The organism is Tatumella ptyseos ATCC 33301, from assembly GCF_000735525.1.
GTDB lineage: Bacteria > Pseudomonadota > Gammaproteobacteria > Enterobacterales > Enterobacteriaceae > Tatumella > Tatumella ptyseos.
In genome coordinates, this window is sequence record NZ_JMPR01000019.1 from 1 (window position 1) to 57671 (window position 57671).

49 protein-coding genes and 1 other RNA gene (1 of these 50 running past the window's edge) are annotated in these 57671 nt (G+C 52.5%); 23 read left to right on the plus strand and 27 right to left on the minus strand.

All coding sequences use genetic code 11. From position 1 onward, the window contains the following. The first annotated feature begins 347 nt into the window (after positions 1-347). Positions 348-554 carry a DUF1107 domain-containing protein gene (locus GTPT_RS05090; RefSeq protein WP_025901100.1) on the plus strand — a complete coding sequence of 69 codons (207 nt, stop codon included), beginning with the start codon at positions 348-350 and terminating at the stop codon, positions 552-554. A gap of 39 nt (positions 555-593) precedes the next feature. On the opposite strand, the gene paeA is transcribed toward GTPT_RS05090, so the two are convergent. After that, entirely contained in the window at positions 594-1916 is a 1323-nt protein-coding gene (paeA, locus tag GTPT_RS05095) for a polyamine export protein PaeA (RefSeq protein WP_025901101.1), read from the minus strand. Positions 1917-2451: 535 nt separating this feature from the next. Between paeA and tamA the strand changes: the two genes are divergently transcribed. Genes tamA through GTPT_RS05110 form a run of 3 tightly spaced genes read left to right on the plus strand, consistent with a single transcriptional unit; the run spans position 2452 to position 8314 of the window. Next, positions 2452-4158 (plus strand): autotransporter assembly complex protein TamA, encoded by a 1707-nt coding sequence (tamA, locus tag GTPT_RS05100; protein WP_038011025.1) that lies wholly within the window; start codon positions 2452-2454, stop codon positions 4156-4158. After that, entirely contained in the window at positions 4155-7976 is a 3822-nt protein-coding gene (tamB, locus tag GTPT_RS05105; protein ID WP_029991747.1) for an autotransporter assembly complex protein TamB, read from the plus strand. The genes tamA and tamB overlap by 4 nt, the downstream gene beginning before the upstream one ends. After that, positions 7976-8314, plus strand: coding sequence for a gamma-glutamylcyclotransferase family protein (locus GTPT_RS05110; RefSeq protein WP_025901104.1), 339 nt, complete (start codon positions 7976-7978; stop codon positions 8312-8314). Before tamB ends, GTPT_RS05110 begins: the two co-directional genes overlap by 1 nt. A 66-nt stretch (positions 8315-8380) precedes the next feature. Here GTPT_RS05110 and ppa read toward each other — a convergent pair whose 3' ends face one another. Next, a complete protein-coding gene (gene ppa, locus GTPT_RS05115; RefSeq protein WP_025901105.1) occupies positions 8381-8908 on the minus strand; it encodes an inorganic diphosphatase in 528 nt (175 codons plus the stop codon). Positions 8909-9250: 342 nt separating this feature from the next. Further along, a complete protein-coding gene (gene fbp, locus GTPT_RS05120; protein WP_029991746.1) occupies positions 9251-10258 on the minus strand; it encodes a class 1 fructose-bisphosphatase in 1008 nt (335 codons plus the stop codon). A 150-nt stretch (positions 10259-10408) separates the two neighbouring features. Between fbp and mpl the strand changes: the two genes are divergently transcribed. Next, a complete protein-coding gene (gene mpl / locus GTPT_RS05125; RefSeq protein ID WP_025901108.1) occupies positions 10409-11770 on the plus strand; it encodes a UDP-N-acetylmuramate:L-alanyl-gamma-D-glutamyl-meso-diaminopimelate ligase in 1362 nt (453 codons plus the stop codon). Positions 11771-11809: 39 nt separating this feature from the next. On the opposite strand, the gene yjgA is transcribed toward mpl, so the two are convergent. Then, positions 11810-12355, minus strand: a complete 546-nt coding sequence (gene yjgA, locus GTPT_RS05130) for a ribosome biogenesis factor YjgA (RefSeq protein ID WP_025901109.1) — start codon at positions 12353-12355, stop codon at positions 11810-11812. 114 nt (positions 12356-12469) lie between these two features. Here yjgA and pmbA point away from each other — a divergent pair, with 114 nt between their 5' ends. Continuing rightward, positions 12470-13810: a metalloprotease PmbA gene (gene pmbA, locus GTPT_RS05135; RefSeq protein WP_029991745.1), complete on the plus strand. Its 1341-nt coding sequence runs from the start codon at positions 12470-12472 to the stop codon at positions 13808-13810. Between the two features lie 75 nt (positions 13811-13885). Continuing rightward, positions 13886-14272, plus strand: coding sequence for a cytochrome b562 (gene cybC / locus GTPT_RS05140; protein WP_025901111.1), 387 nt, complete (start codon positions 13886-13888; stop codon positions 14270-14272). Positions 14273-14488: 216 nt separating this feature from the next. Here the strand turns inward: cybC and rnpB are convergent. Together rnpB and rsmI are read right to left on the minus strand one after the other, a co-directional pair. Continuing rightward, positions 14489-14863, minus strand: an RNA gene (rnpB, locus tag GTPT_RS16695) — RNase P RNA component class A. Between the two features lie 33 nt (positions 14864-14896). Next, on the minus strand, positions 14897-15772 hold the full coding sequence (gene rsmI, locus GTPT_RS05145; protein ID WP_025901112.1) for a 16S rRNA (cytidine(1402)-2'-O)-methyltransferase: 876 nt from the start codon (positions 15770-15772) through the stop codon (positions 14897-14899). A gap of 62 nt (positions 15773-15834) precedes the next feature. Here rsmI and GTPT_RS05150 point away from each other — a divergent pair, with 62 nt between their 5' ends. Genes GTPT_RS05150 through dolP form a run of 4 tightly spaced genes read left to right on the plus strand, consistent with a single transcriptional unit; the run spans position 15835 to position 19558 of the window. Beyond that, positions 15835-18030 (plus strand): penicillin-binding protein activator, encoded by a 2196-nt coding sequence (locus tag GTPT_RS05150; protein ID WP_029991744.1) that lies wholly within the window; start codon positions 15835-15837, stop codon positions 18028-18030. Continuing rightward, the gene (locus GTPT_RS05155; RefSeq protein WP_029991743.1) at positions 17976-18371 is read left to right on the plus strand and encodes a YraN family protein; all 396 of its coding nucleotides are present in this window, start codon (positions 17976-17978) and stop codon (positions 18369-18371) included. The genes GTPT_RS05150 and GTPT_RS05155 overlap by 55 nt, the downstream gene beginning before the upstream one ends. A 15-nt stretch (positions 18372-18386) precedes the next feature. Further along, the gene (gene diaA / locus GTPT_RS05160) at positions 18387-18974 is read left to right on the plus strand and encodes a DnaA initiator-associating protein DiaA (protein ID WP_025901115.1); all 588 of its coding nucleotides are present in this window, start codon (positions 18387-18389) and stop codon (positions 18972-18974) included. Positions 18975-18988: 14 nt separating this feature from the next. Continuing rightward, entirely contained in the window at positions 18989-19558 is a 570-nt protein-coding gene (gene dolP, locus GTPT_RS05165; protein ID WP_025901116.1) for a division/outer membrane stress-associated lipid-binding lipoprotein, read from the plus strand. 20 nt (positions 19559-19578) lie between these two features. Here the strand turns inward: dolP and GTPT_RS05170 are convergent, their stop codons facing one another. Beyond that, positions 19579-20292 carry a pirin family protein gene (locus GTPT_RS05170; protein WP_029991742.1) on the minus strand — a complete coding sequence of 238 codons (714 nt, stop codon included), beginning with the start codon at positions 20290-20292 and terminating at the stop codon, positions 19579-19581. Positions 20293-20398: 106 nt separating this feature from the next. On the opposite strand from GTPT_RS05170, the gene GTPT_RS05175 reads away from it, so the two are divergent. Next, positions 20399-21313, plus strand: a complete 915-nt coding sequence (locus GTPT_RS05175; RefSeq protein ID WP_025901118.1) for a LysR family transcriptional regulator — start codon at positions 20399-20401, stop codon at positions 21311-21313. Between the two features lie 32 nt (positions 21314-21345). Here GTPT_RS05175 and GTPT_RS05180 read toward each other — a convergent pair whose 3' ends face one another. From GTPT_RS05180 to GTPT_RS05220, 9 genes are all read right to left on the minus strand, one after another. Continuing rightward, complete coding sequence (locus GTPT_RS05180) at positions 21346-22326, minus strand: glutathione S-transferase family protein (protein WP_051170990.1); 981 nt, start codon at positions 22324-22326, stop codon at positions 21346-21348. A 158-nt stretch (positions 22327-22484) separates the two neighbouring features. After that, entirely contained in the window at positions 22485-22769 is a 285-nt protein-coding gene (locus GTPT_RS05185; RefSeq protein WP_025901120.1) for a YqjK-like family protein, read from the minus strand. Next, positions 22766-23164 (minus strand): phage holin family protein, encoded by a 399-nt coding sequence (locus GTPT_RS05190; RefSeq protein WP_025901121.1) that lies wholly within the window; start codon positions 23162-23164, stop codon positions 22766-22768. The genes GTPT_RS05185 and GTPT_RS05190 overlap by 4 nt, the downstream gene beginning before the upstream one ends. A gap of 2 nt (positions 23165-23166) precedes the next feature. Further along, positions 23167-23472, minus strand: coding sequence for an ElaB/YgaM/YqjD family protein (locus GTPT_RS05195; protein ID WP_029991740.1), 306 nt, complete (start codon positions 23470-23472; stop codon positions 23167-23169). Positions 23473-23582: 110 nt separating this feature from the next. Next, positions 23583-23831, minus strand: coding sequence for a DUF1090 family protein (locus GTPT_RS05200; RefSeq protein WP_025901123.1), 249 nt, complete (start codon positions 23829-23831; stop codon positions 23583-23585). Positions 23832-23999: 168 nt separating this feature from the next. Then, entirely contained in the window at positions 24000-24320 is a 321-nt protein-coding gene (mzrA, locus tag GTPT_RS05205) for an EnvZ/OmpR regulon moderator MzrA (protein ID WP_029991738.1), read from the minus strand. Further along, entirely contained in the window at positions 24320-24991 is a 672-nt protein-coding gene (locus tag GTPT_RS05210; protein WP_025901125.1) for a DedA family protein, read from the minus strand. The genes mzrA and GTPT_RS05210 overlap by 1 nt, the downstream gene beginning before the upstream one ends. 329 nt (positions 24992-25320) lie before the next feature. Further along, positions 25321-26589 (minus strand): serine/threonine transporter SstT, encoded by a 1269-nt coding sequence (gene sstT / locus GTPT_RS05215; protein WP_025901126.1) that lies wholly within the window; start codon positions 26587-26589, stop codon positions 25321-25323. Positions 26590-26833: 244 nt separating this feature from the next. Continuing rightward, positions 26834-27796: a TerC family protein gene (locus tag GTPT_RS05220; protein WP_025901127.1), complete on the minus strand. Its 963-nt coding sequence runs from the start codon at positions 27794-27796 to the stop codon at positions 26834-26836. A 342-nt stretch (positions 27797-28138) separates the two neighbouring features. Here GTPT_RS05220 and GTPT_RS05225 point away from each other — a divergent pair, with 342 nt between their 5' ends. Both GTPT_RS05225 and rlmG read left to right on the plus strand, forming a co-directional pair. Continuing rightward, positions 28139-29827, plus strand: coding sequence for a chloride channel protein (locus GTPT_RS05225; protein ID WP_025901128.1), 1689 nt, complete (start codon positions 28139-28141; stop codon positions 29825-29827). Positions 29828-29928: 101 nt separating this feature from the next. Then, positions 29929-31053, plus strand: coding sequence for a 23S rRNA (guanine(1835)-N(2))-methyltransferase RlmG (gene rlmG, locus GTPT_RS05230; RefSeq protein ID WP_029989776.1), 1125 nt, complete (start codon positions 29929-29931; stop codon positions 31051-31053). 187 nt (positions 31054-31240) lie between these two features. On the opposite strand, the gene GTPT_RS05235 is transcribed toward rlmG, so the two are convergent. Further along, positions 31241-31987: a purine nucleoside phosphorylase YfiH/LACC1 family protein gene (locus tag GTPT_RS05235; RefSeq protein ID WP_051170710.1), complete on the minus strand. Its 747-nt coding sequence runs from the start codon at positions 31985-31987 to the stop codon at positions 31241-31243. A gap of 111 nt (positions 31988-32098) precedes the next feature. Between GTPT_RS05235 and GTPT_RS05240 the strand changes: the two genes are divergently transcribed. After that, positions 32099-32896, plus strand: coding sequence for a 5'-nucleotidase, lipoprotein e(P4) family (locus GTPT_RS05240; RefSeq protein ID WP_029989778.1), 798 nt, complete (start codon positions 32099-32101; stop codon positions 32894-32896). Between the two features lie 146 nt (positions 32897-33042). Here the strand turns inward: GTPT_RS05240 and ddlA are convergent, their stop codons facing one another. The 6 genes from ddlA to betI all read right to left on the minus strand — a co-directional run bounded on the left by ddlA (position 33043) and on the right by betI (position 41304). After that, the gene (ddlA, locus tag GTPT_RS05245; RefSeq protein WP_029989779.1) at positions 33043-34143 is read right to left on the minus strand and encodes a D-alanine--D-alanine ligase; all 1101 of its coding nucleotides are present in this window, start codon (positions 34141-34143) and stop codon (positions 33043-33045) included. Positions 34144-34260: 117 nt separating this feature from the next. Beyond that, positions 34261-34935 (minus strand): Fe2+-dependent dioxygenase, encoded by a 675-nt coding sequence (locus GTPT_RS05250; protein WP_025901133.1) that lies wholly within the window; start codon positions 34933-34935, stop codon positions 34261-34263. A 49-nt stretch (positions 34936-34984) separates the two neighbouring features. Then, entirely contained in the window at positions 34985-37300 is a 2316-nt protein-coding gene (locus GTPT_RS05255) for a catecholate siderophore receptor Fiu (RefSeq protein WP_029989780.1), read from the minus strand. A gap of 220 nt (positions 37301-37520) precedes the next feature. Further along, positions 37521-39200: a choline dehydrogenase gene (betA, locus tag GTPT_RS05260; RefSeq protein WP_025901135.1), complete on the minus strand. Its 1680-nt coding sequence runs from the start codon at positions 39198-39200 to the stop codon at positions 37521-37523. A 22-nt stretch (positions 39201-39222) separates the two neighbouring features. Beyond that, positions 39223-40695 (minus strand): betaine-aldehyde dehydrogenase, encoded by a 1473-nt coding sequence (gene betB / locus GTPT_RS05265; protein ID WP_025901136.1) that lies wholly within the window; start codon positions 40693-40695, stop codon positions 39223-39225. A gap of 3 nt (positions 40696-40698) precedes the next feature. Then, positions 40699-41304 carry a transcriptional regulator BetI gene (gene betI, locus GTPT_RS05270; RefSeq protein ID WP_029989781.1) on the minus strand — a complete coding sequence of 202 codons (606 nt, stop codon included), beginning with the start codon at positions 41302-41304 and terminating at the stop codon, positions 40699-40701. A 260-nt stretch (positions 41305-41564) separates the two neighbouring features. Here betI and GTPT_RS05275 point away from each other — a divergent pair, with 260 nt between their 5' ends. The 3 genes from GTPT_RS05275 to GTPT_RS05285 all read left to right on the plus strand — a co-directional run bounded on the left by GTPT_RS05275 (position 41565) and on the right by GTPT_RS05285 (position 46822). Further along, positions 41565-43595 carry a choline transporter gene (locus GTPT_RS05275; protein ID WP_025901138.1) on the plus strand — a complete coding sequence of 677 codons (2031 nt, stop codon included), beginning with the start codon at positions 41565-41567 and terminating at the stop codon, positions 43593-43595. A gap of 117 nt (positions 43596-43712) precedes the next feature. Continuing rightward, positions 43713-45080 (plus strand): MFS transporter, encoded by a 1368-nt coding sequence (locus tag GTPT_RS05280; RefSeq protein WP_029989783.1) that lies wholly within the window; start codon positions 43713-43715, stop codon positions 45078-45080. Positions 45081-45445: 365 nt separating this feature from the next. Continuing rightward, on the plus strand, positions 45446-46822 hold the full coding sequence (locus GTPT_RS05285; protein WP_025901140.1) for an aldehyde dehydrogenase family protein: 1377 nt from the start codon (positions 45446-45448) through the stop codon (positions 46820-46822). Between the two features lie 38 nt (positions 46823-46860). Here GTPT_RS05285 and pdxR read toward each other — a convergent pair whose 3' ends face one another. Beyond that, on the minus strand, positions 46861-48375 hold the full coding sequence (pdxR, locus tag GTPT_RS05290) for a MocR-like pyridoxine biosynthesis transcription factor PdxR (protein ID WP_081671428.1): 1515 nt from the start codon (positions 48373-48375) through the stop codon (positions 46861-46863). A gap of 114 nt (positions 48376-48489) precedes the next feature. On the opposite strand from pdxR, the gene gabT reads away from it, so the two are divergent. From gabT to GTPT_RS05310, 3 genes are all read left to right on the plus strand, one after another. Then, positions 48490-49746, plus strand: coding sequence for a 4-aminobutyrate--2-oxoglutarate transaminase (gene gabT, locus GTPT_RS05295; RefSeq protein WP_025901142.1), 1257 nt, complete (start codon positions 48490-48492; stop codon positions 49744-49746). Positions 49747-49877: 131 nt separating this feature from the next. After that, on the plus strand, positions 49878-51281 hold the full coding sequence (gene gabP, locus GTPT_RS05300) for a GABA permease (protein WP_025901143.1): 1404 nt from the start codon (positions 49878-49880) through the stop codon (positions 51279-51281). Positions 51282-51443: 162 nt separating this feature from the next. Then, positions 51444-52205: a dimethylarginine dimethylaminohydrolase family protein gene (locus tag GTPT_RS05310; RefSeq protein WP_025901145.1), complete on the plus strand. Its 762-nt coding sequence runs from the start codon at positions 51444-51446 to the stop codon at positions 52203-52205. 64 nt (positions 52206-52269) lie between these two features. Here the strand turns inward: GTPT_RS05310 and GTPT_RS05315 are convergent, their stop codons facing one another. Then, entirely contained in the window at positions 52270-53436 is a 1167-nt protein-coding gene (locus GTPT_RS05315; RefSeq protein WP_029989788.1) for an amidohydrolase, read from the minus strand. After that, positions 53433-53996, minus strand: a complete 564-nt coding sequence (locus GTPT_RS05320) for a GNAT family N-acetyltransferase (RefSeq protein ID WP_051170709.1) — start codon at positions 53994-53996, stop codon at positions 53433-53435. The genes GTPT_RS05315 and GTPT_RS05320 overlap by 4 nt, the downstream gene beginning before the upstream one ends. A 659-nt stretch (positions 53997-54655) precedes the next feature. Here GTPT_RS05320 and GTPT_RS05325 point away from each other — a divergent pair. Further along, positions 54656-55957, plus strand: coding sequence for an LLM class flavin-dependent oxidoreductase (locus tag GTPT_RS05325; RefSeq protein WP_029989791.1), 1302 nt, complete (start codon positions 54656-54658; stop codon positions 55955-55957). A 398-nt stretch (positions 55958-56355) separates the two neighbouring features. Next, positions 56356-56739: an RcnB family protein gene (locus tag GTPT_RS18030; RefSeq protein WP_371190655.1), complete on the plus strand. Its 384-nt coding sequence runs from the start codon at positions 56356-56358 to the stop codon at positions 56737-56739. Positions 56740-56798: 59 nt separating this feature from the next. Here GTPT_RS18030 and opgB read toward each other — a convergent pair whose 3' ends face one another. Continuing rightward, positions 56799-57671, minus strand: the final stretch of a protein-coding gene (gene opgB / locus GTPT_RS05335) for a phosphatidylglycerol--membrane-oligosaccharide glycerophosphotransferase (RefSeq protein ID WP_029989793.1). 1431 nt of this gene lie beyond the right edge of the window; only the last 873 of its 2304 coding nucleotides appear in the window; its start codon lies beyond the right edge, outside the window — the gene reads right to left on this strand; it ends in the stop codon at positions 56799-56801.

The window sequence follows — 57671 nt, forward strand, 5'->3', positions numbered from 1 at the left end:
CACCGTGCTGATTAAAAAACTACAGATGAACCGAACACTCACAAACCTGAGACAAAAATCCCCCGGTTTTCCCCGGCCTCACACCCCGGCCCCCCCTTCATTTTACTGCAACATCTTTCCGGCAGAATATCTCTCCGGCTGAATGTTAAAATTTTGTGTGCAAACGCACAGTTATGATTTTTATTCTGCACTAGCATTAATAAACAAAATATAAGACTAATCCATAGCAGAATTGTGGTTTATCTGATGGGTATTCTGGCACTTTTTCGGTAACCTGTTGTCTTAACCGTGCCACCTGAAAGCAGGGGCACAGTGATACAGGACATAAGTCAGTAAGGATCAAAAGGATGAAGATTTTTCAGCGATATAACCCTTTGCAGATTGCCAAATACGTCAAAATATTGTTCAAAGGGCGCTTATACATTCGCGGAATCGGTACGTTTGACTTCGATAAAGGCAGGGTGTTACTGCCTGTCGTGAAAGATAAGCAGCAGCTTAATGTCATGTCGGAGATTAACCGGCAGGTACTACGTTTACAGACGGATTATCGGTAATAATAACGGGAGCTTCAGATGCCCCCGTGATAGCAGAAATTATTCGGCAGTGAGGCTTCCCGCAGGTAAGACCGCAGGGCGCTCATCAATACGGGTCACCAGTAATTGATCGATGCGGTAGCTGTCGATATCCACCACTTCAAATTTATACCCGGAGAACATCACGAAATCAGTGCGTTTCGGGATCTTCCTCAGCATATACATCATAAACCCGCCGATCGTTTCGTAGTTGCCGGACTGCGGGAATTCATCAATGTTCAGTACCCGCATCACATCATCGATAGGTGTTCCGCCTTCAACCAGCCAGGAATTAGCGTCACGCGCAACAATCTGCTCTTCAAAGCCCTGACCGACCAGGTCTCCCATCAGCGTGGTCATCACATCATTTAGCGTAATGATCCCGACGACTAATGCATATTCGTTCATGATAACGGCAAAGTCTTCACCGGCAGATTTAAAGCTTTCCAGCGCTTCTGACAGGGTCAATGTATCCGGCACAATCAGTGCCGAGCGGATCTGAACACCGCTATTCAGTGTCAGGCTCTGATTACCTAACACCCGTAATAGCAGCTCCTTGGAATCCACATAACCAATAATGTGGTCGATATCGTTATTACAGACCAGGAACTTGGAATGCGGATGACGGGCAATTTTCGATTTCAGCGTAGCTTCGTCTTCGTTTAAATCGAACCAGACAATATTTTCCCTGGAGGTCATTGATGAAGGAACGGTACGTGACTCCAGCTCAAAGACGTTTTCAATAAGCTCATGCTCCTGTTTACGCAGTACCCCGGCAAGGGCACCGGCTTCAACAACCGCATAGATATCATCGGGCGTAATATCGTCTTTACGGACCATCGGAATTTTAAACAGGCGGAAAATATTATTCGCCATACCGTTAAAGAACCAGACCAGCGGGCGGAACACGGTCAGACAAAACCGCATCGGATGAATAATCCGTAAAGCGATAGCTTCCGGGGCAATCATGCCAATCCGTTTTGGTGTTAAATCTGCAAATAAAATAAACAGGCTGGTGACTATCGTAAACGAACAGATAAAACTCAGCTGTTCCGCCCATTCCGGAGAGAGAAAACGTAAAAATAACTGGTTAAATGCCGGAGAAAACGCAGAATCACCCACAATACCACCGAGGATAGCGACAGCATTCAGCCCGATTTGTACTACGGTAAAGAACATCCCGGGGGATTCCTGCATGTTCAGAATGTGTTGCGCTCGTATATCCCCTTCATCTGCCAGCAGTTTCAGTTTAATTTTTCGGGCTGCTGCCAGAGATATTTCAGAGAGAGAGAAAAAAGAACTAATAACAATCAACAATAAGATGACAAGTAAGTTATCTAACATAAGAGATCCAATTTTTATACTCTTGTCATTTTTGGCCTGGGCAACACAATCACGGGTTACCGTAAGAAAATACAGTCCCGTGGGCTATCCGCGCCAAAAATGTCTGTCCCGCACCCGGGGCCGGGCACTTGTCGGACAGAAACACATCAGGATGACCTGAAGCGCCCATTATAACAGCAGCCGCAGAGAGCCTGCCAGAGGCAAAATTGATTAAATATTGGCCGGCGATATTGGTGCGGATAAAACAGGGTCAGCCTGATTTAAGGCAACCAGAGGCAGGCAGAGACCGGAAAAGTTCCGGGTAACTGCGTTTTATCTGTTGTCAGGTGTTGTGTTAGCCGGAGCATTTTCAGACAATACCTGCCTGAAAGCGGAGAGCTTTTTATCGTTTTTCCTCTCCGCTTCCGGAATGGACGACTACGCTGTAGTTGAGCAATTTTATACTGACAGAGAAATCCCCTCTGCAGAAGAGAACGGTTTTTGAACAGGAGTTTACGTGCCACGTCTACGTTTATCACTGTATGGTCTGACACTGATGTTGCTGGCTGCGCCCGCAATTCAGGCAGCGACCGTTCGGTTACAACTGGAAGGCTTGTCGGGCGAATTACAAAATAACGTCAGACTCGGTCTCGCCTCGATATCCAGTGATGAAGTTTCGGCAGACAGTCGCTTTCAGGCACGTTTGACGGATTCAATTAAAAAAAGTCTCAGCGCACTGGGGTATTTTCAGCCAGTGATCACCTTTCAGACGTTACCTGAAGCACTGACAACAAAAAATAGTGTGATTAAAGTGACGGTTGACCCTGGTCCTCCGGTCAAAATTGCCGGCAGTACCATTGTGCTGGAAGGGGATGCCAGACTGGACCCGGAATATCAGGCCTGGATTAAAAAAGGCCGCCCTGAAACAGGCACCATACTAAATCAGGGCGATTACGATAGCTTCAAAAATGGATTTTCCAGCCTGGCCCTGCGTAACGGCTATTTCGATGGTGAGTTTAAAAAAAGTGAACTTGGCGTGTCGGTCGACAGGGGCGAAGCCTTCTGGGATCTGGACTATGACAGCGGCAAACGTTACCGCTTTGGCGATGTGATTTTCCAGGGGTCGCAAATCCGTGAGGAATATCTGCGCCGTCTGGTTCCTTTTCATAAAGGCGATAAATACAGTTCTCTTGATCTTGCTGAATTAAACCGTCGCTTATCAGCAAGCGGCTGGTTCAGCTCCGTGGTGGCCTCTCCGGACTTTACGAAAGCACATACCTCAAAAGTATTACCTATCGATACCGTACTGACACCGGCGGTCAAAAATACGGTAGAAACAGGGGTAGGGTACTCCACTGATGTCGGACCCCATGTGAAAGCGACCTGGAAACGCCCCTGGGTGAACGATGACGGGCAGAGCATGTCCTTCAGCACCTATCTGTCTCAGCCCGAGCAGCAACTGGATATGAGTTATAAAGTCCCGTTACTGAAGAGCCCGCTGGAACAGTATTATCTCTTCCAGGGTGGGTTGAAACGTACTGACCTGAATGATACCAATGCCGATACCTCGACCCTGGCGGTTTCCCGCTACTGGGAAAACAGCTCAGGCTGGCAGAAAGCATTGAACCTGCGTTGGAGGCTGGATCACTATACACAGGGAACCGTGACCGATACCACCATGCTGCTTTACCCGGGGGTTAGCGTTAACCGTACCCGTTCACGGGGAGGAATGATGCCGACCTGGGGCGATTCACAGCGTTACTCTGTAGATGTTTCTGATACCACCTGGGGCTCTGATATTGATTTTGTCATTCTGCAGGCACAGAACGTCTGGATCCGCACGCTGGCAGAAAGACACCGGTTTGTTTTCCGTGGCAATGTGGGCTGGATAGAAACTAATAATTTTGATCGTGTGCCGCCGGATTTACGCTTCTTCGCCGGGGGCGACCGCAGTATCCGTGGTTATAAATATAAAGATGTCTCTCCGCGCGATTCCGATGACAAGCTGACCGGGGCCTCAAAAATGGCGACCGGGTCGGTAGAGTATCAATATAACTTCACCGGAAAATGGTGGGGAGCCGTGTTCCTTGATTCCGGTGAAGCGGTGAATGATATCAAAGATACCGATATCAAAACCGGTACCGGGGTAGGGATCCGCTGGGCATCGCCGGTGGGGCCAATCAAACTGGATATTGCCCGTGCGGTGGGTGATAAAGATGAACGCGGATTACAGTTTTACATCGGGTTGGGGCCGGAATTATGACGCTATGGAAGAAAGTCCTGACAGGGATCCTGGTATTCTTATTACTGCTGATAGTGATTATCGGGGTGCTGATCGGTACAGCTCCGGGGCTGCACCTGGTCCTTAATAGTGCTGCCCGCTGGGTACCGGGATTGAAGATCCAACAGGTAAACGGCGGCTGGAAAGATCTGACGATTAAAGGTCTCGGGTATCAGATGCCCGGGGTCAGTGTATCCGGTGGCGAGCTTCATTTATCGCTGGATGCCCGTTGTCTGATCCATTCGTCGGTCTGTGTTAACGATATCACGCTGAAAGATGTGAGTGTGGTGGTGGATAGCAGCAAAATGGCTCCGTCATCACCGTCCAAAAGTGAGGACAAAAGCAGCGGAGAAATCTCAACCCCTTATCCGATACTGCTGCGGCATGTGGCCTTAGAGAATGTGAATGTCAAAGTCGATGACACCGCCATCTCGCTGGGGAGTTTTTCCACAGGGCTTAACTGGCAGGGCCGTCAGCTGACGCTGACCCCGACACGGATAGAGAACCTGCTTCTGGCTCTGCCAAAAACGAAAACCGCGGTGGCGAGCGCGGCGACCGATACCGTGGTAAAAACTACCGGCAGTACGGCGGTGCAAAACACGGAGACAAAGAAAGTCAGCACAGTGACGGAAAAGGTTCCGGCACAGTCTCCGGCCGATATGCTGAACGCGCTTTTTGCCAAACCATTGCTCAACCTTCCTGAATTCCGCTTACCGCTGGATATTCGTATCGATGAAATCCTGGGTGAGGATCTGCGTCTGACAGGAGACACCGACATTACGGTGAACCGTCTGCAGTTAAATGCTCAGGCTATTGATAATAAAGTCGATTTACAAACTCTGCGTATCAATGCTCAGCAGGGGATCCTGAGTGCGACCGGACAGGCGACCCTCAGTGGTGACTGGCCATTGAACCTGACCCTGAACAGTGATGTGAATATGGCTCCGGTGAAGGGCCAGAAAGTCAAACTGGTGATCGGCGGAGCGGCGAAAAAGCAGGTTAACCTGAGTCTGAATTTGTCCGGCCCGGTCCGTGCACAGCTGCAGGCGATGGCTCAGCCTGCCGTCATCGGACTGCCATTCTCTCTTCACCTGACCAGCCCGCAATTACGCTGGCCTCTGAGCGGTAAGTCCGAATGGTTGGTGAATAATCTTTCATTAGCAACCGGCGGGAAAGCGACCGACTACACTATCGCGTTCCGGAGTTCGGTGTCGGGCAGTACGATCCCTCCTGCAGATATTTCGCTGGACGGGAAAGGGAACACAGAACATTTCTCACTCGATAAACTGCATATCGGTGCTTTACAGGGGAGTGCGGATGTTAAGGCGCTGGTTGACTGGACGAAAGCTATCAGCTGGAACAGTGAACTGACGCTGGCCGGAATCAATACGGCGAAGCAGTATCCGCAATGGCCGTCACGCCTTGACGGGACGATCACCACCCGGGGCAGTATGTACGGAGGAAGCTGGCAGGTCAGCGTTCCGACGTTATTGCTGAAGGGGAATGTTAAACAGAATGCCGTGAACGTTAAAGGCTCTCTGTCGGGTAACAGTTATAATCAATGGAATATCCCGGGGATTAACGTGCAGCTGGGACAAAACCGGCTGGATATTAAAGGGACACTGGATAAAAAAATCAGCCTGGATGCTGATATTGATGCCTCGCATCTGGATAACGCGTTACCCGGTCTCGGCGGCGTGGTGAAAGGCTCGGTGAAAGCCCGCGGTACACTGGAGGCTCCGGAAGTGCAGGCGGATCTTCGTGGTCAGGCATTACGCTGGCAGCAGTTGCAGGTCCATGATTTCAGTCTGCAAGGTAACGTGACTTCCGGTAAAGAAATTGCAGGCAAAATGGCACTGCGTATTAACCAGCTCCGGCAGGATACGCTGGATATTCGCAGTGTGGTGCTGGATGCCAGCGGCAGTGAAAAGCAGCATCAGCTCAGACTGACGGTTGAAGGTAAGCCGGTTTCCGGTCAGTTAACTCTGAACGGCAGTTTTGACCGCCAGCAGCAGCGCTGGCAGGGCACCCTTAGCAATACCCGCTTTGCAACGCCGGTGGGTGACTGGCAGTTAAGTAAAGCGGTCAGTCTGGATTATAAAAATACACTGAAAAGTATCACTATCGGCAGTCATTGCTGGCTGAACCCGGATGCACAGATTTGTGTACCGGAGCCGATTGTTGCTGGCACCGACGGGCATGCGCGTATTCAGTTAGTCCGTGTTGATCTGGCTATGCTGAAGCCGCTGTTACCCGGCACGACACAGCTTAAAGGGGTTTTCAGTGGTGATGCCCGCGTAAACTGGAAAGCCGGTTCAGGTTTACCTACCGGAAGTGTCGTACTGGACGGTAAAGGGGTAGAAGTGAAGCAGGAGGTCCAGGGAAAATTCCTGCCTGTTGCGTTTGATGTTCTTACTCTGAAAGCGTCTCTGGTCAACGGCAAAGCACAGCTAGGCTGGCTTATCCGGCTTGCAAATAACGGTCAGCTGGACGGAAACATACAGATTAATGACCCGCAAAAAGCCCGTAATCTGAGTGGTAACATCAATATTAATAATTTCTCTCTCGGGTTGTTTAATCCGGTGCTGGTCACAGGAGAGAATATTAAAGGTATGCTTAACAGTCAGTTACGGCTGTCAGGTAATCTTTCTGCTCCCCGGGTGTACGGCCAGACAGCACTGACCGATGTGGATATTAACGGTAATTTTATGCCGATCGATATGACCACCGGCAACCTGAAGCTGGTATTCAACGGCGTCAGCTCCACGCTGGAAGGGATGATTGGCACACGACAGGGGAGCCTTAACCTGACAGGGAATGCAGACTGGAGTCAGCTGGATAACTGGCGGGCCAGGATTGCCGCGAAAGGTGAAAAAATCCGTGTCACTGTGCCACCGATGGTCAGAATGGATGTTTCGCCGGACCTGGTGTTTGAAGCAACGCCGGCGGCATTTAATCTGGATGGCCGGGTCGACATTCCATGGGCCAGAATTACTGTGCAGTCCGTACCACAAAGCGCCGTCGGTAATTCTTCAGATCTGGTGATGCTGGATGATAACTTGCAGCCTATCAAGCCAAAAACAACCTCTGTTCCTATAAACAGCAATTTAATCATACATATAGGTAACGATGTTCGTTTGTCAGCCTTTGGGCTGGATGCCAGCCTGACCGGAGATTTGAAAGTATTACAGGATAAAAATGGACTCGGGCTGAATGGACAGATTAATATCCCTTCAGGACGCTTCCATGCGTATGGGCAGGATCTGCTGGTTCGCAAAGGACAGTTACAGTTCTCCGGACCGCCATCCGAACCTTATGTCAATCTGGAAGCTATCCGTAACCCTGAAGCGACAGAGGATGATGTCACCGCAGGTATTCGTGTCACCGGTCTGGCAGATTCACCTAAAGTAGAAGTGTTCTCTGACCCGACAATGTCACAACAGGAAGCTCTGTCGTACCTGTTACGCGGGCAAGGTCTGGGCAGTGACGGTGACAGCAATGCGCTGACCTCGGCTTTGATTGGTCTCGGGGTTGCACAAAGTGGCCAGGTGTTAGGCAAAATTGGTGAGACCTTTGGTGTCAGTAACCTGGCGCTTGATACCACGGGTGTCGGCGATAGTCAGCAAGTGCAGGTCAGTGGATATGTCCTGCCGGGACTGCAGGTAAAATATGGTGTCGGCTTATTCGATTCACTGGCGACACTGACGCTGCGTTACCGGCTGATGCCTAAACTCTATTTGGAAGCCGTGTCTGGCGTTGACCAGGCGCTGGATTTGCTTTATCAGTTCGAGTTTCAGTAATGCGAATAATTGTCTATGGCAGTTTAAGGCGCAAGCAGGGAAATAGTCACTGGATGACCAATGCGCAGTGGTTAGGGGATTACCGGGCCGAGGGATATGAGCTTTATCATCTGGGGTTGTATCCGGGGGTGGTTGCAGGAGAAGGGAGTGTCTATTGTGAAGTCTACCGGATTGATGCCACCACACTGGGGGAGCTTGATGCGTTGAGAACCCGTGGGGGGGAATATACACGCCGGTTAATTTCTACCCCTTACGGCAGCGCATGGATGTATATCTATCAACGTCCTGTGGCCGGGCGTCAGCGAATTGACAGCGGCGACTGGCTGGAAAGGGACTGAACATCGCCATAAATAAAAAACGCCGTCGGTGCGAACCGGACGGCGTTTTTTTTCGTTCAGCAGAAATTATTTCTGTGCGCGTTTGAAAGATTCCAGAATTTCAGCTTTTGCAGCAGCAGCGTCAGCCCATCCGTCAACTTTCACCCACTTACCTTTTTCCAGGTCTTTGTAGTGCTCAAAGAAATGCGTGATCTGAGCGCGCAGTAGTTCCGGAAGATCATTCACATCTTTAACGTGATCATATTCTTTGGTCAGTTTGCTGTGTGGTACAGCAACGACTTTCGCATCTTCACCGGACTCATCAGTCATTTTCAGAACACCCACCGGGCGGCAACGGATCACTGAACCATGCTCTAACGGATACGGTGTCGGTACCAGTACGTCTACCGGATCACCATCCAGTGACAGGGTATGGTTGATGTAACCATAGTTACATGGGTAGAACATGGCAGTAGACATGAAACGATCGACAAACAGAGCACCTGACTCTTTATCCACTTCGTATTTGATAGGGTCAGCGTTCGCCGGGATTTCAATGATAACGTAGATATCTTCTGGCAGATCTTTACCTGCCTCAACCAGGTTCAAACTCATCGTTTAATTCCTTTAGTGACGTAAATTGAGTGCCCGGTATTATAGCTAACTGACAGTGAAAGTATTGTCTCTTTTTCTCCTTTCAGAGTGATCTGCCAGGAGGGAGAAGGCCGCCGGCCAGGTGAAGGGATACGATGGATAAAAACCACACAGCCGCTGCAGAAACAGGGTAAACATCGGGCTTTTGCATTCATGGCCCGCCAGAGCGGGCGTTTGGGGGATCCACTTACCGGCGCGCGGGAAATGCGACCGGGCAGGCGAGGGTAGACGCAATCCTGATGTCATGCTGAAAGATGCACATCATGATCTATACCGCACGTCCGGCCTGCCGGTAGCGGAAGGTTAGCGCGGAGCCTGTTCCGGGTTTTCACGCATAAAACGTTCCACGTCATCGACCATTGCCGTGTTACCCACGAAGAACGGGCTACGCTGGTGGATACTCTGTGGCTTCAGCTCAAGAATACGGTTGGCACCATCACTGGCTTTCCCCCCGGCCTGCTCCGCCAGGAAGGCCATCGGGTTGCATTCATACAATAAACGTAATTTGCCCTTAGGGTACTGAGCCGTGCTCGGATACAGGTAAATCCCCCCTTTCAGCAGGTTACGGTGAAAGTCAGCCACCAGTGAGCCGATATACCGTGAAGTGTAAGGGCGGCGGCTGGCTTCATCATCTTCCTGACAGAATTTAATATATCTTTTTACGCCTTTCGGGAAACGTGAGTAGTAACCTTCATTAATGGAGTAAGTATTGCCTTGCGGCGGGAATGCCATACGCTCCTGACTCAGGCAAAACAGACCGAGTGACGGATCATAGGTAAAGGCATGCACCCCATGGCCGGTCGTGTACACCAGCATGGTGGAAGAACCGTAGACCACATAGCCTGCTGCAACCTGCTGTGTTCCGGGTTGCATAAAGTCTTCTTCGATCACCGGCGTACCGGCCGGAGTGATACGATGATAGATAGAGAAAATGGTACCGACAGAGACATTGACATCAATGTTAGAAGAGCCATCGAGCGGATCCATCAGGACCACATACTTACCATCTTCGACCCCTTCAAAGATGACGAATTCATCTTCTTCTTCAGAGGCAATTCCGGCGACGATCCCGCGGGCTTTCAGAGCGGCTTTCAGCTTTTCATTGGCGAACCAATCCAGCTTCATTTGCTGTTCGCCCTGGATATTTTCGACACCACTGGTGCCCAGAATATCGACCAGGCCGGCTTTATTAATATCACGATGAATCACCTTGGCACCCAGCTTAATAGCTGAAATCAGTGCGGTAAGCTCACCGGTGGCATGAGGAAAGTCATGCTGCTTTTCAACAATAAATTCGCCCAATGTTTTCATAACAACTCTCTGGTTTGTTAATTAATGACTCACCTGATATTAACACTAATGTAACCTTATCGGGGCTGAACAACTTAATCAATCATCTGTTTCTTAGTTGTCGGCTCAGGAGTTACACTGTAGCTGAACTTTTGGGTAATGGATCTGTTTATGCGAATTCACATTCTGGGTATTTGTGGCACATTTATGGGCGGGTTAGCCATACTCGCCCGTGCGCTGGGACATGAGGTCACCGGCTCGGACAACAATGTTTACCCGCCAATGAGCACACTGCTGGAACAGCAGGGTATTGAATTAACTCAGGGTTATGACCCGGAACAGTTGGAACCGGCCCCGGACCTGGTGATCATCGGTAATGCGATGGCCAGGGGAAATCCCTGTGTGGAAGCGGTACTGGAAAAAAATATTCCGTATCTCTCCGGTCCTCAATGGCTGCACGATTTTGTGCTGCGGGACCGCTGGGTTCTGGCGGTTGCTGGCACCCACGGCAAAACGACCACCTCAGGTATGGTGGCATGGATCCTGGAAGCTGCCGGGTTAGCTCCGGGGTTTGTGATTGGCGGTGTGCCGGGTAATTTTGATGTTTCCGCCCGACTGGGTGAAAGTCCGTTTTTCGTGATCGAAGCCGATGAATATGACAGTGCATTCTTTGATAAGCGTTCCAAATTCGTCCATTACTGCCCGCGCACTCTGATCCTCAATAACCTTGAGTTCGATCATGCGGATATCTTTGATGACTTACGGGCTATCCAGCGTCAGTTCCATCACCTGGTGCGCATCGTCCCTGGTCAGGGGAAAATCCTGTGGCCGGAACAGGACAGCAATCTTCGTCAGGTCATTAACATGGGCTGCTGGAGTGAACAGGAAACGCTGGGCGAGCATGGTCACTGGCAGGCACAAAAGATCACGGCAGATGCTTCCCGCTGGAAAGTCCTCTATGACGGTGAACAGGTAGCTGAGGTGAGCTGGTCGCTGGTGGGGGAACACAACATGCATAACGGGCTGATGGCGATGGCCGCAGCGCGACATGTCGGGGTGACCCCGGAAAATGCAGCGCTCGCGCTCAATGATTTTGTGAATGCCAAACGTCGTCTTGAACTGCGTGGACAGTTTAATGGTATCGATGTTTATGATGATTTTGCCCATCATCCGACGGCCATACTGGCGACCCTGTCAGCGCTGCGCAGTAAGGTTGGGAACAAAGGACGGATTCTGGCAGTGCTTGAACCCCGCTCCAATACCATGAAACTGGGTGTCAGTAAGGATGAGCTTGCTCCTTCGCTTGCTAAGGCCGATCATGTCTTTCTTTATCAGCCACACCATATAGGCTGGCAGGTGTCAGAAGTGGCAGAGGCTTGTCTTCAGCCGGCACACTGGAGTGCAGACATTGATACTCTGGTCGACATGATTGCCCGGGAAGCGAAACCGGGTGATACCGTGCTGGTCATGAGTAATGGCGGATTTGAAGGTATTCACCAGAAACTTCAGCAGCGGTTACTGCAGGCCGGATAAGGTCTCAGCCGGGCGAGGTGACTCGCCCGGTCTGAACGCTTATTCTGCTTCAGCCAGCTCGCGCAGATACTGAAAGATTAACCGCGCAGATTTCGGCGCTTTGTTTGCCGCCTTCTCTTTTTGTGCGTTACGGACAAAACTCCGTAGCTGCTGCCGGTCAGCGGCAGGGTAGAGGCTAATGACTTCAGCGATGGCGTCATCACCTTGCTCAATTAACCGGTCGCGGATCCCTTCCAGCTTGTGAAATAACGACACCTGCTGATTATGACGGTTTTTAAGCTTATCCAGCGCCTGGCGGATAGGCTCGACATCACGGGAGCGTAACAGCTTACCAATCAGCTGGATCTGCCGGCGACGCGCTTCTTTTTTAATACGCTGCGCCAGTTCTATCGCTTCACGTAATTGCTCATCCAGCGGAATACGCTCCAGAGAACTTTTACTCAGGTCGACAAGCTCGGTACCCAGGCGTTTTAGTTCTTCAGCGTCCCGCTTTATCTCACTTTTACTGACCCAGATAATCTCATCATCTTCATCTTCTAGCGGGTCCGGCTCGTGATCGAGCCACTCTTCGGGTTGTTTTGTCATTATCTGGCTCCTGAAAAAAGAGGCTAATGCTAACAGGTTACAGGGTGACTGCGAAATTGTTCTCTGACTCTGATAGACTGATTATATTCATACATAAGAGTAGACGGCAGATCGATGAACGTATCAACTCAGGTTGCAGAACAACGTAAAGTACTGGAACAGGCAGTTTCTCACGCGCTTGAACTGGCGAAAGCCACCACCGATGGCGCAGAAGTCGCCGTAAGTAAAACGACAGGCCTCAGCGTCAGTACCCGCTACGGCGAGGTGGAAAACGTTGAATTCAATAGCGATGGTGCGTTAGGGATCACCGTTTACCTGCAGCAGCGTAAAGGCAGCGCGTCTTCGACAGATCTGAGCCCTGAAGCTATTCAGCGGACGGTGCAGGCAGCGATAGACATTGCACGTTACACCTCGCCGGACCCTTATGCCGATGTCGCAGAAAAAGATCTGCTGGCATGGACCCCCCCTGATCTGGACCTCTTTCACCCGCTGGACATCGACGTTGACCGGGCGATTGAACTGGCCGCAGAAGCCGAACAGAGTGCCTTACAGGCGGATAAGCGTATTGTGAATACCGAAGGGGGGAGTTTCAACAGCCATGCGAGTATCCGCGTATTCGGTAACAGCCACGGTCTGCTGAACAGTTATTGCAGCAGCCGTCACGGTATATCCGGCAGTGTGATTGCAGAGCAGGACGGGCATATGGAGCGTAACTACGCCTATACCGCTGCCCGTGATTTTGCCGATTTGAAATCTGCACAATGGGTGGGTGAGGAGTGTGCCCGCCGGACATTGGCCCGCCTGGCTCCGCGCAAACTGGCGACCATGAAAGCGCCGGTGATTTTTGCCTCTGAAGTGGCGACAGGATTATTTGGTCATCTGGTCGGCGCGATCAGCGGCGGCAGTGTCTACCGCAAATCCACCTTCCTCCTCGACGCATTGGGTGAAGAAATTTTCCCGCACTGGCTGAACATTGAAGAACGACCGCATGTCCTGAAAGGGGTGGCCTCCACGCCGTTTGACAGCGAAGGTGTGAGTACGCGCGATCGTACGATTATTGACAACGGTGTCTTACAGCAATGGCTGCTGACCAGCTACTCAGCCAGGAAACTGGGTCTGCACAGCACGGGGCATGCGGGAGGCATCCATAACTGGCGTATTGCCGGTCAGGGGCATTCTTTTGACCAGTTACTGAAACAGATGGGCACCGGGCTGGTGGTGACTGAGCTCATGGGGCAGGGCGTCAGTGCCATGACCGGAGACTACTCCCGTGGCGCTTCCGGCTTCTGGGTAGAAAACGGTGAGATTCAGTATCCGGTCAGTGAAATTACTATTGCCGGGAATCTCCGCGATATGTGGAAGAATATTGTCACTGTGGGTGATGATATCGAAACACGCAGCAATATTCAGTGTGGTTCAGTTCTGTTACCGGAAATGAAAATTGCCGGTCAGTGACCGTTTGAACTGAAAGTAAAATAATAACAGAAAGGGGGCCGCCATCGCGGCCCTGTTTACCGTAAGGAGTGAGCAATGCGTCTATCTTCAGTCATGGTTTTCACCGCGTCATTATTATGTTTTCCCTTGATTGCCAATGCGCTGCCTCTTGAGCAGGACATGGATATTCTGGGTTCTCAGCTAGTGACAGTACAAAATACCGGCAGCGCTCAGGAAATGCATCAGTCGCTGGAAAAAATGCGTCAGGCAGCGGAAGATGCCAGAAAAGATACCCCCTATACTCTGCAGGGGCAGGCTGCTGACAGTGACAATATGAAAGCCTACCGTGCAGGAATTGATCAGCTGATCGCCCAGATTAAGGTCGTGGATGCATTGGCGGTGAACAATAAATTACCGGAAGCTAAAGCAGCGGCCAAAAAACTGATTGAAATCCGCAATCAGAACCACCGTAAGTTCCGCTAACCGCAAAGCGTTTCTGTTGCCCGGGATCCCCGGGCCTGTGACGCACAGACGTTGCTGCGGTTGTGTTTCGGCGAAGGATGATGGCCGGATGCGCTGAGGGGCGTTGTTCTGTCACCTGCGCCGGCAACGTCAGAAAACGGAAACAAAAAGGGGCTGTTCCTTCCGCGCCCGGTCATCCGGTATGCGATAAGAAACAGCCCCTGATTGTGTCGAATGAGTCGAAGCTGACCGGTAAGCCGGGTTCTGTCGTGGACAGTCATTCGTCTAGGCCAGCAATCGCTCACTGGCTCAAGCAGCCTACCCGGGTTCAGTACGGGCCGTACCATGTGAACCCCTATTTGGCCTTGCTCCGGGTGGAGTTTACCGTGCCACGGACTGTTGCCAGCCGCGCGGTGCGCTCTTACCGCACCCTTTCACCCTTACCTGATCCCGTAAACGGGCCATCGGCGGTTTGCTCTCTGTTGCACTGGTCGTAGGCTTGCGCCTCCCAGGCGTTACCTGGCACCCTGCCCTATGGAGCCCGGACTTTCCTCCCCTCCGCCCGTCTCCCCGAAAGGACGACGACGAAGCGGCGACTGTCTGGTCAGCTTCGGCGGCGGATGATAGGGCATTTGACGCCATTTGTCACGCGTCTTCCTGATCTTCCTGCTGATCAAGAGCGTAACGGTATAACGCATTTTTCTTCACGCCGTGAATTTCAGCGGTGAGGGCGGCGGCTTTTTTCAGTGGCAGTTCGCGCTGCAGCAGGCCCAGGGTCCGTAAGGCTTCCGGAGGCAGGGCTTCTTCATCGGCATGATAGCCTTCGACAATCAGCACCATCTCACCTTTACGGCGGTTATCATCTTCGCGGACCCAGTCGAGCAGTTCTGCGACCGGTGCTCCGTGAATGCTTTCCCAGGTTTTGGTAATTTCACGGGCCAGTACCACAAAACGGTCGCCGCCGAATTCCTGCACCATATCCTGCAGGCAGTCCAGTAACCGGTGGGTGGATTCATAGAAAATCAGCGTCCGGGGTTCCTGTACCAGGGCACGAAGTGCATCGCAACGACCCTTGGTTTTTGCCGGCAGAAATCCTTCGTAACAGAATCGATCGGACGGTAATCCCGAGGCACTTAATGCTGTGATCGCCGCACAGGCACCGGGGAGGGGCACAACTTTCAGTCCGGCTTCCCGGCATTTACTGACCAGATGATACCCCGGGTCATTAATTAATGGCGTTCCTGCATCTGAGACCAGAGCTATACTTTGACCTGCCTGTAAGCGGCTTATCAGGTGGTCAGCTTTTTGCTGTTCATTATGGTCGTGCAGTGCGAACAGGCGCGCATTGATTGCGAAATGTTGTAGTAACATACCCGTGTGGCGTGTATCTTCTGCGGCAATCAAGTCTGCATCTGACAGGACAGTCAGCGCACGCTGAGTGATATCGCCCAGGTTACCAATGGGGGTCGGGACGATGTAGAGCGTGCCCGCAGAAATCTCTGTCTGATCGTTTTGTTTCATTGTTTCATCCGAATTGCCGATTTAATATTAGGCGTTCTGAGAAAAACATAACCGGATACCGTATGCTTCTTTCAAAAGTGAATCGTCGTAAAGCAGGGCGTTTTGTCCCCGTTGTTCTCGCCGGGCTGATTCTGGCGGCCTGTACCACTCAGGAGCCTCAGGCACCTGCTGTTGATGTGCAGGGGCCGGAAACAGGCACCTCTGCATATTATCTGCAGCAGATGCAGCAAAGTCGTGATGATAGCAAGACCGGCTGGCAATTACTCGCAATCCGCGCGCTAATCAACGAGGGTAAATCACCTGAGGCTCTAAAACAGCTGCAGGCACTCCCTGACAACATGACTGCCGTGCAAAAGCAAGAGCTGAGCTTACTGAAGGCGCAATACGCGGTATCTGTGCATAACGCGACTGGCGCCGTGCAGCAGCTGAAAACGATTGATCTGAGCAGCTTATCTGCCGATCAGCAATCCCGGTATTACCGCACATTTATTGCGGCAACCGCCGCACAACCGACGCTGGATACCCTGCGGGCCTTTATCGCTCTTCAGCCTCTGTTGCAGTCTACTGACGAGCAGCAGAAGAATATTAATGCGACCTGGCAGGCACTGCGCACTATCCCTCAGCAGCAGGCGAATAATTTTGTTATTAATGCCAACGAGAATATCCTGCAAGGCTGGCTCGATCTGCTGGGGGTGTACTACCGCAGCAACAATAATCAGGATGCCCTGAAAGCGGGCGTAAAAGACTGGCAGATCCGTTATCCGGATAACCCGGCGTCAAAAAGGCTGCCTGCCGGATTGCTGCAAAGTATGAATATGACAGCGGCTTCAACGAATACCATTGCCCTGCTGCTACCGTTAACCGGCCCGGCGGCAATTTTCTCGCAGGCCATAGAGCAGGGGTTTGAGGATGCCCGTAACGGTGTACTGGCGCAGACACCGCCACCACAAACATCAGGAACCCCGACCGGACAAGCGACGCCTGCAACAGCGGCACCGACCGGGACGACTGCCCCGGTCATTGGCAGCGCTGATATGCCTATCAGCGCCACAGGGCCGGCTCCGGCGACTGCAACGGCCAGTCCCCCGGCAGCCACCCCGGCCAGCCCGAATGCGGTAGTCAGCCCTTCCGCCGTATCTGTGACATCGCTGACTGAACCGGCAACGGGTACTTCGTCTGCAACGGCAGCCCCGGCAGGGCAGGTGAACGGTACTTCGGCAACACCGGCAACACCTGCCACGGCACCGGCTAACAGTCAGGCACAAATCCGGGTTTATGATACTAACGCGCAGCCGGTGGATCAGTTATTACAGCAGGCACAGAATGATGGCGCGACATTGGTGGTCGGCCCGCTGCTGAAAGAGAATATACAGCAGGTGGCCAACACGTCCACTCCTCTCAAAATCCTGGCGCTGAATGAACCGGATGGTTTACAGAATCATGACAATATGTGTTATTTCGCCCTGTCCCCGGAAGATGAGGCCCGTGAAGCGGCTCGCCATATGTGGGCACAGAATAAGCGAATGCCGCTGTTGTTAATCCCGTCGAACAGTTATGGGCAACGGGTCGCGCAAGCTTTCGCGCAGGAATGGCAAAAGCTGGGTGGTCCACTGGTTGAAGAGCAAACCTTTGGTTCGGTGGCTGACCTGAAAGCCCGTATCAACAGTAATTCGGGTATCGCAATGACAGGGACACCGGTCACGGTACAACCGGCAAGCAGCACCGCTGCCGGGTCTGCGGTATCAGTGGCAGGTATGACGTTTAATGCGCCACAGGCACCTTCGGAGGCCCCTGTGGCAGCGCCAGGCAACATTGACTCGGTGTATATTGTGGCCAGCCAGGGTGAACTGGCGCTGATAAAACCGATGATCACCATGCGTACCGGCTCCCGCAGCAATATTGCGCTGTACGCCAGCTCCCGGAGTTCTCAGTCCGGAGACGGCCCGGATTTCCGTTTTGAGATGGATGGTCTGCAGTTCAGTGATATCCCATTGCTGTCCGGTGCGGATCCTGCTCTGATGGAACAGGCACTGAAGAAGTTTGATGACGACTATTCACTGGCGCGTCTGTATGCGATGGGGGTTGATGCCTGGACACTGGCTAACCACTTTAACCAGTTACGGAACAGCGCCGGTTATCAGATTAACGGAAATACCGGGATTCTGAGTGCCGGAGCAAATTGTGTGATCGACAGGACGTTGTCATGGAATCAGTATTCTCAGGGACAGATCGTTCCGGTACCACAGACCGGACACTGATCGGTAAAGGGTATGAGTGGCGGGCACGCCACTTTTTACAACAGGCCGGATTACAGTGGGTAGCCAGTAATGTTCGCTACCCTTACGGTGAAATAGACCTCATTATGCGTGATATCTGCGGATGGGTATTCGTCGAGGTTCGTTTCAGAAAAAATGATCGCTTTGGCGGTGCACTGGCAAGCATCACCCGGGATAAAAAACGACGTCTTCTTCGTGCCGCGGCGGCATGGCTTGCCGCCCGTCAGCAAAGTTTTGCTACGGATTGCTGTCGTTTTGATATCATTGCCGTGACAGGAAACGATGTGCAATGGATTCAAAACGCTTTTGATACCGAAATGTAATTATCAGGTGGTTGTGTGCTGGAAAGAATAAAATCTTGTTTTACCGAAAGTATACAGACGCAGATAGCCGCGGCCGAAGCGTTGCCGGATGCGATTTCCCGTGCGGCCCTGACGCTGGTTCAGTCTTTACTTAACGGGCATAAAATACTGAGCTGTGGCAACGGAGCATCCGCCGCTAATGCTCAGCATTTTACTGCAACGATGATCAATCACTTTGAGAATGAACGACCCAGCCTGCCGGCAGTCTCATTAAGTGCCGATAACATTATGTTAACTGCCATCGGTAATGACCGGCAACATGATGAAATCTACGCGAAACAGGTGCGTGCACTGGGCCAGGCGGGTGATGTCTTACTGGCAATATCGACTCACGGCAATAGCCGGGATATTGTCAAAGCGGTGGAAGCCGCAGTCACCCGGGATATGACGATTGTCGCATTAACCGGCTATGATGGCGGAGAACTGGCGGGCTTATTGGGGCCGCATGATGTTGAAATTCGTATTCCCTCGCATCGCAGTGCAAGGATTCAGGAAATGCATATGCTGACGGTGAATTGTCTGTGTGAACTGATTGATAACACGCTGTTTCCCCAGCAGGAATAATTGAAGGAGTATTCATGAAAATATTTTCTGTGTTAGCGGTAGTGATATCCGCTTTGTTATTGCAGGGTTGTGCTGCGGTCGTGATCGGCAGTGCTGCAGTCGCCACAAAAACCGCGACTGACCCGCGTACGGTCGGGACTCAGGTGGATGATGGCACGCTGGAGCTTCGGGTGGCGAATGCGCTGGCGACAGATAAGCAGGTGAAAGCTGCTCATATCAATGCCACAGCATATCAGGGCAAAGTGTTGCTGACGGGTGAAGCTCCGGATCAGTCAGTTGCGGATAAAGCTAAACAGATCACCGCCGGTGTCGAAGGGGCTACCGAGGTGTATAACGAAATCCGTATCGGGCCAAATGCGAGTCTGGGGACTTCATCTTCGGATACCTGGATCACCACAAAAGTCCGTTCACAGCTGCTGGCGAGCGATAAAGTGAAATCGTCTAATGTGAAAGTGACCACTGAGCAGGGGGAAGTTTTCCTGCTGGGACTGGTGACGGCACAGGAAGGCCAGGCGGCTGCAGAAATTGCCAGTAAAATCAGCGGCGTCAAACACGTCACCACCGCGTTTACTTTACTGAAATAACCTCTCTGTCAGGCAGCCGTTCAGGCTGCCTGTTCACTCCCGCAACAGTCAATAATCAGTAACCTGCAGTCGGTCATGGCGTTGATACGCAATTGTTTTTCATCACTTATCAATACACCGTCTCCGCACCCCGCCTGAAGAGAGGGACTCTCTCCTTCAAGTTCCACTCCGCCATACACAGATTGCAGATAGCAACGTGACCCTTGCAGGGGGAAAATGTGCGTCTCTTCGTGCTGTAAGGATAACTGAAAGACCCTGATGTTTTGACGGAGTTTCAGGCTGCCTTGCTGCCCGTCACCGGAGGCTATCAGCAGACATTTTTCGCTCTCAGGTAATTGCAGGTGTTGTAGCTGAGGGGAATTTTGTTCCGGGCAAGTCTGCAACCAGAGTTGTAAACGAACAAGATCGGTATCCGGAGAGGCGTTACTTTCCTGGTAAATAGTATTATCACCGGCAAACAGCAGTGCGTCACCGGCACGCGCATGGGTCATCTGCCCGTCACTGCTGCGGTATCCGGCCTCGCCCTGCAAAATAATATTCAGCACATCCACTCTCGGGAAGCTGCGCGGCTGGAAAGTCGCTCCTGCTGCCAGCACTTCCTGATTAAGCACCTGCAGATAGCCAAAACCGAGTAATTGCGGGTCAAAGTAGTGCCCGAAGGAAAAACTGTATCGGGATTTCAGCCAGCCATAGTCAGCACTGCCACACTTTTCAGCGGCTCTTAACCTAAACATTTTTCCTCCGATCAGTGATATCGCCCATTTATCTTAAAGGGCTGGACGGCGGAATGTTAGCCAGTTAATCTGCCTGCTATATTCAAATTTACTGAAAGAGAATCCGATTGTGAGAGAACGGGCACTGACACTAGAAGCTCTGCGCGTGATGGATGCTATAGATCGACGCGGGAGCTTTGCAGCAGCAGCAGATGAACTCGGTCGGGTTCCCTCAGCCCTCAGTTACACCATGCAGAAGCTGGAAGAAGAGCTGGATGTGGTGCTATTTGACCGCTCAGGACACCGTACAAAATTCACCAATGTCGGTCGTCTGTTACTGGAACGCGGCCGTGTTTTACTGGAAGCCGCTGACAAACTGACAACAGATGCGGAAGCCCTGGCTCGTGGCTGGGAACCCCATCTGTCCATCGTGACTGAAGCCCTGGTGCCCTGTGAACATCTGTTCCCGCTGGTCAACCGGCTGGCCGAAAAATCGAATACTCAGCTTTCACTGCAGACAGAAGTCCTGGCCGGGGCCTGGGAGCGTTTAGATCAGGGGAGAGCGGATATTGTGGTTGCCCCGGCCCTGCATTTCAGGACCTCCAGCGAAATTAATACCCGTAAAATTTACAGCATGATGAGCGTGTATGTTGCCAGTCCTGATCATCCTATTCATCAGGAGCCGGAGCCGCTGTCAGAAACGACCCGGGTAAAGTATCGGGGGATCGCTGTAGCAGATACTGCCCGTGAACGTCCGGTGATTACGGTGGAGTTACTGGATAAACAACAGCGTCTTACCGTGAGTTCGCTGGGGGATAAACGTAAAGCGCTGCTTGCCGGTCTGGGCGTGGCCACCATGCCCTGGCCATGGATAGAAAAAGATGTCGCCGAAGGGCGTCTGAAAGTGGTGAGCCCGGAGTATAAGATCGACATTAATATTATTATGGCCTGGCGCCGGGACAGTATGGGGGAGGCGAAAGCCTGGGCCCTGCGAGAGATCCCGCGGTTACTGACGAAATATCAGACTTCCTCACGGTGGTAACAGAGTGCCGCCTTAAGCTGCACTGTTATCACTCAACCCGCAGCCCTGTGATGCTGGGCGAGCCAGTCATGCGGCAGGGGACCGGGGACAATGCCGGCAGGATTAAGCCGGGAATGACTGCGGTAATAATGATGACAGATATGACGCAGGTCTACCGTATCGGCAATACCGGGCTGTTGATAGATATCGCGTAAGTAGCCATAGAGATTAGGATAGTCGCTGATACGACGGCGATGGCATTTAAAATGAGTGACATAGACGTCATCGAACCGGATCAGTGTCGTCCACAGGCGGATATCAGCCTCTGTCAGCTGCTCTCCGGTCAGATACCGTTGTTGTGACAGGATCTCCTCGGCTTTATCCAGTCCGTCGAATACAGCCTCTGCCGCGCTATCGTAGGCCTGTTGAGTCGTAGCAAACCCCGCCTGATAAACACCGTTATTAATTTGCGGATAAATCCATGCGTTCAGTGCATCAATCTGCGGGCGTAAAGCCTGCGGGTAATAGTCGGGCGTCACAGCATTGTTGCCTGTAAACGCCGTATTCAGCATACGGACGATATCCGCTGATTCATTACTGACGATGGTTTCCTGTTGTTTATCCCATAGCACGGGTACCGTAACGCGCGTCGTGGCCTGCGGATCGGCCTTTTGATACACCTGATAGAGATACTCCAGCCGGTAAAGCGGATCGCCGTCTGCACGGGGAAAATCCCGGGCGAATGTCCAGCCATTTTCCAGCATCAGCGGGTGAACGACAGAAACTGAGATTACCTCCTGTAACTGTTTCAGCTGTCGCATAATAAGCGTCCGGTGTGCCCACGGGCAGGCCAGAGAAACATACAGGTGATAGCGTCCCGGCTCAGCTATAAAACCGCTCTTTCCGCTAATACCCGCCCGTCCGTCGGCCGTGATCCAGTGACGCCATTGTGATTGTGTACGTACAAACTTACCCTGGCTGGCTTTGGTATCATAGCCGATGTCGACCCAGCGACCTTCCTGCAGCATGCCCATCCGGCCCTCCCGGAATGTATTCCTGTTTTATAGAAAAAGTGGGGTATCAGGCAAGACAGAGAATAAAAGGGTGAGACGTTAAATGTCGGTTTTATTCCGGCCTGATGAGAGAAGATCTTTTCAGTCAGCGACTGGCTGACTGAAAAGGGAGCAGATGATCAACGCCGTGGCAATGCTTTGCGGATCATCCGCCAGCTACTCCATAAACCAAATCCACGTTTAGCCCAGCGGACAATAAACGCAGGATGGCGCATAGACCAGACGGCCGCCAGTCCGCTACCGATGGTAATATAACGACGTAGTCCTACGACGGTATGCCACAGAGTGTCATACCTTGCAGTGCCCTGGTACCAGTCACGTTCGCAGGACTTTAAATCCAGGCGTTGTTGCTGAATGAGTACCAACAGGGCATTTTTACGTCGTTCAATATCACGACGGCTCATGACTGACGTTCCTCCAGTAGCTTACGGTCTGTGGAGAGTTCTTCACGGGAACTGCTCAGCAAGGTTGAACGCCGGGATTTCACAATGACCCAGATACCCAGTATCAGCGCCAGAGCAAACAGCACCCCGGTGGTAATCGCAATTGCCATCAGACGATATTGAGGTTCAACAGCAACGATAACCAGAATCATCAAACTCATCAGCCCGAATGCGGTAAAAAGCATGGTTAATCCGACCATCAGTAACATCTGGATCAGATTGGCTTTTTCCTCTTCTAACTCGACAATTGCCAGACGAACCCTTGTCTCTACAATACTGACCAGGGTAGTGACCATGCGCTGGCCGACATTAATCAGGCCTTTTCCAGGACCTTCGTTCTGTGAATGATTGTCCATAATTATCGACGCGAGATAAGAATACCGAAGACCACACCAATCGCCGCACCGATCCCGACACCGTGCCACGGATTATCGCTGACATATTCATGAGCTTTCTGCGCTGCTTCACGAGTGGTTTTGCTGAGCTGCTGACCGGATTCACCCAGGCTTTCCCGGGTCGAGTCCAATGTTGCCCGTGCTTTTTTGTGTAACTTATCGACTTCAGATTTCGACTTATCACTGGCCCCACTCAGCACTTCTTCCAGTGTGTCCGCCAAAACAGACAGTTCAGCACGCAGATCCTTTGAAGATGGAATATCAGCCATATAAAACTCCTTCTGAAAGATGTTGGTTGGCTCCGCTACGCGGAAAAAAGTACACAGGCACTTAAAAGAGAACGTTCAGGCAGCAGAACAAAGTGTCACTCTTGTCTGCATTATCCCGGGGATCCCGGATGCAGCGCAGCATGGGATACCCTGCTGCGGGAGCACTGGCGCTGAATATCGGCTAAAGCCTGTTTCAGGCCATCGATCCTGTGTTGATTGTGATGCTGGCGGGCCAATGAGATTTCATACTCAATGCTCCCGGTTTTATCCTGAAGGCATTGCGGGCTTTGCTGCCCGCAGGCACCGGCAGTGGCCGGCAATATCATCAGAACAGTTAGCAGACAATCTACATTCTTCATCAGGATCCCTCATCCCGGGCCCTAAGTACATGACATCAAAACGTCACTGTAAATTTACCTGACTGTTTTTACTTAGTTATCTGAGTATAGATAGCCATGGCGGAAAGTTCAAAGTCAGGACGACGATGAAATGCAGACAGTCCGGGATTCCGGTGTGCAGTAACCCGGTCAGACGGTGGTATAGGCATCAGATAAAATGTGGCTAAGAAGAAGGTGGGCGGCCAACTGTTGTTCTTCATTGGCCAGATGAATGACCATGCTGTCCTGGTCCGGGGTAATACTTTTTACAGAGATCCCGCTTTCTGTCAGCTGCTGGTAAAGAAAGAATCCGTCTGGCAGGTTCATCCCTTTATGGGTCACCGTAATACGTATGACCGGGTCATTGACGGTCAGACCGGGCATCAGCCGTAGTGTCGTTATCACCATCAAGGTGATGATCACCACAAAAGGGAGCAGCCGATACCCGGAAAAAAGCTTTTGGCGGAACATTACAGAGATTTCCCGCCTTGCTGCGAACGTTTACGCCACAGAATATATAAGGATCCGAACAGACCAAAGACCAGCAGGACCAAAGGTAACAGCATCAGACAAAACATCAGCTGATCTTCATACTTCTGGAAGAGTGGTGTTTTACCGAGGGCAAAGCCGGCACATGTCAGGATCAAAACCCAGAGTAACCCGCTGAACCAGTTGAAAAACTGGAACCTGGCACTGCTGAGCCCGGAGATACCGGCGATGGTCGGAAGGAGTGTGCGGACAAAGGCGATAAACCGGCCTATCAGTAATGCCGATAGCCCATGCCGGTGGAAAAGTGCGTGTGCCCGCTGGTGATATTGTTCCGGAAGGTGAGAGAGCCACTTCCTGACCAGCGGGGTGTTACCCAGCCATCGCCCCTGAATATAACTGACCCAGCACCCCAGACTGGCGGCAACGGTGAGGATAAACAGGGTCATCGGGAAGCCCATAGTCCCTTTTGCGATCAACACGCCCACCAGGATGAGCAGACTATCGCCCGGCAAGAAAGCGGCAGGCAGCAGGCCATTTTCCAGGAATAAAATAATAAATAAAATGCCGTAAATAGCCCATACCAGAGAAGGATCGGCGAGTGTCTCAAAATCCTGTTGCCAGAGTGCATGCAGTAGGGCGTTTAGGGTATCCATTAACTGTTCCTGACCATCATTAATATTTCCGGAAGAAGTCTTAAAGATAACGCATTCCGGAAAAACCGGAAGAACAATGAGGTGATTTATGCTCACTTCACCACTATGACCCCGGGAGGGGGGACAGTGAATAATTGTAACAAAAAATAATCAAAGACAGTAAGTTTAATCGGGAAGAGACACAGAGTTTTACCTGTTCTGCGCGATTAAAAAAGGATATTTACAAGGACTGACATTATCCGCCCTCTGCCGGTCAGACAGTAAAACGGCAACGGGCAGAGGAGATGAGGAAGAAACGGTACGGAAGAGACTCCGTACCGTCACAGACGTTACTCGGCAGACGCCCGACGTTCGGGGGTTTCAGTGCTATCGATGGCGGATTTTTTCATCGCTTCCGACTGACACACGGCGGCGGTAAACAGAATATCGGTGGAAGAGTTCAGCGCTGTTTCCGCAGAGTCCTGTAACACACTGATCAGGAACCCGACCGCGACGACCTGCATGGCAATGTCATTCGGGATCCCGAACATATTACAGGCCACGGGGATTAACAGCAGTGAACCACCCGCCACCCCGGAAGCTCCGCAGGCACATAACGATGCTACCAGGCTCAGGACTACCGCCGTCGGTAAATCGACTGCGATGTTCAGGGTATGGACGGCCGCCAGGGTCATCACGGTGATGGTGATAGACGCTCCCGCCATACTGATGTTCGCCCCCAGCGGAATCGAGACTGAATAGGTGTCTTCATCCAGATCCAGACGCTTGGCGATCGCCATATTTACCGGAATATTCGCGGCGGAGCTGCGGGTGAAAAAGGCGGTCACGCCACTTTCCCGAAGACATAAAAACACCAGCGGATAAGGGTTACGACGAATTTTCCAGAACACCAGTAACGGGTTGACGACCAGCGCCATAATCAGCATACAGCCCAGCAGCAGTGACAATAACGCCGCGTAGCCCCACAGCGCAGAGAAGCCGTTAGTTGCCAGCACCGAGGAAACCAGGCCAAAAATACCGAGCGGAGCACAGCGAATAACTTTACGTACCAGCCAGGTGACCGCTGATGACATATCATTCAGAACCTGTCGGGTGGTATCGCTGCTGTGGCGGAAAGCGAGGCCAAGACCGATGGCCCAGACCAGAATACCGATATAATTGGCGTTCAGCAGTGCATCGAGCGGGTTAACGACAATACTTAACAGTAAGCCGCGCAGGATCTCTTCAATGCCCCGGGGCGGGGTAACCCCCTGATGGGCATCCGACAGGCTTAATACCTGAGGAAAATGGAAACTGGCAACCACAGCAACCACCGCTGCGAAGAACGTGCTGAGCAGATAAAGAATAGCAATCGGTTTGATATTCGTTTTCTGCCCCTGAGCGTGGTTAGCAATAGAAGAAATCACCAGCACCAGCACCAGGATTGGGGCGACGGCTTTTAAGGCATGAACAAAGAGTTCACCCAGTAACCCGACGTCGCGCGCACTTTCTTTTGACACCATTGCCAGCAGAATACCTGCAAGCAAACCCGCAATGATCTGTCCAATCAGATTACCTGAGCTCAGCCAGAGCATCAGTTTGTTATTTTTTTTAATCATATAATATTTACTTATTTTTTATGGAATTCTCATTTTCCTGACGCGGTTAGCGCCACTGAAAATAATGGGTCGCGGGCAAGTATAAGTAAAAGATATACATAATAAAGCAGAAATCAGACGGCTAAAATATTCCGGCAGTGTGAAAATCGTTTCAGATGTCGGCTTATCAGCGCTTAATCATGCAGATTAATTTTTCTGTGAAGGATTAGAGGGGGTTTTACACCCCCTCCGGGATATTGTTTTGTTATGGTTTTTGCGGCATCCGACGATTTTTCAGATGATTTATGCCCAGAGTGATCAACAGGATGGCGGCCACCACCGTCAGGGATACGGCGGCAGGAATATGATAAAGCTCCAGCAGCAGCATTTTCACCCCGATAAAGACCAGGATCACGGCCAGCCCGTACTTCAGTAATGAGAACCGCTCCGCAACACCTGCCAGCATAAAATACATCGCCCTCAGACCAAGTATGGCGAACAGATTAGAGGTCAGGACAATAAAAGGGTCGGTCGTGACTGCGAAAATGGCCGGGATGCTGTCGACAGCAAAAATAACATCGCTGAATTCCACCATGATCAAGGCCAGAAACAGGGGAGTGGCATAGCGGAGTCCCTGGCGTTTGATAAAGAACTGTTCACCCTCCAGGGATTCCGTCATACGTATGTGGCGGCGTAACCAGCGGACGATTGGCTTTTCGGTGCTGTTGCCGGCGGTCTCATCGGAAGGGATCGCCATTCTGACCCCGGTGATCACCAGGAAGGCACCAAACAGATAAAGGATCCAGCTGAACTCACTGACCAGCCAGCTACCGGCGAAAATCATGGCGGTACGCAGTACGATGGCACCGAGAACGCCATAAACCAGTACCCGTTGTTGCAGAGCCGCCGGAATAGCAAAGTAATTGAATAGCATAAGCCAGACGAATACGTTATCTACCGCCAGCGCTTTTTCCAGTACATAGCCGGTGAGGAAAGCCAGAGTTTGCGAGGAGGCAACCGCAGGGCCTGCGTGTTCACGTAAGTACCACCACAATGCGGCACCGAACAGCAATGAAAGGGCGACCCAGACCACTGACCAGAGAGCGGCCTGTCTGACTGTCATACCGGCACGATCCCGGCGGCCCTGTAAGCGAAGATCAACTAACAGCATGATCACGACAATAACGATAAAACTGCCCCAGAGGAGTGGGTTTCCTACGCTGTGCATAATGGTGTCCCCGAAAAAAACGGCTGAGATCAGAAGATATCAGCCGCTGTGCTATGACGGGCAAACCTTACCTTCCGGCAAGGTCTCACTTACAACACCGGATTTCCGGGTTGCGCGGCGACCGGTTGTGATACACAACGTAATGACGATCCGCCGGCTTTTAAGTTACTCCCCTTTGCTTGCTTCAGGCTAGAAAGAATTACGTATAAATTCAAGTAAAAAATGAAACATAATGAAACATTCTGAACAATCTGATCACTGAATTCCGGTAAACAGAGCCGATTGCCACCGACGGACGACAGTTTTATCATAGCGGTTCTCTCCCCAGGCCCAGGATACTCAGTGAAAGAAGGTAAGTACGTACTCCGATGGATGGCACTACTGATAGCGATTCCGGTCGGATTTGCCGGCGCGATGGTCACGCTGGCATTTCGTCATACCCTTGATTTTTTCAACCGTCTGCTGTTCGGGCGCAGTGATGATATTACTCTGGCGATGCATGCCTGGCCCTGGTATTGCTGGCCCCTGATCGTCGGTGGCGGGGGGGTGATTGCCGGTATTTTTCTGCAATATGCGGTCAGATTAGAGAAAAAACAGCGCATTAATACCGACTATCTGGATGTCATTAATGCCCGGCTGGACGCTGTACCGACCCGCACCTCGTTATTTCGGGCGCTCTCGTCTATCGCCAGTATTTCCAGCGGTGCATCGATAGGGAAAGAAGGACCGATGGTCCAGTTAGCGGCACTGTGCGGTAGTATTATGGGTCGTTTCCTGCCCGCCGCCACCTTACTGAAGAACTGTGATGTCGTGGCCATGGCTGCGGCTGCCGGCCTGGCTTCGGTTTACCATGCCCCACTGGCCTCCGCAATTTTTGTTGCTGAAGTGGCTTTTGGTATTTCCGCCTTACAGCGGTTGATCCCGCTGGTGATTTCAGCAGCGGTCTCGGTGATGACCTTGTGGTGGCTGGGGTACCGCTCTGCACTCTATCCGCTGGCTGATGTACAGTTTAGCGTCAGTGTTGCCAGTGTTGTGACGGTAGTGGCGATTGGCTGCATCGGCGGACTGGCCGGGGCGGGGTTCATTACCCTGGCCGGTTACAGTAAAAAACAGTTTTCCCGTATAACCAGCCTGCCTTGCCGGCTGGCAAGCGGGGGGATCGCCGTGGGCCTGTTAGCCATTCTGTCCACAGATATTCTGGGAAATGGCTATGATGTGATCGTGAATATCTTTCGTGGTCACTACCTGTTTGACGGACTGTTGCTGGTGCTGGTGTTAAAACTGCTGGCCACTTGTTGCTCTGTAGGCTCTTCTGCCGTCGGCGGAATGTTTACCCCCTCATTACTGATAGGGGCGCTGCTGGGGGCGATGTTTACGCTGCTGACGGAGCATCTGGGGCTTGGCGGGCAACCCGGCTGGCTTTATGCGGCAGTGGGGATGGGGGCCGTCCTGGCGGCTATCAGCCAGGCTCCGTTAATGGCAATGCTGATGGTCCTGGAAATGACACTGAACAGCAGCCTGCTGTTCCCGCTGATGATAGCGACGGTACTGGCCACGATGGTAACTTATCGTTTGCAGTCAGCCGTGACTTATCCGCTGATCACTACCCATTTTTCCCGTGCAGAAGCGAAGTTTGATTTTGATAACACCGCGATTGCTGAACTGATCATCCCCGGAGCCGCTATTTTGCCGGGAACCCCGGTCAGCGATGCTCTGGCGATCAGTACACTGAAGCGTGAACGCTACGTCTATGTCATTAATGAAAGCGGGCGCTTCCTGGGTGTGGTTTCCATTCATGAAATCGCTGCCAGTGTACTTTCTCAGAAAATTACGTCAGATTCCCCGGTCAGTGCCGTGATGGATAACGAGTTTCCGTATGTCTGTCAGGGACAGAGTCTGCGGGAAGGCTGGGAGGCTTTTGAGAAAGTCACGTTAGAGCGTTTGCCGGTACTGAGCAGTGATACCGAACGCTATTTTCTGGGAGCGCTGACGAAAACCAGTCTGATACGTAAAGCCGGGGCGTTTATCTGAGCCTGGCTGGCCGGTCTTTGCTGTTGGGTTTATCGGCTAAAGCCAGTATACTGCGCCCCTTTTCACAAGCCCCTCTTTGCCAGACCCGTGCCGGAGATATCATGACCCTATTTGAAATGAGTGATTATTCACTTAACCTGCAACGCTTCCCGCGGACAGGCGATGACAGTGCTTTACAGGCCTGGGATGCCGCAGATGAATATCTGTTACAGCAGGAGATACCTCAGGGGCCGGTGTTCGTCTTTAATGACAACTTCGGTGCGCTGACCTGTGCGCTGGTCCATCAGGGGCGTCAGGTCTGGCATATCAGCGACTCACTGAACAGCCAGCAGTCGGCACAGCAGAACCTGGCACTGAATGGCCTGGATGAAAGCAATGTCACGTTTATCGACAGCATGACGGCGCTGCCGTTAACGCCAGCCGTGGTACTGATTAAAGTGCCTAAGACCCTGGCACTGCTGGAATTCCAGCTCGGGACGTTGCGTGAGGTGCTGCAGCCTGAAACAGTGATCATTGCCGGGGCGAAAGCGAAGGATATCCATAACTCCACGCTGGCGTTGTTTGAACGTATTATCGGCGAAACAAAAACTTCACTGGCAAAGAAAAAAGCACGACTCATTTTCAGTCGCTTCACGGTGGCGGAAATGACCCTGCGTGATGTTACAGAGCGCTGGCCGCTGGAAGGTACCCCGTATATTATCCATAACCACGCGAATGTATTTTCCCGTCAGTCGCTGGATATCGGTGCCCGTTTCTTTATGCGCCATCTGCCACGCGGTCTGGAAGGGGATATTATTGACCTCGGCTGTGGTAACGGCGTGATCGGCCTGAAAGCGCTGGCGGATAACCCTGACGCTTGTGTTCACTTTGTGGATGAGTCCTGGATGGCCGTTGCCTCGGCACAGATTAACGCGGAAACGAATCTGCCCCATGAGCTTTCCCGTTGTCGCTTCACGGTGAACAATGTGCTGAGTGGTTTTGCCCCGGACAGCTATTCGGCGGTTTTATGCAACCCGCCATTCCACCAGCAAAATGCGATCACTGAACATGTCGCCTGGCAGATGTTCCGTGATGCGTTCCGTTGTCTGCAATACGGCGGGGAATTAAGGATTGTTGCCAACCGTCACCTCGACCATGATCGTAAACTGAAAAAACTTTTCGGTAACTGTCAGGTGGTGGGGTCTGATACTAAATTTGTGGTGCTGCGTTCCGTTAAACTCCGCTAAACAACACGAGACCGGGAAGGCCACCGTGTGTGGCCTGCCCGGTCTTCCGGGCGTCGATAAAAGCCGGTACGTCCCGGCGAAAGCACACATCTTCCGGTAACACCGTTTCTTTCGCGGCGTCCTGCCTCTTCCTGTTAACGTTAGCGCCTCCGGCGAAGGCCGCTGCCTCCTGTTCCGCTCCCCGTCGTCAGTCTGCCCCCGGCAACGGCACGGAAGGTTCACCGGCAATCCATGAGAAGCGTAACTGATAGCCTTCATCCGTATGGGTATTACGCCGGTAACTGGCCCCCGGCTCTGCCATACAGTAAGTGCACTGGTTCAGGTTATCTATCCGTGATGCCGCAATCCCTTCCTGTAGCAACATTTGCGTTGCCAGGGCCGGTAAATCCAGCCAGAACGCGGGTTGTGTGACGGGCGCTGTCGGGCGTCGGGCGAGGGGATTCACCGCCGGATGGAAAGCGCCGGGGATCGGATCCCTGACGTAACGGCAGGCTTTAATTTCTTCAAACAGGGGTAACCCCAGTTCATAGCAACAGGGGCCTATCGCCGGACCGATTGCGATATAAAGATCAGACGCTGCCGAACCCTCTGCAAAAAAACGGCTCAGAGTCTGTTGCAGTATACCGGCCAGCGTCCCTTTCAGCCCGGCATGCGCCGCCGCCACCTGATGTGTTTTCTCCGAAGCGATAAGTACCGGTAAACAGTCGGCAGTATAGATCGCGACCGGTTGTCCGTGATGGCTGAACAACGCATCTGCCACGGATTGTTTAGGGGGGAAATTACTGTCTGCGGGGCAGACGGTGTCAGTATGGCGTTGCAGTGCGTAGGCCGTGTTATCGGGAGGGCGCTGGCCTGCAGGTAAAAAACCATGCCTGACCCACCCGAGAGAGAGGAGAAGGGGCGATTGCTGAGCTGCGGACGAAGGAAGGGACATAGGCATTTCCTGTTGAATAATTTCATTCAGCGATTGCATTTATAGTGAAGATACTGCGATAGTCCTTACGGGGTCAATGATTGAATATTAACAATAAGATGAGGAAATTTAATGAAAAAGCGCTGGCTTTTAACCTTACCTGCGCTGGTGGTTCTTGGACTATCCGGCTGTGCGCAAAACACACAACAACGACTCAATGACCAGACAGTCACTGCCGTGAACTGGATGCAGCAATCCGGTGAATATCAGGCACTGACCTGGCAGGCGTTCAATGCAGCGACGGCAGCGTTCGATCATGCCACCTCGCTGACCGGTAAACCGAAAGCGGTGATTGTCGACCTGGATGAAACCATGCTGGATAACAGCGCCTATTCAGCCTGGCAGGCGAAGAACGGTAAGTCTTTCAGTGATGCAACCTGGTCAGCCTGGACACAGGCGAAGCAAGCCCGTGCAATTCCGGGTGCGGTAGAATTTGCCCGTTATGTCGATAGCCATGGTGGTACGGTGTTCTATGTCTCTAACCGTGACCAGAAAGATTATCAGGCTACTGTCGAAAATATGCAGGCACTGGCCTTTCCTGGTGTGAACGAAAAAACCGTGTTCCTGAGCACCGGTTCTTCTAATAAGCAGGCCCGTTTTGACCAGATCACCCAATCCGGAGCGAATGTGGTGCTGTATATCGGTGATAACCTGAATGACTTTGGCGGAGCGACCTGGCATAAAGACAATGCTGAACGTCGTAATTTTGTCAGCCGTAACCATCAGTTGTTTGGTACCCGTTTTATTATTCTGCCAAACGCAGAGTACGGTGACTGGGAAAGCGGAATGGCGCCTGGTTATAATTCTCTGACTGACCAGCAGAAGATTGATGTCCGTGAGCAGCATCTGCGTGCATGGGACGGAAAATAAGCGTTAATTTTTAGGACGGCATCCCCTGGCCTGACGTCTTTTGCAACGTCCGGCCAGGTGAGTTACCTGTAAGCTCAAACGCAGTGGTAACACCGGACAACACCTGTCTGGCAGGAGCCTGCCAGACAGGTACAGAGTGACATGGCTTAGTGGTCAAAGGCCGATGTCATTTGCTTATCCTGCTCGTACCGGTCAAAAGCCAGTTCGATCAGCCGGGTGATCAGCTCACTGTATCCGAGGCCGCTGGCCTGCCAAAGCTTAGGGTACATACTGATGTTGGTGAACCCGGGTAATGTATTGATTTCGTTTATAATCACCTGGTCATCCGGGGTCAGGAACACATCGACACGAGCCATTCCACAACACTCCAATGCCTGAAACGCCTGCAGTGCAATTTCGCGGATGCGGGTATCGGCTTCCGGGGTTATCTCTGCCGGCACCACGACCTGTGCACCTTTTTCATTGATGTACTTGGTCTGATAAGAATAAAACTCATCACTGAGTACGATTTCGCCACAGTGGCTGGCTTCAGGCTGGTCGTTGCCCAGCACCGCACATTCGATTTCGCGTCCGACGATACCGGTTTCGATCAGCACCTTACGGTCATACCGGAAGGCTTCCTGCAGCGCAGGCAGTAATTCGCCGGCATGGTGAACCTTACTCACCCCGACAGAAGAGCCCTGATTCGCCGGTTTCACAAACAGTGGCAGCCCCAGTTCCGCAATCACCGCGGCCGGATCGATCGCTTCCTGACGGTTACGGTACGCGGTAATGAAAGGTGCAACCTGTAATCCGGCATCCCGTAACAGGCGTTTAGTGACTTCCTTATCCATACTGACCGCAGAGCCGAGGACGCCGGAACCGACAAAGGGCAGATTGGCCATCCGCAGCAGTCCCTGAAGTGAACCGTCTTCACCCAGCGTGCCGTGGACTATGGGGAAGATCACATCTACCTGCGGCACAGGTGCCAGAGCATTACGCTCAACTAACTGTTGCTGTTCCTTACCCGGAACTAATGCGACCTCGCGGGCAGAGCGGTTCAGCGCAATATGCTGAGGGTCATGAGCATGCAGTAAGAAGTCAGACTGCTCATTCAGTTGCCAGTATCCCTGCTTATTAATCCCCAGAAGCACAACTTCAAATTTTGTTTTATCAATAGCATCAATGATATTTTTGGCTGACTGTAATGAGACTTCATGCTCAGCCGATTTCCCACCAAAAATAATTCCTACACGTTGTTTTGTCATTCTGGTCTGCCTGAATAGCCTGGTACAAAGGCACAACATACCATGCAGCGAAAGGCGACAACAGTATTCTGCTTGATTCCGCACAGGGTTAATCATTTTTCAGACCCGCGGCAAGCATTACTCCCCGGTCCACTCCCGTAACAGATTATGGTACAGGTGCAGTAACGAAACACTGACTTCCGTGGCCTGTGCGTTTTGCTGCAGTGCGCGGATGTTTTCATCAAGAGAAATCAGCATTGCGCGTTTGCTTTCATCGCGGATCATCGACTGGATCCACATAAAAGAAGCCAGTCGTTCGCCTGACGTGACCGGCGTGACACAATGCAAACTGCCGGAAGGATAGAGCAGCATATCTCCCGCGGGCAACCTGACCCGATGCTCGCCGTAGGTGTCCTTGATCACCAGTTCTCCGCCCTGATAACTGTCCGGGTCAGAGAGAAATAAGGTGGCCGAAATGTCTGTTCTCAGCCAGGCATTCCCTTCACGTCGCACCGCGCCATCCACATGAAAACCATAGGTGCCCCCTTCGCGGTAACGGTTAAACAGCGGGCTGGAAATATTGACCGGCAGGGTCGCTGAGAAAAACTGCGGATGGCTGTTAAGCTTATCCAGCACATAGCGTTGTAATTCCTGCCATTCCTGGCTGGCGGTGTCGACCTGCTGGTTAGATTTTACCTCCGCTCCCAGATGACCGGTGGTGGCCCGGCCATCTATCCAGGGGCTGACGGCCAGCTTGTTACGGACCAGCATAACTTCTTCCGGACTGAGCAGGCCGGAGATTTTTTGCATCATAAACAGGCTCCTGCAAAGATGCCGCAGCCAGGCTGCGGCATGTCGGGGATTAGAAATGAACGTTGGCGGTCAGCATCCAGCTGCGCTCTGCACCCGGGAAGTACCGGTAGCCGCTTTTATTAATGGACGCCACATAATGGGTATTAAAGACGTTATAAACGTTCAGTTGCAGGTCCAGATTACTGTTCACACGGTAACCGGCCATGGCATCGGCGACCCAGTAACTATCGACTTTATCCGGCGTCCCTGCTGCTCCATCAGTCCCGCGGTGCATACTCCCCACATAGCGGGCTCCGGCTCCGGCCAGCAGCTTATCGGTCAACTGATAAGTCGTCCAGGAGGTGAAAGCATGTTTCGGGGTATAACTCAGCGCAGAAGAGCCATCATTGCTGACGGTGCTGCCTTCTTTGACGACGGCATTTTGCAGGGTATACCCCAGCATAACATGCCATTTATCGGTCAGATTACCATTCGCGGTCAGTTCGTAACCCTGAACGCGCTTGCGCCCTGTCTGGACGTAGTCGAGCGTAATCGGGTCCTGAGTCACTTCATTGCGGATATCGGTACGGAACAGGGCACCGCTCAGCAACAGAGTATTATCAAACAGGCTCCACTTGGTACCGACTTCTGCGGTTGCCGTTTTTTGTGGCTGGAAGTCGGTACGGTTCGCACTGTTGCCGCTTCCGCTTTCGGCCAGCTGGAAGTTACTGCCACCCGGAGGTTGCTGTGAAACGCCATAGTTAATATAGACATTCCCCTGCGGGGTCAGATGATAAAGCGCACCGGCTTTCCAGTTAAACAGGTTACCGCTTTTAGCCGTATCCACCGTCGATACCGGGGTACCGCTCGCCACACCTGCCGGACAACTGACAGCACCGCGTCCTGTGCCGCCGCAGACGGATAAGGCGCTATAACGGGTACGGTAACTGTCCAGACGGACACCGCCATTCAGTTCAAACGCTGGCGTGACCTGTAAGGTATCAAAGGCATAGACCCCAAAGGTATCGGTCGTCCCCCGCGCATCGGCTCCGGTCGGTGTCAGCCCGCCAATAGAGACATCGCTGTCAGGATGATAGATATTCACGGCAGGTGCAGTCAGGGATTGCACACCGTAGTTGATCTGAGTTTCACGCGTCACTTCCACCCCGGTGCTGATATCGTGACTTACGTCGCCGGTGTTAAAACGGGAGGTCAGATTGGTCTGGTTAGTGACTATCTTATTCAGAGCATCTTTGGTGTTGATCAGTCTTGCCCAGTCCCAGTCGCCCGCGGAGGCGGACCCATGGGTAGTGATCTGGGTGTTTCCGCCCATAATCGACGTCAGTAAATATTTCTGACGTGTCTCTGACCAGCGGGTGGTATTACGCAGCGTCGTGCTATCGGAAAAGTCATGTTCGAAACGCAGAGTCGCGGTATCACTGTCGGAATGATCAAAATCAGAGTCAGTGCCGTAATAGTTGTGGGTGTTTACTTTCCCGCTCCCGTTCAGGGCCTCAAAGCCTGACGGGGCGGTATAGCCGGGCAGACCGATCGTCGGGATACCGCCATCCGGGGTATTGTTCTGATGCACATGTTCATAGTCCAGATAGAGCCGCGTTGGCGTATCCAGTCCGAAAGCAATGGAGGGGGCAATACCATACTTTTCATGGCTGATATTGTTACGGGTATTACTGTGGCCTTTATCGCCCATCATATTGACACGGAAAGCCGTCGTATCATTAATCATCTGGTTATAGTCGACGGTGGCGCGTCGTTCAGAACCGCTACCATAGCTCACCGATCCTGCGACAGATGTCCCCGGCAGAGGCTGTTTGGAAATCCGGTTAATGGAGCCTGAAGGGGCACTGCGGCCATAATCCGATCCGGAGGCACCTTTAATGACTTCAACACTCTCGGTGTTAAAGGTGTCGCGGGTTGTACTGCTGATATCGCGGATACCGTCCAGATAGATGCTGGACGACGTATCGATACCGCGCATATAAATCGTATCCCCGGTCGAGGTGCTGCCGTTCTCTCCGGCAAAAAATGCACCGGCACCGGCCACGTTTTTCAGGGCGTCGGTCAGGGTCGTGGCGTGTTGTTCCTGCATGACCTGTTGCGGGATGATTGTGACCGTGCGTGTGGTGTCAGCCAGCGGGCGGGTAAATTTAGGGTCAGACAGTGTCTGCGGCAGGTAAAGCGAGGGTAAGGCGCCTTTGACTACCAGAGTCTCGTCCGCCGGAGCCGCGGCTTTTTTTGTACTTGTGGCGACGGGGGCCGGGGCGGTTAACGCGGTCCCGGTGGCTGACATCGCGGGTGCAGACAGGCCGACACACAGACTGGCAAAAACAGTCAGCGTGCCTGAGACAGGGAAAGCAGGTGAAATATTAGGTTCAGGTTTCAAACGAAAAATCTCCGCAAATGTTAAATGTAATGAGAATTATTATCATGATTATTCTCATTATGGCGGTTTTCATTTTTCAGGTAAAGGGATGTAAATTAATATTGCTGAAAAGAGGTGAAACTGACAAAAATTGACGAGAAAGCGAACAGAAGATCAAAAAAAGGGGCAGCCATGGCTGCCCCCGGGGAGATGTTTTATCAGATTATTTACGTACCGGAGCCTTACGTGCCGGGGCATCGCCCGCAATATAGTAAGGTGCGGTACTGCGTGGCAGTGGCTGACGACCCCGGATAATATCCGCCATCTTTTCGCCGATCATGATGGTGGTTGCGTTCAGGTTACCTGTAACAATTTCAGGCATGATCGAGGCATCAACGACACGCAGCCCCTGAAGCCCGTGAACACGGCCTTCTGCATCAACAACCGCCATCTCATCGTTACCCATTTTACAGGTTCCGCAAGGGTGGTAAGCCGTTTCCGCATGGTTACGCACAAACTCATCCAGCTGTTCATCGCTCTGGCAGTCCATGCCCGGGCTCAGTTCTTTGCCGCGATATTTATCCAGCGCGGGCTGATTGATAATCTCACGGGTCAGGCGGATACAGTCACGGAATTCCTGCCAGTCCTGCTCATGGGACATATAGTTAAACAGAATCGACGGATGCTCATGAGGATCGCGTGATTTCAGCTGTACACGACCACGGCTCGGTGAACGCATAGATCCGACATGACACTGGAAGCCATGGGCTTCAATGGCATTGGTACCGTTGTAGTTGATCGCGACCGGCAGGAAATGGTACTGGATGTTCGGCCAGGTGAACTCTTCGCGGCTGCGGATAAACCCGCCGGCCTCAAACTGGTTACTGGCACCGATACCGGTACCGTTAAACATCCACTCCGCACCGATTTTTGGCTGATTCCACCATTTCAGTGCCGGATACAGGGATACCGGTTCTTTACATTCATATTGCAGATACATTTCCAGGTGGTCCTGCAGATTTTCCCCGACGCCGGGTAAATCATGAACGACCGGAATATTGAATTTTTTCAGCAACTCCGCAGGGCCGACACCGGAGCGTTGCAGGATCTGTGGTGAAGCGATGGCGCCGGCGGACAGCAGCACTTCTTTGCGTGCGGTAGCACGGACAGGGGTTTTGTTATCACCCTGCAGGTATTCCACGGCGATGGCCCGCTTACCTTCGAACAGAATACGATCTGTGGTGGCATGGGTCACAATGGTCAGGTTACTGCGTTGTTTGGCCTGATCCAGATAACCGCGTGCGGTGCTGGAGCGGCGACCGTTTTTGGTCACGGTGCGATCCATCGGACCGAAACCTTCCTGCTGAAAACCATTCAGATCATCCGTCCGCGGGTAACCGGCCTGCACACCGGCTTCAACCATGGCGTCGAATAACGGGTTTTTATCCGCTTTCGGCGTTGCAACACTGACCGGGCCTTCGCCACCGTGATAATCATTCGGGCCGATATCGCGGGTTTCCGCCTTACGGTAGTAGGGCAGGCAGTCCGCATAGGTCCAGTTTTCCAGCCCCGGGGCTTTAGACCAGTTTTCCAGGTCCATCGCGTTACCGCGGATATAGCACATGCCGTTGATCAGCGAGGATCCGCCGAGGCCTTTTCCTCGCCCGCACTCCATGCGGCGATTATTCATATGGGGTTCCGGGTCGGTTTCATAGGCCCAGTTATAGCGCTTACCCTGTAGCGGATAGGCCAGTGCCGCCGGCATCTGAGTCCGGAAATCGGCACGATAGTCGGGGCCGCCCGCTTCCAGCAGTAAGACGTTAACCTTGCTGTCTTCGGTAAGACGAGTGGCCAGTACGTTACCGGCAGAGCCGGCACCGATAACAATATAATCAAATTCCATCATTATTCCTCAGGCTAAGTGTTTAAAATACGGACTGGAAGGTTTCCAGTTCGACCTGAACAGATTTCACCCGGGTATAACTTTGCAGCGTCATTTGTCCGTTTTCACGGCCGATCCCTGAATGTTTATAGCCACCGACCGGCATTTCTGCCGGGGATTCTCCCCAGGTATTGATCCAGCAAATCCCGGCTTCCAGCTGGTGGATAATGCGATGAGCCCGGTTGATTGACGGTGTCACTACACCGGCGGCCAGACCGAAATCGGTATCATTGGCCCGGCGGATGACTTCTTCTTCATCCTCATAAGTCAGGATCGACATCACCGGACCAAAGATCTCTTCACGGACAATTTCCATATCATCGGTGCAATCGGTAAAGACGGTAGGGGCAACCCAGGCACCCTCTGCAAAGCCCGGAGACGTCAGCGCTTCACCCCCGCACAGTAAGGTAGCGCCACTTTCGATACCGGAACGGATGAAACGCAGCACATTATCGCGATGGGCAAAGCTGACCAGCGGTCCGAAGTTAGTGTCCGGCTGCTGCGGATCACCGGCACGGATGCGGGCAACGCGGGTCATGATCTTTTGCTCAAATTCCTTTTTCAGTGCCGACGGAATAAAGACACGGGTACCGTTGGTACAGACCTGACCGGAACTGTAAAAGTTAGCCATCATGGCGATATCGGCGGCCAGATCCAGGTCAGCATCGTCACAAATCACCAGCGGTGATTTTCCGCCCAGTTCCATGGTGACTTCTTTCAGAGTAGAGCCGGCAGCATTGGCCATGACTTTACGGCCACTGACCACGCCTCCGGTAAAGGAGACTTTATCGATCCCCGGATGTTCAGTCAGCGCCTGGCCGGTAATCGCACCGGTGCCCGGCAATACGTTGAAGACGCCATCCGGCACACCGGCTTCAGTATAGATTTCAGCCAGTTTCAGGGCGGTCAGTGGGGTGACTTCACTGGGTTTGAAAATCATGGCATTACCCGCGGCCAGGGCCGGGGCAGATTTCCAGAGTGCAATCTGAATCGGATAGTTCCAGGCACCGATACCGGCAACCACACCCAGGGGTTCACGGCGGGTGTAGGCGAATGAGGTATCACGCAGCGGAATTTGCTGACCTTCAAGCGTGGTGGCCAGGCCGGCATAATATTCCAGTACATCAGCCCCGGTGACGATATCGACGGCCTGTGTTTCGCTCAGGGGTTTCCCGGTATCCAGGGTTTCCAGTGCGGCCAGCTCGTCGTTGCGTTCACGCAACAGATCCACGGCTTTGCGCAGAATACGTGAACGTTCGACAGCCGTCATCGCTGCCCAGATTTTCTGGCCCCGGCGCGCTGCCGCCACTGCAAGTTCCACATCTTCCTGCCCGGCTTCATGGACCGTGGCAAGAACTTCTCCATTGGCGGGGTTCACCGTCTGAAACGTCGAACCGCTCTGTGCGGGCACACTGGCTCCGTTGATGTACAGTAACTGTTCTGCGAATCGTGACATAGTTTATTCTCCGTCAGTTGATTTTTTGTCCGCCAGTTGCTGGCGGATGAATTGGGTGGTGAGCGCTTTCGCTGAGGCTTTATCGAAAGGTTTTCCGCTCAGTGCGGCACGCAGCCACAACCCGTCAATGAGTGCTGATAGCCCATACCCGGCAATTCTGGCCTTGTCCCGGGGCAGTTCACGGCGAAATTCCGAAATCAGTGTCGACAGCAGCCGTTGGCTGCTGGCGACCTGTAAGCGGTGCAGCATCGGCTGATGCATACTGCTGGCCCAGAAATCGAGCCAGGCCTTCATTGCGGCACTGTGTAACTGTGTATCATCAAAGTTACCATCAACGATCGCCGATAAACGAACACTGGCATCGGCGTCCGGTTGTTGCTTTAACCGGCTGAGGACAGCGGTCCGAAGCTGTGAAGTAATGTCACGCATCGTGGCTTCCAGCAGCCCGTTTTTGTCCCCGAAATAGTGGCTGATGATCCCTGTTGAAACCCCTGCACGTTTCGCTATCTGCGCGATAGTGGCGTAATGCAGCCCGACATCATTGATAGTTTCCAGTGTGGCATCGATAAGCTGACGCCGACGAATGGGTTGCATACCTACTTTAGGCATACCGCTGACTCCCCGACACTTTGTTATGAGGTATTAAATCTTTTTTTGATTGGATGTTCAATATAAAAAAGGAAATTGTTATGATTAGCCGGTCCGGCAGGTATAAGGTCAGGAGAAAAGGCCTGACCTCAGAATAAATAACTGCTTCAGGACATTTTCGCAGAGAATGTTTTTAGCCCGTTATGCTGGTGTCTTCTGAGTCTTCCCCGACATAAACGGGCCCGCCTGCAGTCTTACATCGCTCAACCCGGAGGTATTGAATGAATCACCCACCCGCCGAAGGAAAAGACAGAATCAACCCGGTGGTGTTTTACACCTCCGCAGGATTGATCCTGCTGTTTTCGCTGATGACGTTTTTCTTCAGCGAGACTTCAGCCAGGATCATTCAGACGACAGTCAATTGGGTATCCGCCACCTTTGGCTGGTACTACATGCTGGCCGCAACCCTGTATATTGTCTTCGTGCTGTTTATGGCCGTGTCCCGCTTTGGTGCCATTAAACTTGGCCCGGAACACTCGAAACCGGAATTCAGCTTACCGAGCTGGGCTGCCATGTTATTTGCCGCAGGTATCGGTATTGACCTGATGTTTTTCTCGGTGGCAGAACCGGTCACCCAGTATATGCAGCCCCCGGAAGGGGCAGGGCAGACTCTGGAAGCTGCCAGACAGTCGATGGTCTGGACATTATTCCATTACGGGGTGACGGGCTGGTCGATGTATGCCCTGATGGGCATCGCACTCGGTTACTTCAGTTACCGCTATAACCTGCCTCTGACCATCCGTTCGGCCTTATACCCGATATTCGGTAAGCGGGTGAATGGCCCTATCGGACATACGGTTGATATTGCTGCGGTGGTGGGGACTATTTTCGGGATTGCGACCACTTTGGGCATTGGCGTCGTACAGCTGAACTACGGGCTGAATGTGTTATTTCACATCCCGGACAGCCTGAGCACTAAAGCCGCCCTGATCGTGCTTTCTGTGATCATCGCGACCATTTCAGTGACCTCCGGGGTGGATAAAGGGATCCGCTTACTCTCTGAACTCAATGTCCTGCTGGCACTGGGCTTGATCCTCTTTGTGCTATTTTTTGGCAATACCGAATTTTTACTCAATGCGCTGGTGCTGAATGTCGGTGATTATATTAACCGCTTTATGGGCATGACGCTGAACACCTTTGCCTTTAATCGTCCGACCGAATGGATGAATAACTGGACCCTGTTTTTCTGGGCCTGGTGGGTCGCCTGGTCGCCGTTTGTCGGCCTGTTTCTGGCGCGTATCTCCCGTGGCCGTACCATCCGGGAATTTGTGCTCGGCACCCTGATTATTCCCTTTGCCTTCACGCTGTTATGGCTTTCGGTGTTCGGAAATGCAGCTCTCTACCAGATTATTCACGGTAATCTGAGTTTCGCCAACGATGTAATGCAGCATCCTGAGCGCGGTTTTTATAACCTGCTGGCACAATATCCGGCCTTTACCTTTAGTGCGTCGGTGGCCACCATTACCGGCTTACTGTTTTATGTGACGTCGGCGGATTCGGGGGCACTGGTATTAGGGAACTTCACCTCACGCCTGAAGGATATCAATAGTGATGCGCCTAACTGGATCCGTATTTTCTGGTCGGTCGTCATTGGGGTACTGACTCTGGGGATGCTGATGGCTAACGGGATCTCGGCGCTGCAAAGCACCACCGTGATTATGGGATTACCGTTCAGTTTTGTTATTTTCTTTGTGATGGCAGGGCTGTATAAGTCGCTGAAAGTTGAGGATTATCGCCGTGTCAGTGCCAGCCGTGACACTGCGCCTTATCTGGCCACGGCTCATGACCGCCGTAGCTGGAAAAAACGGCTTTCCCGATTGATGAACTATCCGGGCACCGGGTATACCCGTGAAATGCTTGAGCAGACCTGCTGGCCTGCGATGCAGGAAGTGGCGAAAGAGCTTGAATTACGCGGTGCACAGGTGGCCTCGGAGAACCTGCTGCCGGAAGGAGATGACGATCTGGGGCACCTCTCACTGAAGGTGAACCTGGGTGAAGAGCAAAACTTTGTGTATGAGATCTGGCCGCAGAAATATTCGGTTCCCGGCTTCACCTATCGGGCACGGAGCGGTAAGTCCAGTTACTACCGGTTGGAAACTTTTTTGCTTGAAGGAAGCCAGGGCAACGATTTAATGGACTACAGTAAAGAGCAGGTGATCATTGATATCCTTGATCAATATGAACGCCACCTGAACTTTATCCATTTACACCGGGAAGCGCCTGGAAATCATATCAATTTTCCGCATTTATAAGGGGGATTGACCCGGCAGAGGAACACCCTCTGCCATTATCTGCGGGGCCGGGGAGCGGCCCCGGTCAGCATGTTTCCGGCGTTATCGCATCCTGTGAATTGCACTCAGGGAGATGTAATGCAAAAAATCCTTAATACCTTTCTGCCCCTTTACACCACGACACTTCTGATGCTGCTGGGCTCCGGCCTGCTGACGACCTATGTTTCGTTACGGCTGGCCCATGAAAATGTGAGCGGTACGGTCATCGGTCTGATCACTGCGGCAAACTATGTCGGGCTGGTGGTCGGCGGTAAGATTGGACATAACCTGATTGCCCGCGTGGGACATATCCGCGCCTATGTCGCCTGCGCGGGGATTATTACTGCGTCAGTGATAGGCCATGGGCTGAGTAGTTATGTCCCGGTCTGGATTGTGCTGCGTTTTATCATCGGGTTATGCATGATGAGCCAGTATATGGTTTTGGAAAGCTGGCTGAATGATCAGGCTGAGTCTGATCAGCGTGGCGTTATTTTTGGTTTTTATATGGTGGCGACTTACCTGGGGCTCTCTGCCGGGCAGATTATTCTGTCGCTGGAAACCGGTTTCGGGATGCTACCGCTACTGATAGTCGCCCTCTGTTTTGCCCTGTGCCTGGTCCCTATTGCGCTGACCACCCGAACAAAAGTGCAGCCGATGTCGCCTGCTCCGCTGGAACTGGGGTATTTTCTGAAGAAAATTCCGAAGATCCTGATCATTACGCTGGTCACCGGGATGGTGGTCGGAGCGTTCTATGGTATGGCTCCGGTCTACGCTAACCAGATGGCGCTGTCGACTTCACAGACCGGTACCTTTATGGCGGTCACTATTTTTGCCGGACTGGTGACTCAGTTTCCACTGAGCTGGTTATCCGACCGTTATGATCGCGGACACCTGTTGTTTTTTATTGCGATTTTGTTTCTCATCACCTCGCTGCCGCTGGCGTTCCTGAAACATCTCAGTTTTATCACTATTCTCGGCATCTCCTTTGTCGTCAGTATGATGCAGTTTGCGTTATATCCGCTGGCGGTGGCGATGGCTAATGACCGGATTGTGGCTGAGCGTCGTGTCTCCCTGACCGCGTGCCTGCTGATGTCTTATGGTATCGGAGCCAGTATCGGACCGCTGCTGACCGGTGCAGTGATGCAGCCTCTGGGCGGCAATATGTTATATCTGTTTTTTGCATGTTGTGGTGTGGTCATTATCGGGCTGACCTGGTTCAGATCACCGGTTCCGGTCGCGCTGCAGGAAAGTCAGGTTCCGCACGTTCCGCTGACCGATGGTCTGGTAAGTTCACCACTGGCCGCTGCGTTGAACCCGACGCTGGATGAAGAAGATATTCAGAATACGATGGTCAATACGCCGGAAGACGACGAGACAGAAAATGACACAACAGACGCCCCGGAGGGTGAGAAGGCTGCCGTACAGCCACCGCCGGAAGAGGAGCATCACCGTGAGCCGTGGCCCTGACAGGGGCTTTTAACGGCCTGACCGGCAGCGGCAGAAAAAGCATGTCTCTGCGCCGGTCGGACCAGCTAACGGTTATTTTCATCATAGGGAAAATCTGATTTATATCACCCTGTAGAAGTGTCGATTATAATCAACAGAGACTCTTTATGATTGAATTTTGAGGTGAACGTGCTGACATTGAAGCCACAGACGAACCCGGCAGACAGGGCGGGAGTCACCCTATGATCCACCGCAGTTCCTCTTCAACGCGCCGCAGCTCCCTTTCTTAATTTGTGAGCAACTTCGTTATAAATATTCATTTTTAATCATCATTCACCCGGCGTATGGTGTCTCCATTCTCCCTGACATTGCAGCAAGGATCCCTTATGACTGATTATGCTTTATCTCTGAACCCCACTACCGGTGAAGAAATCGCCCGTTATCCGTTTCAGGACGGCGATGCTATTGAAAGCAGCCTGCAGCGCAGCACTACCGCGCTGAAAGAGTGGCGGGTTACTTCAATGGAAGACCGCGTTGAAGTGTTACGGACACTGGCGGTTCGTCTGCGTGAACGTTGTGATGAACTGGCGGAAATGATGACCCTGGAAATGGGCAAGCCGATCGCGCAGGCGCGTGCTGAAGTGAACAAATGTGCGCAGGTGTGTGAATGGTATGCGGACAATGGCCCGGCGGTACTGGCGGCTCAGCCGACCCAGGTTGAAAATCAGCAAGCCTGGCAGGAATTTCGTCCGCTGGGCGTGATCCTGGCGGTTATGCCGTGGAACTTCCCTTACTGGCAGGTACTGCGCGGAGCCGCCGGAATGCTGCTGGCCGGGAACACCTATGTCCTGAAACATGCGCCGAACGTCATGGGATGTGCATTGTTACTGCAGGATGTGATGAACACCGTGGGCTTCCCGGAAGGGACATTTGAATTACTGAATGTCACGAATGAGGGTGTCTCAGCACTGATCAAAGACCCGCGAGTTGCCGCCGTGGCAGTGACCGGTAGTGTCGGTGCGGGTGCAGCGATTGCTACACAGGCAGGGGCTGCGCTGAAGAAAACGGTGCTGGAACTGGGCGGGTCCGATCCGTTTATTGTGCTGGCCGATGCGGATCTGGATGAAGCGGTGAAAGCAGCCGTCGCGGGTCGTTATCAGAATACCGGACAGGTCTGCATGGCAGCGAAGCGCTTTATTATTGAAGCGCCGGTGGCGGCCGAATTTGAAGCCCGCTTCCTGGCCGCCGTACAGGCGCTGAAAATGGGTGATCCGCTGGATGAAGCGAACTACCTGGGGCCAATGGCACGCTACGATCTGCGTGATGAACTGCATAATCAGGTCGTTGAAACCCTGAAGCAGGGTGCCCGTCTGGTCTGTGGTGGTGAGAAAATCGAAGGTGCCGGTAACTATTATGCGCCGACCATCCTGGCCGATGTCAGCGAGTCAATGACGGCGTTCCGCCAGGAAATCTTTGGTCCTGTGGCGGCGCTGATCACTGCAAAAGATGCCGATCATGCACTGGAACTGGCTAACAACAGTGAATTTGGTCTGAGTGCGACGGTATGGACGGCGGATGAAACCGTGGCGGATCATTTCGCGCTCACTCTGGAAACCGGTGCAGTCTTTATTAACGGTTACGGTGCTTCAGATCCACGGGTGACTATCGGTGGAGTGAAGAAAAGTGGTTATGGCCGTGAGTTAAACCATTTCGGACTGCACGAGTTCTGTAATATTCAGACCGTATGGCGTAACCGCCGTTAATCTGAACAATACCCTGTCTTTTCAGACAGGGTATTTTTTTAGCTATCGCTCTGTGACGCAGGGCGCACACGACAAAGTCCGGCATTGATCAGACATTGTCTCAGCAGATTAAAAGCCGTGAAGATCTGCTGCTCGTTAACACAGGCATATCCCAGTAATAACCCGCGTTTTTTCTGACGTTGCATATAATATTGCGACAATGGCCGCACGCTGACACCTTTACTCAGCGCTTCGCGGGCAATGGCAACATCATCACTTTTATCCGGTAACCTCAGTACCAGATGCAACCCTGCATCATGGTTATAGGGGGGCATAAAGGCTTCGCCAAGATACCGCTGGATAAGCCCCAGCAGAAACCGCCGCCGCTGACTGTAGAGCAGACGCATACGGCGGATATGTGCTGCATAATGGCCCTGGCTGATAAATTCCGATACTGCCCGCTGGATAATTAAATGGCCACCGCGATATAACTCTGCTGCTGCCGTGCGCAGGGGCTGTTGCAGACTTTTTGGGACCACCAGATAACCGATACGCAGTGCAGGATAGAGCGTTTTGCTGAAGGTTCCCATATAAAGTACCGGAGCATCGTCTTCCAGGCCTTGCAGCGAAGGGTACGGGCTTCCCGAAAAACGGAATTCACTGTCGTAATCGTCTTCGATTATCCAGAAACGATGGCGGCGTGCCATTGCCAGCAGGTGTTTCCGGCGACTCAGGCTCAGGTGAACCCCCAGAGGGTACTGGTGGGAAGGGGTCACAAACACCATTTTCGGGGCCGGATGGCGGGCGGTGATCTCGGGGATCATCCCTTCTTCATCGACCGGAACCGGATGCACATCCAGTCCGTTGATCCGCAACAGGTTACGGGTTCCCCAGTAACCCGGTTCCTCTATCCAGACCGGATCATTCTGATCACTCAGTACCCTCGATACCAGATCAACGGCCTGATGGATCCCTTCTGTAATGATTATCTGATCGGCATCGGCACGAATGGAACGGACAACCCGCAGATAATCCGCCAGCGCCTGCCGCAGGTGCGGGCATCCGCCGCCGTTACTGTAGATAAGCTGATCGATTTCCGGCTGCTGATGCAGTTTCGCCTGAATTTTACTCAGTATTTTATGGGGGAATGCCGTCACATCCGGAGCCCCGGGCACAAAAGCACCCCACTGAAACGGGGAGGCGGTGGCATAGCCGAGCAGTGCGGCACCGCGTGACGAAAGGCTGGGGGGCAATGTCTGCGCGGAGTGGGGGAGCTCTGCGGATTTTTCACTGTTCAGGCAGAATTCCGGCAGGGTGGCGGCCACCCGTGTCCCGCTTCCTGTGCGTGAGGTGACATAACCTTCCGCCAGTAAGCTGTCATAGGCAGTCATCACGGTATTACGTGAAACACCCAGTTGTTTTGCTAAATCCCGGGTGGAAGGCAAACGTGTTTCCGGCGGAAAGACACCCTCGATGATGGCCTGCTGTAGGACCCGTAAGACACGCTGATGCAGTCTGCCGTGCTGCTCAAACTGTAAACGTTCCAGAAGGTGGTCGGTGTAGAGTGTCCGCAATTGGCTCCCTCATTTTGATGATGAATGGCTCTGGAAACTACCTCAAATGGCAGGATAAATAAACGGAGTTTATTAATAAAAGTCCATCAGCCAGATTAACGAGGCAGAAACACCATGAGCGATTCTAAAAATACATTAAATCAACGCAAGCAAAATGCGCTGCCACGTGGCAATGCTGTCATGTGTGACTGGTATGCCAGCAAAGCCGAAAATGCCACACTCTGGGATACCGAGGGACGTGAGGTTATTGATTTTGCTGGCGGTATCGCTGTACTGAATACCGGGCATCGCCATCCGAAAGTCGTGGCGGCGGTAAAAGAACAGCTCGATAAATTCACGCACACGGCTTTCCAAATTGTGCCTTACGAAAGTTATATCTCTCTGGCTGAACGTATTAACCAGCGTGTTCCGGTGGAAGGCCCGGCAAAAACGGCATTCTTCTCTACCGGTGCAGAAGCGGTAGAAAACGCAGTGAAGATTGCCCGCAGCTATACCGGCCGTCATGGCGTTATCACCTTCGGCGGCGCGTTCCATGGTCGTACCATGATGACAATGGCGATGACCGGAAAAGTGGCACCTTACAAACAGGATTTCGGTCCGATGGTTCCTTCCGTGTTCCACGGGCGTTTCCCGGATGAGAAAGAGATCACTGTTGAGCAGGCCCTGAACAGTCTGGACGATATCTTCCATTATGATATTGCGCCTCATAACGTGGCGGCTATCGTACTGGAGCCGGTACAGGGGGAGGGCGGCTTCCGTGTGGCGCCGAACGCCTTTATGACCGCGCTACGCGAACTGGCAGATAAACATGGCATCCTGCTGATTGCCGATGAAGTACAAACCGGGTTTGCCCGTACCGGTACGCTGTTTGCGATGGAAAACTTCGATGTTAAACCTGACATTATCACGATGGCGAAAAGCCTGGCCGGTGGCTTCCCGCTGTCAGCCGTTGCGGGCCGTGCAGAAGTCATGGATGCCCCGAACCCGGGCGGACTGGGCGGTACCTATGCCGGTAACCCGCTGTCGATTGCAGCAGCACATGCGGTGCTGGATGCCATTGATGAAGAACAACTGTGTCAGCGTTCACAACAACTGGGCGGTGAACTGGTCAGTTGCCTGCAGGAGCTGCAGGCGCGTTGTCCGGCAATCAATGAAGTTCGTGGTCTGGGCTCGATGGTCGCCGTTGAATTCCATCAGGCAGAGGTTGCACGTAAGGTGCAGGCGGCCGCCATGGAAGCCGGTTTACTTCTGCTGACCTGCGGACAAAAAGGTAATGTCATCCGCTTCCTGTACCCTCTGACCATCCCGACCGACCAGTTCCGTCAGGGACTGGCCATTCTGACTCAGGCATTGCAGGAAAACGCGGCCTGATCACGAGAATTTCTCATGGGCTGTCCCGGAGACCGTTCCTCTCCGGGCAGTCTGGTAAAACACTTCCCGATCAACCGCAGGTGACTGGTCCGCCAGGCACTTAGCAAAAAAAATTATACTGAGGGAAAGCTATGAGCGTCACTTCTTCTGCTTCTGATTCATTATCTCCGGGTCTGAAATCCCGTCACATCCGAATGCTCTCGATTGCCGGTGTTATCGGCGCGGGATTATTCGTCGGTTCCGGCCATGCGATTGCTGAAGCCGGGCCTGCTGTGCTGATCGCCTATATCATCGCCGGTGGGCTGGTGGTACTGATTATGCGTATGCTGGCGGAAATGGCCGTCAGCACCCCCGATTCCGGTTCGTTCTCCACTTATGCACAAAAAGCCCTGGGCCGCTGGGCCGGGTTTACTATTGGCTGGTTATACTGGTGGTTCTGGGTGCTGGTGATCCCGCTGGAAGCCAATGCGGCGGCTACCATACTGAATTCGTGGTTCCCGCAGGTCGCTATCTGGCAGTTTACTCTGGTGATCACATTGTTACTGACGGCAAGTAACCTGTTCAGTGTTAAACATTACGGTGAATTTGAATTCTGGCTGGCACTGGTCAAAGTTGTCGCCATTGTGGCTTTCCTGGTACTGGGATGTGTGGCTATTTTTGGTCTGATGCCGGGCAGCCAGGTCAGCGGTATGTCGCACTTATACGATACCGACGGTTTTATGCCTCACGGTTTTGGCGCGGTTCTGGCTGCTATCCTGACCACCATGTTCTCGTTTATGGGTACTGAGATTGTCACGATTGCTGCGGCAGAGTCTAAAAACCCGGGCCGTGAAATTTCACGTGCGACTAACTCCGTTATCTGGCGTATCTCGCTGTTCTACCTGTTATCGATTCTGTTTATTGTCTCTCTGGTGCCGTGGAATACCCCGGCGCTGGCCAAAAACGGGTCTTATCAGACGGTGCTGGAACTGATGAATATTCCGCATGCCCGGCTGATTGTCGATATCGTGGTTCTGACCGCGGTGTGTAGCTGCCTGAACTCGGCCCTTTATACCTCGTCACGTATGCTCTATTCACTGGCAACCCGTAAAGATGCTCCTGCGGCGGCAGCTAAAACCAACAAAGGCGGAACCCCGTGGGTGGCTGTATTGTCTTCCACCGCGGCAGCGTTCCTGGCGGTGTTTGCTAACTACTTTGCGCCGGCAGAAGTCTTTGACTTCCTGCTGGCCAGCTCAGGCGCGATTGCCTTGCTGGTGTACCTGGTCATTTCCTGTTCGCATCTGGTCATGCGTAAACGTATGGAAGCACGCGGGGAAGCACTGGATTACAGAATGTGGCTGTTCCCTGGCCTGACCTACGCGGTGATTGTGGTGATCGTGGGTATCCTCTGCTCCATGCTGTTTATGCCTGCCCACCGTAGCGAGATTATTGCGACCGGTATTCTGGCATTATTAGTGGTACTGGCAGGACTGGTTATTCACCGCCGTCAGCGCAATAACCGCAGTCATTCATCGTTACAGGAAAACGGTATCTGATAGCCTTTGCCTGATATGAAGAGCTGATAATAATAAAACCGCAGACAGAGTGACTGCGGTTTTTTTTGATCTGTACCGGGCTGGCCGACCGCGAATCTGTCCTTTGCGCAGTAACCGTGTTCCGGGGAAATATTTATTCTGAGGTTATCGTAAGAGGTGGTCATGAAATTTACACAGGTCATCACCCGGTTACCTGCACTGAATTGTGCAGAAGGGCAAACAACGGCGAATAGCGGCCGGCCGGATAGCGGGAAAACCCGCCAGCAATTTTTTCGGTATATCGAAATTATGCTGGAACTGGGGATCCGGGTCACTATTTTGCCGGCTGAGTCTGATTTTCCGGATGCACATTTTGTGGAAGACCCGGCGGTTATTCTCCCGGAGCTGGCCATTATCACGCATTCCGGCGTACTTAGCCGTCAGGGCGAAGGCGCATTACTGGCCTCTGAACTGGAGAAGTATCGCTCGCTGTATGTGATGAGTGATAAAGGGCAGCTTGATGGCGGAGATGTATTACTGGCAGATCGACACTTTTTTATCGGGCTGACCCGACGCACCAATAGGGCCGGAATTGATGAGTTTACCTCGGTGGTGACGCCATTAGGCTATCGGGTGACACCGGTTCCGGTGGACTCCGGGCTGCATCTGAAAAGTGTAGTGAATTACATTGGTCAGAATACGTTGCTGATGACGTCTGCTTATGAAGCCCTGCCCGTGTTTGCCGGGTTCCGCAGGCTGGTGATCCCTGATGATGAAGCCTATGCCGGGAATACCTTACTGATTAACGGAACACTATTGATGCCAGCGGGATATCCGGTCACGCAGGAAATCCTTCGTCAGACCGGTATGCCCGTGGTGACCATCGACACCAGTGAATTTAAACGGATGGATGGCAGCTTATCCTGTCTTTCGTTACGTTTCTGAACCCCGTAGGGTATCCCGTTTTTATGCTGCCGGGCGGCTTTCAGGAAGATAGCTGACCAGTGACTCAGTGATGTCCATCTGGCGGTCTCTGTTCTGACTGCAACGCATTTTCTGCCAGCCGGGCCAGATAGCGGGAGACCGGTAACAGGACATCATCATTGATGCGGAAAGCCGGATGGTGCAAGGCATATGGCTGGCCTGTTCCCACCATCACAAAGGCGCCGGGAAGTTGCTGCTGGTAAAATGCAAAATCTTCACCGATAGGGCTGGCTTCAACGACTCTGGCGTCAAACCCGCTGTCGGTCGCCTGCTGAAGTGCAAAGCGGGCCCAGTCAGCATCATTGATGACCGGTGGCGGACCCGGCTGCCAGTCCAGACTGATTTTTGCTTCAAACCCTGTGGCTATACCGTTCAGCAGGTGCCGTAAGCGGGTCTCAATCAACTGACGTGTTGCGGGCGAAAAAGTCCGAACCGTACCTTCCAGCCAGGCACTGTCCGGGATCACATTCCAGGTGGTACCGCTGTGTATCTGTGTCACAGAGACCACGGCATTATCGGCGGAAGGTGCATTCCGGCTGATCAGCGTCTGCAATGCGGTGATCAGCTGACCGGCGATCACGATGGGATCATTACCTTCATGGGGACGGGCTGCATGACTGCCGGTACCGGTGACAGTGATCCTGAACTTATCTACCGCTGCTGTCAGTGCTCCCGCTTTCGTACCAATAACTCCGGCTGGCAGGGTCGGGTCATTATGTAACCCGAAGATCGCAAATGCTTTTTTTAACGCACCGGTATTAATGATCTCCGGTGCGCCCTGACCGGTTTCTTCTGCCGCCTGAAAAAGGATCCTGACCCGGCCCGTTAGTGTGCTTTCCTGTTTTTTCAGCAGAATGGCTGCACCCAGCGCCGCGGTGCAATGGAAGTCATGCCCGCAGGCATGCATGACACCCGGATTTTGTGAACGATATTCGACGCCGGACTGCTCTTCGATGGGCAGCGCATCAATATCCGAACGTAGTACCACCAGTGGCCCCTGCGGATCTCCGATTTCGGCGACCAGCCCTGTCTTCAATGGCAGATCTAAAATCCTGATCTGGTGAGATCCCAGCCGGGCACGAAGCCGGGCTGTTGTTTCGAATTCCTGATTCGATAATTCAGGAAACCGGTGCAGTTCATGGCGAAAGGCGATCAGGCTTTCAGCAAAGCGGCTTTCATTGAATTCAGTCATTGTGTTTCTTTTATCCTGTCATCGGTGACGGGTGGAATAGCGTGTTGTGCCAACCAGTATTTGTGCGCGGACTCATCAAGGATTTTTTTCATATACAGGGTGATATGGCCTTTTCCCAAATCGGCGGTATGCATAGGGATAAACCCGCGTTTCTGATACATATTTTTCAGCCAGGGATGGCTGACTGCTGTACCCAGTGAAACGGCCGGAGCCCGTAATTGCCCGGTCAGTATTTCCTGTTCTACCCGTTCCATGACCTGACGGCCGTAATGCCTGCCCGGATAATCGGGGTGTGCAGCAAACCAGCCAAGGTGTGGCAGGCCTAACGGGCCAGGCTGAGGACCCCAGGGATAGCGAAGAGTGACCGATGAAACCAGTGTCGCTCCGTCGTAAAGGGCGTATACCCCGTGATGTTGTATGTGCCGCCGGGTTTTTTCCCTGGTGGTACTGGCGGCATCAAAATAAATACCCGGCACTTTCGTCGCAGCATAAGCCGACAGGATCAGCGCCTGATAATCCTCCGTTTCATCTTCCCTGACCTGACGAAAATCAAGAGACATAAAATTTTCCTTACCGGTAAACGATTAAAAAAAGAATAACGTCAGTTGCCAGTGTGGGATAACTTATCAGTAAATGAATACAGAGAGATAGTTAATGTCTGTATAAGCTAATGCGTAGTTGATATTTACTCTTTGTGTTTTTTATTGCGAATATAAGCCTCCATCGTAATATGGCGGTTGTTATTTCCGGCTCTGTATTTAACAGAAAAGATAGGATGTATTGAGCAGCGATAATTTCTTTTTTCGGATAAATGGCGCTTCGCCATGATTATTGTGGGCAGCGGCCCCTCTGACGCCTGAGAGGACGAAGGAAGCAGGAAATACCTGCACCGGGACACTCCGGCAGGTTATTTTTTTCCGGACGGAGAGATACGCGGAACAGACTCAGGGGGAAGCCTTACGGATACGTCCGCGATGATATCTCCTCCGGGAATATATCAGGGACACCTTTCACCGAACCGCACTTAAATTACGAACAGAGGTCAGTCAGGGCATATATTCCCTGAAAACTTTCAGCCATGACACGATTAAAGCGACCAGTGAAAAAGTAAATTTATATCTGGTTTTTATCTTTTATGGGGAGTAAATCGGCGGGCAGAGACTCTCAACCGGAAAAAAGACCGTGATTATTTCAGCAACAGAATATTCAGGAAGATTCTATGGAAAATTCAGAGACTCAGCGCCGCCTTCGTTTGGGCCTTTTTGTACAGCCTCTAGGACATCATGTCAGTGGCTGGCGTTTAACCGATAATGCAGGGGCACCTACCGACATCGACTGGCTGATCACCCTGGCAAAAAAAGCTGAAGCCGGAACTTTTGATTTGTTTTTTGTGGGTGATGCACTGGCGACCAGCATGTACCGCTTACCTTCAACAATGGCGCGGCTGGAGCCACTGACACTGTTATCGGCTCTGGCAGTACAGACCCGAAGTATTGGTCTGGCTGCCACGGCATCCACCACATTCAGTGATCCTTTTACTCTGGCCCGCAGTTTATCCTCACTTGACCATATCAGCCGCGGCCGGGCAGCCTGGAATGTCGTCACGTCATTTTCAAATGATGTGGCACGTAATTTCAGCCGTGAAGATATGCCGGACCATGCCCAACGTTATGGGCGGGCCCGCGAGTTCCTGGATGTCGCCAGTAAATTATGGAATGGCTGGGAGGAAGGGGCAGTTCAGCCAGACGCAGAGACTGGCCGCTATTTTGTCGATGAAAAAATAAAAGCTGTGAATCATCGCGGTGAGCATTTTCAGGTTCAGGGCCCGCTGAATATCACCCGTTCCCCTCAGGGACGTCCGGTGATCATCACGGCAGGCTCCTCTGTGGATGGCCAGAAACTGGCTGCCGAAACAGCAGAAGTTATTTTTACGGCATCGGCCACGCTGGAAGAAGGACAGGCATTTTACCGTGTTCAGAAACAGCAAATCAGGGAAGCAGGGCGTGACCCCTCCCATGTGGTGATTATGCCGGGAGTGATGCCTGTTGTCGGACGTACACGTGAGGAAGCCCATGCACTATGGAAACAACTGAATACCCTGGTTGACCTTGAGAACGGGATCAGTCAGTTATCGCTGCGGTTCGGGGTCGATTTATCAGGTTACCCGCTGGATGGGCCGGTGCCCGACGTTCCGTTAGGAGAGGGGAACCAGAGCCGTGTCAGGCTGATGCTGGATATGGCGAAGCGGGATAACCTGACCCTGGGCGAGTTGGCAGCGATTGCTGCCGGATCGCGCGGGCATCGGGTGATCATCGGTACAGCAGAAGATATCGCCGATGATTTTGAATTATGGCTGAACCAGGGGGCTGCGGATGGCTTCAACATCATGCCTGCGATTATGCCGGAACAGTTGGATCTGTTTATCGAACGAGTGATCCCGGAGCTGCGTCGTCGTGGCTTGTTCCGTCAGGATTATGCCCACAGTACATTACGTGAAAATCTGGGGCTCCCGGCCGTGTAACCTGCTATCTAAACCAGAAACCGATAGCGTGCGTGTGAGGCTGATCGTGTTATTATCCGGTAATATGCACCCTTAGTGCCTGCCGGTCAGGCGGTATCCTTACGGAAACCACAGGGAGCGTTAGCAGAATGATCCTGACGCGGTGACTGGCCGGCGTCACCGGCAGGGGGAAGTCTTCAGCAAATTTTTACTGATGTTCTGCAAAACCTTGTCACAGATGAGTACAGGAAAAAGCACCGTAATGCTGTTCTACTTAGCGCCGGATAAGCTATAAACCATAGTGATAACCTGTAGCCTTTATTACTGCCCGTCGTGGGAAAGTTTGTTAGGGAGTTTTTATGCGTAAGCCGTTTGTTTTAGCCTCATCTGTCATGCTGATGTCAGTGAGTTTACTGGGTGTGAGTCAGGTCAACGCGGAAGATGCCCCTGTAACACCGGTCACTTCTGCGCCTGCGGCTACGGCCACTCAGGCACCGGCAGCCTCTCAGTCACCGGCAGAAGCGCCTGCAGCATCTGCTCCCGCGACTGCGCCTTCAGATACGTCAAAAGATCCGCTGGATCGTGACACTGTTTTTGGTGATTTCCATCACTATGCTATCGGCGATGTTGTTCCGCCGTTGTATCGTTCCGCGACTTACAATATTGCCAAATGGCAGTTGAGAAAATTACCGGCACCGGTCGCCGGAAGTCACTGGACCTATATGGGCGGTGATTACGTCCTGATCACGGATGCGGAAGGGAAAATATTGCGTATTATTTCCGGCGATATTATCTACCGTTAATCTGCCATGTTACGGAGGGGGCGCAATGCCCCCTCGCTTTTACTGAACGCTCCTGCCTGTCAGGGCTGGCTGTCATCAGTGACTATCTGTAATGACTGCAAGCCTATCCCCAGCTTACGCGGATCCTGCCCGATAATATTATCCAGCATACTTTCAACGGGTTCCGGCGGAGTCAGGGTAATCACACGGCTCCCGGCCGGGGGGGTGAAGTGCAGTTGATACCCGGTTAATTCTGCTGTCGGGATAAAGGTCTGTTGCTGACCACCGACCGTCACCCGCACAGGCTTGCCGATATTCGGGCCAAAACCTTTGGCAGTGATCCGCAGCGTGAAGGCCGCCGGCAGAGGCGCTTTATAGGTCAGCGTTACGGCTGGTGCAAGATTCGCATTGGACCAGCGGCCCCAGCCCTCATTGCGGGACAGACCGCTAAAGGATTCGACCGATTCCGGCGCACCGGGCAGGTTGAACAGATAGACTGCCGAAGGGTACCGGATAGTGTTGTCCGGCATTTTCAGCAGGGATAGGGCTTGCTGATAGTGGTCTGCCGAAGAAAGGGTGGGCGGGAAGATGACTTTGCCCTGGTAGAGACCGGCCCCGAGTTCGGTGACTTCCGGCGTGCCCCCTAACTGACCGTGGGTATAACAAAGCGCATCAGTCAATGCCAGCGACGGCGCCCACAGACGGCCGGCTTTATAACATTTATCGACCCAGACGAATTTATCCCCGGCGGCAAACCGGCTGAGCCGCGCAGAAAGAGTTTCGGCATAGACGCCTTCAGGAATAGGTTCGACTTTATCAGCATCGACTTTAATCAGCACCGGCAACCGGAAGGTGGAGCCGGAAAAACTCAGGGTATTTTTCTGCGGATCGACAGTGAAGTGATCTATTTTTCGGGGAAAGTTCCAGAGCTGAATAATGTCCGGTTTCCACTG

Coding starts and splice junctions, on each gene's coding strand:
- yjgA (WP_025901109.1), bottom strand. CDS start 12,355: ATGACAAAACAACCCGAAGAGTGGCTCGATCACGAGCCGGACCCGCTA.
- pmbA (WP_029991745.1), top strand. CDS start 12,470: ATGAACGTATCAACTCAGGTTGCAGAACAACGTAAAGTACTGGAACAG.
- GTPT_RS05200 (WP_025901123.1), bottom strand. CDS start 23,831: ATGAAGAATGTAGATTGTCTGCTAACTGTTCTGATGATATTGCCGGCC.
- GTPT_RS05315 (WP_029989788.1), bottom strand. CDS start 53,436: ATGACTGAATTCAATGAAAGCCGCTTTGCTGAAAGCCTGATCGCCTTT.
- GTPT_RS05195 (WP_029991740.1), bottom strand. CDS start 23,472: ATGGCTGATATTCCATCTTCAAAGGATCTGCGTGCTGAACTGTCTGTT.
- mpl (WP_025901108.1), top strand. CDS start 10,409: ATGCGAATTCACATTCTGGGTATTTGTGGCACATTTATGGGCGGGTTA.
- GTPT_RS05320 (WP_051170709.1), bottom strand. CDS start 53,996: ATGTCTCTTGATTTTCGTCAGGTCAGGGAAGATGAAACGGAGGATTAT.
- GTPT_RS05150 (WP_029991744.1), top strand. CDS start 15,835: ATGCTTCTTTCAAAAGTGAATCGTCGTAAAGCAGGGCGTTTTGTCCCC.
- paeA (WP_025901101.1), bottom strand. CDS start 1,916: ATGTTAGATAACTTACTTGTCATCTTATTGTTGATTGTTATTAGTTCT.
- rlmG (WP_029989776.1), top strand. CDS start 29,929: ATGACCCTATTTGAAATGAGTGATTATTCACTTAACCTGCAACGCTTC.
- GTPT_RS05240 (WP_029989778.1), top strand. CDS start 32,099: ATGAAAAAGCGCTGGCTTTTAACCTTACCTGCGCTGGTGGTTCTTGGA.
- dolP (WP_025901116.1), top strand. CDS start 18,989: ATGAAAATATTTTCTGTGTTAGCGGTAGTGATATCCGCTTTGTTATTG.
- GTPT_RS05275 (WP_025901138.1), top strand. CDS start 41,565: ATGAATCACCCACCCGCCGAAGGAAAAGACAGAATCAACCCGGTGGTG.
- ddlA (WP_029989779.1), bottom strand. CDS start 34,143: ATGACAAAACAACGTGTAGGAATTATTTTTGGTGGGAAATCGGCTGAG.
- GTPT_RS05210 (WP_025901125.1), bottom strand. CDS start 24,991: ATGGATACCCTAAACGCCCTACTGCATGCACTCTGGCAACAGGATTTT.
- GTPT_RS05235 (WP_051170710.1), bottom strand. CDS start 31,987: ATGTCCCTTCCTTCGTCCGCAGCTCAGCAATCGCCCCTTCTCCTCTCT.
- GTPT_RS05180 (WP_051170990.1), bottom strand. CDS start 22,326: ATGGGCATGCTGCAGGAAGGTCGCTGGGTCGACATCGGCTATGATACC.
- gabP (WP_025901143.1), top strand. CDS start 49,878: ATGAGCGTCACTTCTTCTGCTTCTGATTCATTATCTCCGGGTCTGAAA.
- GTPT_RS05310 (WP_025901145.1), top strand. CDS start 51,444: ATGAAATTTACACAGGTCATCACCCGGTTACCTGCACTGAATTGTGCA.
- tamB (WP_029991747.1), top strand. CDS start 4,155: ATGACGCTATGGAAGAAAGTCCTGACAGGGATCCTGGTATTCTTATTA.
- gabT (WP_025901142.1), top strand. CDS start 48,490: ATGAGCGATTCTAAAAATACATTAAATCAACGCAAGCAAAATGCGCTG.
- rsmI (WP_025901112.1), bottom strand. CDS start 15,772: ATGAAACAAAACGATCAGACAGAGATTTCTGCGGGCACGCTCTACATC.
- mzrA (WP_029991738.1), bottom strand. CDS start 24,320: ATGTTCCGCCAAAAGCTTTTTTCCGGGTATCGGCTGCTCCCTTTTGTG.
- GTPT_RS05090 (WP_025901100.1), top strand. CDS start 348: ATGAAGATTTTTCAGCGATATAACCCTTTGCAGATTGCCAAATACGTC.
- betI (WP_029989781.1), bottom strand. CDS start 41,304: ATGCCTAAAGTAGGTATGCAACCCATTCGTCGGCGTCAGCTTATCGAT.
- betB (WP_025901136.1), bottom strand. CDS start 40,695: ATGTCACGATTCGCAGAACAGTTACTGTACATCAACGGAGCCAGTGTG.
- GTPT_RS05220 (WP_025901127.1), bottom strand. CDS start 27,796: ATGCACAGCGTAGGAAACCCACTCCTCTGGGGCAGTTTTATCGTTATT.
- GTPT_RS05185 (WP_025901120.1), bottom strand. CDS start 22,769: ATGAGCCGTCGTGATATTGAACGACGTAAAAATGCCCTGTTGGTACTC.
- GTPT_RS05155 (WP_029991743.1), top strand. CDS start 17,976: ATGGAATCAGTATTCTCAGGGACAGATCGTTCCGGTACCACAGACCGG.
- GTPT_RS05285 (WP_025901140.1), top strand. CDS start 45,446: ATGACTGATTATGCTTTATCTCTGAACCCCACTACCGGTGAAGAAATC.
- GTPT_RS05250 (WP_025901133.1), bottom strand. CDS start 34,935: ATGATGCAAAAAATCTCCGGCCTGCTCAGTCCGGAAGAAGTTATGCTG.
- GTPT_RS05325 (WP_029989791.1), top strand. CDS start 54,656: ATGGAAAATTCAGAGACTCAGCGCCGCCTTCGTTTGGGCCTTTTTGTA.
- betA (WP_025901135.1), bottom strand. CDS start 39,200: ATGGAATTTGATTATATTGTTATCGGTGCCGGCTCTGCCGGTAACGTA.
- GTPT_RS05170 (WP_029991742.1), bottom strand. CDS start 20,292: ATGTTTAGGTTAAGAGCCGCTGAAAAGTGTGGCAGTGCTGACTATGGC.
- GTPT_RS05280 (WP_029989783.1), top strand. CDS start 43,713: ATGCAAAAAATCCTTAATACCTTTCTGCCCCTTTACACCACGACACTT.
- ppa (WP_025901105.1), bottom strand. CDS start 8,908: ATGAGTTTGAACCTGGTTGAGGCAGGTAAAGATCTGCCAGAAGATATC.
- sstT (WP_025901126.1), bottom strand. CDS start 26,589: ATGATTAAAAAAAATAACAAACTGATGCTCTGGCTGAGCTCAGGTAAT.
- GTPT_RS05190 (WP_025901121.1), bottom strand. CDS start 23,164: ATGGACAATCATTCACAGAACGAAGGTCCTGGAAAAGGCCTGATTAAT.
- tamA (WP_038011025.1), top strand. CDS start 2,452: ATGTTGCTGGCTGCGCCCGCAATTCAGGCAGCGACCGTTCGGTTACAA.
- fbp (WP_029991746.1), bottom strand. CDS start 10,258: ATGAAAACATTGGGCGAATTTATTGTTGAAAAGCAGCATGACTTTCCT.
- GTPT_RS05110 (WP_025901104.1), top strand. CDS start 7,976: ATGCGAATAATTGTCTATGGCAGTTTAAGGCGCAAGCAGGGAAATAGT.
- cybC (WP_025901111.1), top strand. CDS start 13,886: ATGCGTCTATCTTCAGTCATGGTTTTCACCGCGTCATTATTATGTTTT.